This window comes from Streptomyces sp. NBC_01669 (genome assembly GCF_026339735.1).
Lineage (GTDB): Bacteria > Actinomycetota > Actinomycetes > Streptomycetales > Streptomycetaceae > Streptomyces > Streptomyces yanii.
On sequence record NZ_JAPEQG010000001.1, the window covers coordinates 1,669,939 to 1,727,609 of the forward strand.

At 70.4% G+C, this 57,671-nt stretch carries 44 protein-coding genes and 4 pseudogenes (2 of these 48 only partly in view); 16 read left to right on the top strand and 32 right to left on the bottom strand.

What is annotated here, in order from left to right:
- The 4 genes and pseudogenes from frc to OG972_RS07445 form a co-directional block, all read left to right on the top strand.
- A protein-coding gene (gene frc / locus OG972_RS07430) for a formyl-CoA transferase (RefSeq protein WP_266979404.1) crosses the window boundary here: on the top strand, positions 1-952 show its 3' portion. 278 nt of this gene lie to the left of the window's left edge; 952 of the gene's 1,230 nt are visible here — the last part of the coding sequence; its start codon lies off the left edge, out of view; the stop codon is at positions 950-952.
- Positions 953-954: 2 nt separating this feature from the next.
- Positions 955-3,102 carry an acetate--CoA ligase family protein gene (locus OG972_RS07435; protein ID WP_266979406.1) on the top strand — a complete coding sequence of 716 codons (2,148 nt, stop codon included), beginning with the start codon at positions 955-957 and terminating at the stop codon, positions 3,100-3,102.
- Between the two features lie 128 nt (positions 3,103-3,230).
- The gene (locus OG972_RS07440) at positions 3,231-4,619 is read left to right on the top strand and encodes an OFA family MFS transporter (protein ID WP_266979408.1); all 1,389 of its coding nucleotides are present in this window, start codon (positions 3,231-3,233) and stop codon (positions 4,617-4,619) included.
- 1 nt (position 4,620) lies between these two features.
- Positions 4,621-4,911: pseudogene (locus tag OG972_RS07445) on the top strand (MFS transporter); the annotation flags it as partial.
- Between the two features lie 273 nt (positions 4,912-5,184).
- Here OG972_RS07445 and OG972_RS07450 read toward each other — a convergent pair.
- The 18 genes from OG972_RS07450 to OG972_RS07535 form a co-directional block, all read right to left on the bottom strand.
- Complete coding sequence (locus OG972_RS07450; protein WP_266979410.1) at positions 5,185-6,336, bottom strand: sugar phosphate isomerase/epimerase; 1,152 nt, start codon at positions 6,334-6,336, stop codon at positions 5,185-5,187.
- 49 nt (positions 6,337-6,385) lie between these two features.
- Positions 6,386-7,795 carry a nucleotide pyrophosphatase/phosphodiesterase family protein gene (locus tag OG972_RS07455; RefSeq protein ID WP_266979412.1) on the bottom strand — a complete coding sequence of 470 codons (1,410 nt, stop codon included), beginning with the start codon at positions 7,793-7,795 and terminating at the stop codon, positions 6,386-6,388.
- Entirely contained in the window at positions 7,792-8,967 is a 1,176-nt protein-coding gene (eboE, locus tag OG972_RS07460; protein ID WP_266979414.1) for a metabolite traffic protein EboE, read from the bottom strand. Before eboE ends, OG972_RS07455 begins: the two co-directional genes overlap by 4 nt.
- A gap of 4 nt (positions 8,968-8,971) precedes the next feature.
- Positions 8,972-9,820: a TatD family hydrolase gene (locus tag OG972_RS07465; RefSeq protein ID WP_266979415.1), complete on the bottom strand. Its 849-nt coding sequence runs from the start codon at positions 9,818-9,820 to the stop codon at positions 8,972-8,974.
- Positions 9,820-10,488 carry an EboA domain-containing protein gene (locus OG972_RS07470; RefSeq protein ID WP_266990324.1) on the bottom strand — a complete coding sequence of 223 codons (669 nt, stop codon included), beginning with the start codon at positions 10,486-10,488 and terminating at the stop codon, positions 9,820-9,822. The genes OG972_RS07465 and OG972_RS07470 overlap by 1 nt, the downstream gene beginning before the upstream one ends.
- The gene (locus OG972_RS07475) at positions 10,485-11,366 is read right to left on the bottom strand and encodes a sugar phosphate isomerase/epimerase (protein WP_266979417.1); all 882 of its coding nucleotides are present in this window, start codon (positions 11,364-11,366) and stop codon (positions 10,485-10,487) included. The genes OG972_RS07470 and OG972_RS07475 overlap by 4 nt, the downstream gene beginning before the upstream one ends.
- A complete protein-coding gene (locus OG972_RS07480; RefSeq protein ID WP_266979419.1) occupies positions 11,363-12,535 on the bottom strand; it encodes an SCO3242 family prenyltransferase in 1,173 nt (390 codons plus the stop codon). The genes OG972_RS07475 and OG972_RS07480 overlap by 4 nt, the downstream gene beginning before the upstream one ends.
- The gene (locus tag OG972_RS07485; protein ID WP_266979421.1) at positions 12,532-13,650 is read right to left on the bottom strand and encodes an inositol-3-phosphate synthase; all 1,119 of its coding nucleotides are present in this window, start codon (positions 13,648-13,650) and stop codon (positions 12,532-12,534) included. The genes OG972_RS07480 and OG972_RS07485 overlap by 4 nt, the downstream gene beginning before the upstream one ends.
- Positions 13,651-13,793: 143 nt before the next feature.
- A complete protein-coding gene (locus tag OG972_RS07490) occupies positions 13,794-17,507 on the bottom strand; it encodes a ThuA domain-containing protein (protein WP_266979423.1) in 3,714 nt (1,237 codons plus the stop codon).
- A 390-nt stretch (positions 17,508-17,897) separates the two neighbouring features.
- Entirely contained in the window at positions 17,898-18,902 is a 1,005-nt protein-coding gene (locus tag OG972_RS07495) for a sugar phosphate isomerase/epimerase (protein ID WP_266979425.1), read from the bottom strand.
- 12 nt (positions 18,903-18,914) lie between these two features.
- Positions 18,915-20,144, bottom strand: coding sequence for a Gfo/Idh/MocA family protein (locus tag OG972_RS07500; protein WP_266979427.1), 1,230 nt, complete (start codon positions 20,142-20,144; stop codon positions 18,915-18,917).
- A gap of 70 nt (positions 20,145-20,214) precedes the next feature.
- Positions 20,215-21,252 (bottom strand): substrate-binding domain-containing protein, encoded by a 1,038-nt coding sequence (locus tag OG972_RS07505; protein WP_266979429.1) that lies wholly within the window; start codon positions 21,250-21,252, stop codon positions 20,215-20,217.
- A gap of 87 nt (positions 21,253-21,339) precedes the next feature.
- Positions 21,340-22,389 carry an ABC transporter permease gene (locus tag OG972_RS07510; RefSeq protein WP_266979431.1) on the bottom strand — a complete coding sequence of 350 codons (1,050 nt, stop codon included), beginning with the start codon at positions 22,387-22,389 and terminating at the stop codon, positions 21,340-21,342.
- Entirely contained in the window at positions 22,386-23,912 is a 1,527-nt protein-coding gene (locus OG972_RS07515) for a sugar ABC transporter ATP-binding protein (protein WP_266979432.1), read from the bottom strand. The genes OG972_RS07510 and OG972_RS07515 overlap by 4 nt, the downstream gene beginning before the upstream one ends.
- Positions 23,913-24,032: 120 nt before the next feature.
- Complete coding sequence (locus tag OG972_RS07520) at positions 24,033-25,214, bottom strand: ROK family transcriptional regulator (RefSeq protein ID WP_266979433.1); 1,182 nt, start codon at positions 25,212-25,214, stop codon at positions 24,033-24,035.
- 205 nt (positions 25,215-25,419) lie between these two features.
- Complete coding sequence (locus OG972_RS07525; protein WP_266979434.1) at positions 25,420-26,079, bottom strand: NUDIX domain-containing protein; 660 nt, start codon at positions 26,077-26,079, stop codon at positions 25,420-25,422.
- The gene (locus OG972_RS07530; RefSeq protein WP_266979435.1) at positions 26,076-26,453 is read right to left on the bottom strand and encodes a DUF4406 domain-containing protein; all 378 of its coding nucleotides are present in this window, start codon (positions 26,451-26,453) and stop codon (positions 26,076-26,078) included. Before OG972_RS07530 ends, OG972_RS07525 begins: the two co-directional genes overlap by 4 nt.
- Before the next feature lie 26 nt (positions 26,454-26,479).
- A complete protein-coding gene (locus OG972_RS07535) occupies positions 26,480-27,265 on the bottom strand; it encodes a DeoR/GlpR family DNA-binding transcription regulator (protein ID WP_266979436.1) in 786 nt (261 codons plus the stop codon).
- A 257-nt stretch (positions 27,266-27,522) separates the two neighbouring features.
- On the opposite strand from OG972_RS07535, the gene OG972_RS07540 reads away from it, so the two are divergent.
- From OG972_RS07540 to OG972_RS07550, 3 genes are all read left to right on the top strand, one after another.
- Complete coding sequence (locus OG972_RS07540) at positions 27,523-29,733, top strand: MMPL family transporter (RefSeq protein WP_266979437.1); 2,211 nt, start codon at positions 27,523-27,525, stop codon at positions 29,731-29,733.
- A gap of 104 nt (positions 29,734-29,837) precedes the next feature.
- Positions 29,838-30,998 (top strand): sensor histidine kinase, encoded by a 1,161-nt coding sequence (locus tag OG972_RS07545; protein WP_266979439.1) that lies wholly within the window; start codon positions 29,838-29,840, stop codon positions 30,996-30,998.
- Positions 30,995-31,678 (top strand): response regulator transcription factor, encoded by a 684-nt coding sequence (locus tag OG972_RS07550; RefSeq protein WP_266979441.1) that lies wholly within the window; start codon positions 30,995-30,997, stop codon positions 31,676-31,678. Before OG972_RS07545 ends, OG972_RS07550 begins: the two co-directional genes overlap by 4 nt.
- Before the next feature lie 416 nt (positions 31,679-32,094).
- Here the strand turns inward: OG972_RS07550 and OG972_RS07555 are convergent, their stop codons facing one another.
- On the bottom strand, positions 32,095-32,772 hold the full coding sequence (locus OG972_RS07555) for a GntR family transcriptional regulator (RefSeq protein WP_266979443.1): 678 nt from the start codon (positions 32,770-32,772) through the stop codon (positions 32,095-32,097).
- Between the two features lie 64 nt (positions 32,773-32,836).
- On the bottom strand, positions 32,837-33,793 hold the full coding sequence (locus tag OG972_RS07560) for a beta-ketoacyl-ACP synthase III (RefSeq protein ID WP_266979444.1): 957 nt from the start codon (positions 33,791-33,793) through the stop codon (positions 32,837-32,839).
- Positions 33,794-34,004: 211 nt separating this feature from the next.
- On the opposite strand from OG972_RS07560, the gene OG972_RS07565 reads away from it, so the two are divergent.
- From OG972_RS07565 to fdhD, 4 genes and pseudogenes are all read left to right on the top strand, one after another.
- Positions 34,005-35,003, top strand: coding sequence for a 2-dehydropantoate 2-reductase (locus OG972_RS07565; protein ID WP_266979447.1), 999 nt, complete (start codon positions 34,005-34,007; stop codon positions 35,001-35,003).
- Positions 35,000-35,167, top strand: a pseudogene (locus tag OG972_RS49215) (molybdopterin-dependent oxidoreductase); the annotation flags it as partial. The gene OG972_RS07565 and the pseudogene OG972_RS49215, both read left to right, overlap by 4 nt.
- 10 nt (positions 35,168-35,177) lie before the next feature.
- Positions 35,178-35,426 (top strand): annotated as a pseudogene (locus OG972_RS07570) (Fe-S-binding domain-containing protein); the annotation flags it as partial.
- Between the two features lie 5 nt (positions 35,427-35,431).
- On the top strand, positions 35,432-36,280 hold the full coding sequence (gene fdhD / locus OG972_RS07575) for a formate dehydrogenase accessory sulfurtransferase FdhD (RefSeq protein WP_266979449.1): 849 nt from the start codon (positions 35,432-35,434) through the stop codon (positions 36,278-36,280).
- 115 nt (positions 36,281-36,395) lie between these two features.
- Here fdhD and OG972_RS07580 read toward each other — a convergent pair whose 3' ends face one another.
- Complete coding sequence (locus tag OG972_RS07580) at positions 36,396-37,430, bottom strand: bile acid:sodium symporter family protein (protein ID WP_266979451.1); 1,035 nt, start codon at positions 37,428-37,430, stop codon at positions 36,396-36,398.
- Positions 37,431-37,538: 108 nt separating this feature from the next.
- On the opposite strand from OG972_RS07580, the gene OG972_RS07585 reads away from it, so the two are divergent.
- A complete protein-coding gene (locus OG972_RS07585) occupies positions 37,539-38,450 on the top strand; it encodes a LysR substrate-binding domain-containing protein (RefSeq protein ID WP_266990326.1) in 912 nt (303 codons plus the stop codon).
- Positions 38,451-38,750: 300 nt separating this feature from the next.
- Entirely contained in the window at positions 38,751-40,550 is a 1,800-nt protein-coding gene (locus OG972_RS07590) for a long-chain fatty acid--CoA ligase (protein ID WP_266979453.1), read from the top strand.
- Positions 40,551-40,832: 282 nt separating this feature from the next.
- Here the strand turns inward: OG972_RS07590 and OG972_RS07595 are convergent, their stop codons facing one another.
- On the bottom strand, positions 40,833-41,978 hold the full coding sequence (locus tag OG972_RS07595; protein ID WP_266979454.1) for a serine hydrolase: 1,146 nt from the start codon (positions 41,976-41,978) through the stop codon (positions 40,833-40,835).
- 123 nt (positions 41,979-42,101) lie between these two features.
- Positions 42,102-42,403 (bottom strand): annotated as a pseudogene (locus OG972_RS07600) (site-specific integrase); the annotation flags it as partial.
- 410 nt (positions 42,404-42,813) lie between these two features.
- Between OG972_RS07600 and OG972_RS07605 the strand changes: the two are divergent.
- Entirely contained in the window at positions 42,814-43,650 is an 837-nt protein-coding gene (locus OG972_RS07605) for an aldo/keto reductase (protein ID WP_266979456.1), read from the top strand.
- A 299-nt stretch (positions 43,651-43,949) separates the two neighbouring features.
- The gene (locus OG972_RS07610) at positions 43,950-44,432 is read left to right on the top strand and encodes an RICIN domain-containing protein (RefSeq protein WP_266979458.1); all 483 of its coding nucleotides are present in this window, start codon (positions 43,950-43,952) and stop codon (positions 44,430-44,432) included.
- Positions 44,433-44,490: 58 nt separating this feature from the next.
- Here OG972_RS07610 and OG972_RS07615 read toward each other — a convergent pair whose 3' ends face one another.
- From OG972_RS07615 to OG972_RS07630, 4 genes are all read right to left on the bottom strand, one after another.
- Entirely contained in the window at positions 44,491-45,420 is a 930-nt protein-coding gene (locus tag OG972_RS07615; protein WP_266990328.1) for a trans-aconitate 2-methyltransferase, read from the bottom strand.
- Positions 45,421-45,715: 295 nt separating this feature from the next.
- Positions 45,716-46,459 carry a class I SAM-dependent methyltransferase gene (locus tag OG972_RS07620; protein ID WP_266979460.1) on the bottom strand — a complete coding sequence of 248 codons (744 nt, stop codon included), beginning with the start codon at positions 46,457-46,459 and terminating at the stop codon, positions 45,716-45,718.
- Between the two features lie 225 nt (positions 46,460-46,684).
- The gene (gene helR / locus OG972_RS07625; protein ID WP_266979462.1) at positions 46,685-48,829 is read right to left on the bottom strand and encodes an RNA polymerase recycling motor ATPase HelR; all 2,145 of its coding nucleotides are present in this window, start codon (positions 48,827-48,829) and stop codon (positions 46,685-46,687) included.
- Between the two features lie 839 nt (positions 48,830-49,668).
- The gene (locus tag OG972_RS07630) at positions 49,669-49,974 is read right to left on the bottom strand and encodes a 4a-hydroxytetrahydrobiopterin dehydratase (RefSeq protein ID WP_266979464.1); all 306 of its coding nucleotides are present in this window, start codon (positions 49,972-49,974) and stop codon (positions 49,669-49,671) included.
- Positions 49,975-50,034: 60 nt separating this feature from the next.
- Between OG972_RS07630 and OG972_RS07635 the strand changes: the two genes are divergently transcribed.
- A complete protein-coding gene (locus OG972_RS07635) occupies positions 50,035-50,844 on the top strand; it encodes a helix-turn-helix domain-containing protein (protein WP_266979466.1) in 810 nt (269 codons plus the stop codon).
- A gap of 19 nt (positions 50,845-50,863) precedes the next feature.
- Here OG972_RS07635 and OG972_RS07640 read toward each other — a convergent pair whose 3' ends face one another.
- The 5 genes from OG972_RS07640 to ligA all read right to left on the bottom strand — a co-directional run.
- Positions 50,864-51,607 (bottom strand): YoaK family protein, encoded by a 744-nt coding sequence (locus OG972_RS07640; protein ID WP_266979468.1) that lies wholly within the window; start codon positions 51,605-51,607, stop codon positions 50,864-50,866.
- A gap of 138 nt (positions 51,608-51,745) precedes the next feature.
- Positions 51,746-54,049: a protein translocase subunit SecD gene (gene secD / locus OG972_RS07645; RefSeq protein ID WP_266979470.1), complete on the bottom strand. Its 2,304-nt coding sequence runs from the start codon at positions 54,047-54,049 to the stop codon at positions 51,746-51,748.
- Positions 54,050-54,102: 53 nt separating this feature from the next.
- Entirely contained in the window at positions 54,103-54,579 is a 477-nt protein-coding gene (locus OG972_RS07650; protein ID WP_266979472.1) for a hypothetical protein, read from the bottom strand.
- 113 nt (positions 54,580-54,692) lie between these two features.
- Positions 54,693-55,517 (bottom strand): rod shape-determining protein, encoded by an 825-nt coding sequence (locus OG972_RS07655; RefSeq protein ID WP_266979473.1) that lies wholly within the window; start codon positions 55,515-55,517, stop codon positions 54,693-54,695.
- A gap of 183 nt (positions 55,518-55,700) precedes the next feature.
- On the bottom strand, positions 55,701-57,671 hold the 3' portion of the coding sequence (gene ligA / locus OG972_RS07660; RefSeq protein ID WP_266990330.1) for an NAD-dependent DNA ligase LigA. 144 nt of this gene lie beyond the right edge of the window; only the last 1,971 of its 2,115 coding nucleotides appear in the window; the start codon falls outside the window, past its right edge; its stop codon occupies positions 55,701-55,703.

The window sequence follows — 57,671 nt, forward strand, 5'->3', positions numbered from 1 at the left end:
GGAGAACTTCGGCCCGGGCGCCGTCGACCGGATGGGGTTCACCTGGGAGCGGATCCAGGAGATCAATCCGCGGATCGTGTACGCCTCCATCAAGGGCTTCGGTGAGGGTCCGTACACCAACTTCAAGGCGTACGAGGTGGTCGCCCAGGCCATGGGCGGCTCGATGTCCACCACCGGCTTCGAGGACGGTCCGCCGCTCGCCACCGGTGCGCAGATCGGCGACTCCGGAACCGGCATCCACGCGGTCGCGGGCATTCTGGCCGCGCTGTTCCAGCGCGAGAACACCGGGCGGGGACAGCGCGTCAACGTCGCCATGCAGCATGCGGTGCTCAACCTCTGCCGGGTGAAGCTCCGTGACCAACAGCGGTTGGCACACGGGCCATTGGCTGAATACCCGAACGAGGACTTCGGCGACGAGGTGCCGCGCAGCGGCAATGCGAGCGGCGGTGGGCAGCCCGGATGGGCGGTGAAGTGCGCGCCCGGTGGGCCCAACGACTATGTGTACGTCATTGTGCAGCCGGTGGGCTGGCAGCCGCTCGCCTCGCTCATCGGACGGCCGGAGCTGGTGGACGACCCCGAGTGGGCGACGCCCGAGGCCCGGCTGCCCAAGCTCGACAAGATGTTCCAGCTCATCGAGGAGTGGTCCTCGACGCTCCCCAAGTGGGAAGTGCTGGAGCGTCTCAACGCACACAACATCCCGTGCGGCCCGATCCTCTCCACCCAGGAGATCATCGAGGACGAGTCCCTGGTCGCCAACGAGATGGTCGTCCAGGTGGAGCACCCGGAGCGCGGCACGTTCACCACCGTCGGCTCCCCGCTGAAGCTCTCCGACTCCCCGGTGGATGTGGTCACGTCGCCACTGCTCGGTGAGCACAACGAAGAGGTGTACGTCGGTGAGCTGGGCCTCGGCGACGAGGAGCTGTGGCTGCTGAAGACGAACGGAGTCATCTGAGCATGGTCGAATCACAGGACCGGGAGACCGTACGGGCGTTGCTCGACTCGGTACGGGCCGCCGGACGCAATGCGCTCACCGCGCCCGAGGGCAAGATCGTCGCCGATGCGTACGGGATCGCCGTGCCGGGCGAGGAGCTGGCGCAGGACGTCGAGGAGGCGGTGGCCGTCGCGGACCGACTCGGCGGACCGGTCGTACTGAAGATCGTCTCCCCCGATGTGCTGCACAAGACGGATGCGGGTGGTGTCGTCGTCGGGGTGGAGGGCGTCTCGGCGGTCCGGGCCGCGTTCTGCCGGATCATCGAGAACGTGCGGGCGTACGCGCCCGACGCGCGGATCGACGGTGTCCAGGTCCAGCAGCTGGTGCCACCCGGCCAGGAGGTCATCGTCGGCGCGGTCACCGACCCGACGTTCGGGAAGGTCGTCGCCTTCGGGCTCGGTGGCGTGCTGGTGGAGGTGCTGAAGGACATCACCTTCCGTCTCGCTCCGGTCAGTGCGGACGAGGCGCAGTCGATGCTCGACTCGATCGGCGCCGCGGAGATCCTGCGCGGGGTGCGGGGTGCGCCGCCGGTGGACCGGTGGGCACTGGCCGAGCAGATCCGGCGGGTCTCCCAACTGGTCACGGATTTCCCGGAGATCGCGGAGGTCGACCTCAATCCGGTCATCGCCGCTCCGGAAGGTGCGGTCGCGGCGGACATCCGGATCCTGCTGTCGACGGAGGTGGTGGCGCCGCGGCGTACGTACCCGCGCGAGAAGATCCTCGCGTCGATGCGCCGGCTGATGGAGCCGCGCTCGGTCGCCGTGATCGGCGCCTCCAACGAGCAGGGCAAGATCGGTAATTCGGTGATGCGCAACCTCATCGACGGCGGATTCTCCGGGGAGATCCATCCGGTGAACCCCCGGGCCGATGACATTCTGGGCCGCAAGGCGTACAAGAGTGTCACCGACGTTCCCGGTGAGGTGGATGTGGCGGTCTTCGCGATCCCCGCCAGGTTCGTGGCATCGGCGCTGGAAGAGGTGGGGCGCAAGGGGATTCCGAATGCGGTGCTCATCCCTTCCGGATTCGCCGAGACCGGTGAACAGGCCTTGCAGGACGAGATCGTGGCGATCGGCGAGCGGTACGGCGTACGGCTGCTCGGGCCGAACATCTACGGCTACTACTCGACGTGGCAGCACCTCTGCGCCACCTTCTGCACCCCGTACGACGTGAAGGGCGGGGTGGCGCTGACGTCGCAGTCCGGCGGTATCGGCATGGCCATCCTCGGCTTCGCCCGTTCCACGAAGACCGGTGTGTCGGCGATCGTCGGGCTCGGCAACAAGTCGGACATCGACGAGGACGACCTGCTGACCTGGTTCGGCGAGGACCCCAACACCGACTGCATCGCGATGCATTTGGAGGATCTCAAGGACGGGCGCGCGTTCGTCGAGGCGGCGCGCGCGACCGTGCCGAAGAAGCCGATCGTGGTACTGAAGGCCGGCCGTACCAGCGCCGGTGCGAAGGCGGCGGGATCGCACACCGGGGCGCTGGCGGGCGACGACGCCGTGTACGACGACATCCTGCGCCAGGCGGGGGTGATCAGGGCCCCGGGGCTGAACGACATGCTGGAGTACGCGCGGGCGCTGCCCGTGCTGCCGACGCCGAAGGGCGACGACGTCGTCATCATCACGGGCGCCGGCGGTTCGGGTGTGCTGCTGTCGGACGCGATCGTCGACAACGGGCTCTCCCTCATGGAGATTCCGCCGGATCTGGACGCGGCGTTCAAGGCGTTCATTCCGCCGTTCGGTGCGGCGGGCAACCCGATCGACATCACGGGCGGTGAGCCGCCGTCGACGTACGAGGCAACGATCAGGCTCGGTCTGGAGGATCCGCGGATCCACTCGCTGGTCCTCGGCTACTGGCACACGATCGTCACTCCCCCGATGGTCTTCGCGGAACTGACGGCCCGGGTGGTCGCGGAATTCCGCGAGCGCGGGATCGAGAAGCCCGTGGTGGCGTCATTGGCCGGCGACACCGAGGTGGAGGAGGCGTGCCAGTACCTCTTCGAGCACGGCGTCGTCGCGTACCCGTACACGACGGAGAAGCCGGTGGCCGTACTGGGGGCCAAGTACCGATGGGCCCGTGCGGCAGGGCTGTTGGACGGTGATCGATGACCTGAGAGCGACGGCTCGAACCACGGGGAGTGCGGCGAACCGCTCGGCCGCAGACCCCGGGCGACGCGAAGTGGGAACGGACAGGGGGCGCTGGCCAGACTTCTTCCACGCAAGGGGTTCGATCGATCATGGCAACGACTGACATCTCCATATCCGTCCCCTTCAGGGAGGTGACGGACCGCAACGGCCGTGTGTACCGGCTCGGCGAGACCGACCGGGACATCATGGGTCGGCCGCGCTGGACCATGGTGCTCTTCCCATGGATCGGCATGTTGGGCATCAGCTCGTCGGAGTACGCGTTCACCTCCGCCGAGGAGACGCTGCACGACGCGCACATGTGGGCCAGCGGCCACATCTTCTGGCTGATGGGGGTCTGGATCTTCTTCCAGGCAGCCGTTGCCTTCCCGGCCGGACAGCTCCGTGAGAGCGGGCGACTGCCGGCCAGGAGCGCGATGCTCCTGGGAGCGCTGGGCACCCTGCTCGGCTACCTCTCGCTGGCGTACGCGCCGCATGTCATCGTCGCCTACTTCGGCTTCGGCATGTTCAGCGGTATCGGCGCCGGTCTCGTCTACGCGACCTGCGTGAACATGGTCGGCAAGTGGTATCCGGAGCGCAAGGGCGGCAAGACCGGCATGGTCAACGGCGGTTTCGCCTATGGCTCGGTGCCGTTCGTGTTCCTGTTCACCTCGTACATGGATCTGTCCAACTACCAGGGTGTGCTGGTCTCCGTGGGGGGCATCTGCTGTGCGGTGGTCGCGGTCGCGGGCTGGTTCTTCAAGGACCCGCCGAAGAACTGGTGGCCGCCGCACGTCGACCCGCTGAAGGTCTCGGACGACCCGCGGATCGTACGGTCGCTGGCCAAGAACCCGCCGGCGGTCAAGCAGTACACCCCGCGTGAGGCGGCCCGGACTCCGGTGCTGTGGATGATGTGGTTCTGCCTGCTCTGCACGGCGGGGATCAACATTTTCGGTATCGCCATGCAGGTGCCGTTCGGCAAGGAAATGGGGTTCGCCGGCGGCATCGTGGCCACGGCCATGTCGCTCAAGGCGATCGTGAACGGGACCGGCCGGGGTGTCATCGGCTGGATCTCCGACCGGTACGGGCGCCGCAACACGCTGATCATCGTCTGTGTGGTGCTGGGGTCCGCGCAGTTCGGGGTCTTCTTCTCCGGCGACATCGGCTCGATGCCGTTCTTCCTGTTCTGCTCGATGGTCTCCGGCTTCGGTGGCGGCGCGATCTTCCCGCTGTTCGCGGCGATGACCGCGGACTACTTCGGTGAGAACAACAACGCCTCGAACTACGGAATGGTCTACAGCTCGAAGCTGATCTCCGGCCTGGTCGGCTCCGGTGTCGGCGCCTTCGTGGTCGGTGCCTGGGGCTACGGCGGTGCCTTCGCCCTGGCGGGCAGCATCGGTCTCGGCTCGGCGGTCCTCGCGTGCTTCCTCAAGGCGCCGGGCCGGTCGAGCGCCAAGCGCATCGAACCCAATCCGCATCCGATCAGCCGGGAGATCTCCTGATGTGACAGCGGAACCATACGTAACGGAGACCGCGTCGGCCACCACGGCGGGCGCGGGCTTCCGCGAAATCACGGACGCTCGTGGCCGCGTCCACCGCATCGGAGAGACCGACCGGCAGGTCCTCGACCGACCGCGCTGGACGATGGTGGCCCTCCCGTGGCTGGCCGTGCTGGCCATCAGCGTCTTCGAGTACCCCTTCGGCGCGGCGGAGGACACCCTGTCCTCGGCACACCACTGGACCTCCTCCAACACCTTCTGGGCCCTGAGCGTCTGGATCTTCTTCCAGGCGGGGCGGCCGGTCCCGGTCCAGTGCCGGAGGGGCACTGGATCCGCTGCCGTCCAAGCAACGGCCCTCCCGGCGCGGTGCGGGGAGGGCCGTCATGCGGTTGCTCGCCAGTGCCGTGACCGGCACGGTTTGCCCCATGAGGAGCGTCACCCGGTGCGTGCGATCGCAAGGGTCGGTTTCGGCGAGCAGGACGTCGTAGAGGCGGGCGTTTGCGCTGTTCCCCGGTCGTCAGGAATTCGGGGTGAGGCGCGGCCCGCCCCTCCGATGCCGCCGATGGTTCTACTTGCGCAGCGCCGCCAAGTTGTCGTAACCGATCCGCGCATGGTTCAGGGACTGCGCGGGGACGGCCGAGCTCGGTGCGTTGTCCTGCTCGACCATCGGGTTGTGGTAGTTCTTCGCCCCGACGCGGCGGAAGAACGTCCGGTAGTCGATGACCCCGGTACCGAAGGGGACCATGTCGTAGCCGTTGCCACTGTTGGTGTTGACGACGCCGTCCTTGGCGTGGAACAGCGGGTAGCGCTTGGTGTTGCCGCGGACCAGCGCCGCCGGGTCGAAGATGTTCTCCTGCTGCGATCCGTCGTGCGCCGTGTAGGTGTGGAACTTGTACTGGGCGACGTGCGCCCAGAAGATGTCCATCTCCAGCCATACGGATTTCGGGTCGGTGACCTGAAGGAAGTACTCGAGCTTGCGGGTGCCGGAGCTGCGCGTGGGGCGGCCCTGTGCGTCCAGCGGACCGCCGTCGAGCAGGAAGCCGTAGGCCGCGTCGTGGTTGTGGGTGTACAGCTTGAGGCCCGCACCCTGAGCGATCTGTCCCAACGTGTTCCACTTGTCGGCGGCCACGTCCCAGTCGGCACGGTAGGCACTGCCGGTGGGGTCGCCACCGGTGCCCATGTGTTCCATGCCGAGGATGTTCGCTATCTCGAGGTGAAGCTTGAACCGGTCCAGGTCGCTCTGGTTCAGCGGCCAGGACGACGGGATGAAGCCGTGGTTGCCCTGGGCGCGCAGACCGTACTCGTCCAGCCACGAGCGCAGCAGCTTCGCGCCTTCCACCGATTCGAGGTTGTTTCCACCGGGTGCGTTGGCGTGCTGGCCGTACCCGGCGAACTCGACCTGCTTGTAGCCGTAGCGGGCCAGCTCCCCGAAGACCTCACGGAAGCCCGAGGGAAGGTCGGTGCTGAGCGGATCCCGGCCCGTGGCGTCGCGCACGGTGTACAGGATGATTCCTCGCCTGTCCGCCGGGACCAGAGCCAGGCCGACGCCCTGACCCTGGTCGGGGACGGGCTGGGCGAGGGCCGGCGACGCGCCGAAGGCGGGTGCGGCGATGGCCGCTGCCGCAGCGGCCGTGCAGGTGCTCAGAAAGCGGCGGCGGCTGACGCCGAGGCTGCGGCGCAGGGCGCCGTCCGTTCCGGATTCGTCGTTGTACGCGGTCACGGTCTCTCTCTTTCTCGAAGATGCTCGAAACGCTGTGCATGGACCGATCTCATGCGAGGCCGGCAAGCGTGAGGAGCAAGGACTTCACTTCGGTGGCCCGGACGGGTCCGGTGAACGCGTGGGGGGTGGAGCAGAGGATGAGCGGACCTTCTTCGTCGCTCGTGGGGAGGCGGCCGTGGCTGCCGCGAATGGGTGACGGGTCGAGGGGCACGACCGCCATGCGGTAGCGCATGCCGAGTTTCTTGCGGGCCACGGCGGTGGCCGCCTTCACCCGGACGTACGGGTCCTGGGGGTCCAGGAAGAGTTCGACCGGGTCGTAACCGGGTTTGCGATGGATCTCGACGAGCTGCGCGAAGTCGGGGGCGCGCGCGTCGTCGAGCCAGTAGTAGTACGTGAACCAGGCATCCGGGTCGGCGACGGCGACAAGCTCGCCGGAGCGCGGGTGGTCGAGGCCGTGGGCTTTCTTGCCCTCGTCGTCGAGGAGCTGTTCGATGCCCTGGACGTCCTGGAGCGCTTCACGGGTCGCATCGAGATCCTCGGGACGGCGTACGTAGATGTGGGCGAGTTGGTGGTCGGCGACGGCGAAGGCACGGGAGGCCATCGGGTCCAGGTACTCCATGCCATCCTGGGTGTGGACCTCCAGCAGGCCGGCGCGGCGCAGTGCCCGGTTGATGTCGACCGGGCGGTCGACACGGGTGATGCCGTACTCGGAAAGCGCGACGACGGTGCGCCCCTCGCGGCGGGCGTCGTCGAGCAGCGGGGCCATGGCCCGGTCGAGCTCGGCCGCCGCCCGGTACGCGCGGGGGTCGTCGGGCCCGTAGCGCTGCAGGTCGTAGTCGAGGTGCGGCAGGTAGCACAGGGCCAGGTCGGGGTGGCGGGTGTCCAGGATGTGCCGGGTCGCGTCGATGATCCACTGCGAGGATACGAGGTCGGCGCCGGGTCCCCAGAAGTGGAAGAGCGGGAAGGTGCCGAGCTTTTCGGTGAGTTCGTCGTGGAGGGCGGGCGGCCGGGTGTAGCAGTCGGGTTCCTTGCGGCCGTCGGCGTAGTAGACGGGACGCGGGGTCACGGTGATGTCGGTGTCGGCGCCCATCGCGTACCACCAGCAGATGTTGGCGACGGTGTAGCCGGGGTGGACCCGGCGGGCGGCGTCCCAGAGCTTGTCCCCGGCGACGAGGCCGTTGTGCTGGCGCCAGAGGAGGACGTCGCCGAGCTCGCGGAAGTACCAGCCGTTGGCGACGATGCCGTGTTCGGCGGGGGTGGTGCCGGTGAGGAAGGTGGACTGGGCGGCGCAGGTGACGGCGGGCAGCACGGTGCCGAGGGGGGCGTGGGTGCCGGACTCGCCGAGGGATGCGAGGTGCGGCATGTGGTCGAGGAGCCGGGGGGTGAGGCCGACGACGTCGAGGACGAGGAGGGGGGTGGGGGCGCCGGTGGGGGACGTGCCCGTTTCGACGGCTGTCACGGGAGCTCCTTGAGGCCGAGGTCGACCAGGAGGTCGCGGGCGAGGATGAGTTCGGCGGCGATGCCGTCGGCGAGCTGGGGCCGGCTGCGGGGGCGCAGCTCGGCGGGGAGCGCCTGCCAGGTGTACGTCTCGACCTCCAGGTGACGGGTCAGCGGCCGGGCTCCGCCGACCAGGCGGGTCAGCGTGGACTGGAGCACCGGGAGGGTTGAGGTGAGCGGTGGCGCGGGAGGTGCGTGCAGCGGGACGTGGAAGTGGGCGCGCCACGGGGTGCCGTCGGGCAGTGCCTGGCCGGTGACCGCCTCGTCGAGGTCGTCGGTGCCACGCAGTCCGTGCGTGGTCCGGGTGCGGGTCTGGTGGAGGAAGCGGGGTTCGGCGAAGGCCGCGAGCGCGGTGCGCACTTCGGGGAGGTGCGGGTGTTCGGCGTGGAGTGCGGCGGAGAGCTGGCACTTGGCGACCTGGACGCCGGCTGCGGCGAGTGCCTCGAGGGCGGTGTCCGGGTCCTCGAAGGAGGTGGCGAGATGGCAGGTGTCGATGCAGATGCCGATGCGGTCGTGCCCGACGGCGGTGAGCGGTGCGATGGCGTCGGCAGTGGTCTCGACCGTGCAGCCCGGTTCGGGTTCGAGACCGATCCGGATGGACTTGCCGGTCAGCTCGGCGAGGACGTCGAGCCGTTCGGCGAGGGTGCTGAGGGCGGTGTGCGCGGTGCGGGCGGCTTCCGGGTCGCCGGTGTACGGGGTGCGCCAGGCGATCGGGAGGGTGGAGATGGTGCCTTCCGTGACGTCGTCCGGGAGCAGGATGGCGAGCAGCCGGGCGAGATCGGTGGTGTGGGCGAGGCGTTCGGCGTCCGTCCAGTCCGGCTTGTACACCCGGTACTTGACCTCTTCGGCGCCGAATCCTTCGTACGGGAAGCCGTTCAGGGTGACGACTTCGAGGCCGCGGCGGTCGAGTTCGGCGCGCAGGGAGCGCAGTTGCCCGGGGTCGTTGATCAGGGTGTTCGCGGCGTCCTTGGCGAGCCAGAGGCCGATGCCGAGGCGATCGCGGCCGAGGCGTTTGCGGACTGGTTCGCAGTGGTCGCGCAGTTGGGCGCGGACACCGTCCAGGGTTTCGGCGGGGTGGACGTTGGTGCAGTAGGCGAGGTGGACGGTGGATCCGTCGGGGTGGCGGAAGCGCATCGGGTCACTCCCCGCCACGGAGGATGGAGTTCCCCTCGTGGAGTGGATCGGGGGTGGCGAGGTCGAGTTGCAGGCGGCCGCTCTGGCCGTAGAAGGCGACGGGGTTGCGCCAGAGCACCTGGTCGACGTCGTCGTCGCTGAACCCCGCGGCGAGCATGGCGTCGCCGACCTTCCGGGTCTTGAGGGGGTCGCTCCTGCCCCAGTCGGCGGCCGAGTTGACCAGGACCTTCTCGGTGCCGTGGGTCCTGAGGATCGCGATCATGCGATCCTCGTCCATCTTGGTGTCGGGGTAGATGGAGAAGCCGGCCCAGCAGCCGCTGTCCATGGCGTCCTTCACGGTCGTCTCGTTGAGGTGATCGAGCAGGACCCGCTCCGGGGGGAGGTGGGATTCGCGGATCACGTCGACGGTGCGGTGCAGACCACCGAGCTTGTCACGGTGCGGGGTGTGGACGAGGGCGGGCAGCCCGTGGTCGGCGGCGAGCTGCAGCTGGGCGGCGAGGGCGGTGTCCTCGGCGGGGGTCATGGAGTCGTAGCCGATCTCGCCGACGGCAACGACGGAGTCCTTGACGAGATACCGGGGCAGGGCGTCCAGGACGGGGGTGCAGCGGGGGTCGTTCGCCTCTTTGGGGTTGAGGGCGAGCGTGCAGTGGTGGGCGATGCCGTACTGGGCGGCGCGGAAGGGTTCCCACCCGAGCAGGGCGTCGAAGTAGTCGAAGAAGCTGGCGGGCGAGGTGCGGGGCTGGCCGAGCCAGAAGGAGGGTTCGACGAGGGCACGGACACCTGCGTCGTACATCGCCTGGTAGTCGTCCGTGGTGCGGGAGGTCATATGGATGTGGGGGTCGAAGATGCGCATCAGAAATCCTCCGTGGGGGCGGCTGGTGCGGGTGCCGTGAGGCTGAGGACGTGACGCAGGTCGCCGGGGACGGCGCGGCCGGCGGCGGTGCGTTCGGCTGCGAAGTCGCCCAGCATGCGGGCGAGTTCCGCGTCGCCGCGGGCGCGGTGGGCCAGTTCGTCGACGGCCTCGACGGGGACGCCGGTGAAGAGGCACTTGAGGACGGCGTGGCGCCAGTGGTGCGTGTCGAGATGGGCGGCGGCGTACGGACCGACGGCGGCGGCGACCAGCCGGGTGTCGTTGGTGCGCAGGGCGTCCTCGACGAGGTGGAGGGCGGTGGGGCCGAGCTCCAGCCGGTGGAGCGTGAGGAGGACGGCGCGCCGCTCGGCGGCGGTGCCCTGTTCGTAGAGCCTGGTCACGGCGGGGAGGTCGGCGCGGACTTCGAGGAGCAGCAGGGCGCGTACGGAGTCGGCGTGCTCCAGTCCGCAGTGCCGGCCTGCCGCGGCGAACCGCAGCTCCCACGGGGGTACGGCGTACGGGCCTGCGGGTGCGGTGTCCTCGTGGTCGGCGGCGTGCGCGGCCTCGGCGAGGGCCTCGTCGAGCCAGGCGCGTGCGGCGCCGCCGAGCTGGGTGTCGAGTTGCCCACGGGTCAGCAGCGGGGGCGTCTGCGGCGAGGCCGGCGGGGTCATCGGCATGACGTCGCTCCCTTCGGGAGTCTCGACGGGATGCGGGAGCGGAGGAAGTCGAGGGAGCTGCGGGCGAGTTCGGGGCCGGCGTGGGAGTGGCGGGGCAGTTCGACCACGGTGAGGCCGCCGTATCCGGTGTCGCCGAGCGTGTCGAGCGCTTCGAGGACGGGCGGGAAGTCGATCTCGCCGTCGCCGAACGGCAGATGCTCATGGATGCCCCGGCGCATGTCCTCGATCTGGACGTGGCGCAGCCAGGGTGCGGCGTCCCGGACGCAGTCCGCGGGTGAGGAGGGCTCCAGGCACTGACAGTGGCCGATGTCGAGGGTGAGCCCGAGTGGTTCGGGGTCGCCGCTGAGGAGGCGCAGGTGGTGGAAGTCGGAGAGATCGGCAAGGAGATGCCCGGGTTCGGGCTCGATGGCGAGCGGGACGCCGGTGCGGTCTGCGGCCACGAGCACCGGGGCCAGGGCATCGGTCAGCCGCTGCCAGGCCGTGTCGGGCGTGGTGTGGGGTGGGGTGATGCCGCTGAAGCAGTGCACGGCGTGGGCGCCCAGGTCGGCGGCGACTTCGACGGCCCGGACCAGGAGCCGGGTGCGGGCGGCGCGGGCCTCCGGGTCCGGGTCGAGGAGGGACGGGCCGTGCTTGCGGCGCGGGTCGAGTACATAGCGGGCACCGGTCTCGACAGTGACACCCAGCCCGAGCTGTTCGAGTCTCTGCGCCACGCGGCGGGTGCGGGCGGCGAGGTCCGGGGCGAGCGGGTCGAGGTGCATGTGGTCGAGGGTGAGGCCGACGCCGTCGTACCCGAGGCCCGCGAGAAGCGCGAGCGCGTCGTCGAGGCGGAGGTCGGTGAGCCCGTTGGTGCCGTAGCCGAGGCGGATGGTCATGTGGGGCTCACCTTCCGGGCGAGTGTGCGGGCGAGAGGGACGAGCCCCATGACGGCGAGTCCGGTGCCGGCCGCTCCGGCACGGGCGGCGAGCGCGGCCTGGAGCGGGATCATCGCCCGGATGCCGCTGCCCACGGCGCGCTGGGTCAGCGGCGGGGACGGGTTGAGGGTCGCGTGGAGGAGCGGCTCGGCGGCGGTCCGGAGGTAGGCGCCGGTGAGTGCGGTGAGGAGGATACGGGGCGAGGTGGGAGTGGTCGCGGATGCGGATGCTCCGGGTTCGGGGCGCCGGCTGCCGCCCGACGCGCCTCTTCCCGGGACGGGGGTCACGTCCCCGGGCCCCCGCTGCTCGCGCGCCGCGGTTGCGCCGAGCGCGATGACCGCCGCGAGCGCGGAGAGGGGCGCGACGGTGGAACCGCCCTGCGTCTCGTGGCGCGAGACGGCGGTGACGGCGTAGGTGTGCGCCCCGAGCAGGGCGGCGGCGGGGAGTGCGGCCCTCAGCGGGAGGTCTGCTTGCCGGGACGGCTCCCCTTGACGCGGCCGCGCATCACCGGCTGCTTCTGCCAGGGTGCGGCCGCCCCTGCCGACGAGTCGGGCGATCGGTCCGCGGCGCCGCTTCCCCGCGGATACCGGGATGGGCGCGGGTGCCCGGACGAGGCCTGTCGCCGGGCCGGGCGCGGTGACCGTGCGCGTGCCGGAGTGCTCCGGCTCCGCACCTGCCCCCCAGGTCGCGGTGGCGCCCAGCAGCAGGTCCAGGGCGCGCGCCGTGGCCATCGCGGCCGGCCCCGCCTGGGTGTGTTTCAGGTGGAGGTCGTAGGCCCAGACCGTTGCGGCCAGGCCGGTGGCCACCGTCAGGGCCGGGCGGCCGGCGCGGGCTGCGAGGGACAGGCCCGCGGCCGTCAGCGCGCCTGCTGCAGTGAGGGCCGCGCCCGGGGTGATCCGGCCCGAGGGGATCGGGCGGTGCGGACGGTCGACGGCGTCCTCGTCGCGGTCGGCCCAGTCGTTGAGCGCCATGCCCGCCTCGTACAGGCAGAGGGAGGCGCCGACGGCCAGCGCGGTGCCACGGCCGGGACGCCGTCCGATGGCCGCCGCCCCGGCGAGTGCGTCCCCGGGGACGGTGAACAGCGCCGAGATCCGCAGCAGCTCGGCCCAGGCCCGTACGGTAGCTGTCACTTCTCCCCCCGCAGCCGTTCGGCGAAGGCCAGCAGCGCGATGTACTGCTCGGACAGTGCGGCGGGACCGCCGTCGGGGTCCTTGAAGTAGAAGCCGAGTTCGGGCCGCGGGCCGGTCAGGCCCACCTCCTGGGCGCGGGCGAGCAGCCGCGCCAGGTCGAGGACCAGGGGGGCGGCCAGCGCCGAGTCGCAGCCCTGCCAGGTCGTCTGGAGGACCATGCGGGCGCCGAGGAATCCGTCGAACGCGATGTGGTCCCAGGCCGTCTTCCAGTCGCCGAGCGCGGGCACGTCGTCGATGTGCACCTCCCCCTCGGGAGCGGCGCCGAGCGTGTCGGCGAGGACGCGCTCCTTGCCCGCGTTCTTGGCCGCTGCCGCGCCGGGGTCGGCCAGTGCCGCTCCGTCCCCGCCGCCCAGCAGGTTCGTGCCGGACCAGGCCCGTACGGGCAGGGCGCGTTGCACGAACATCGGGGCGAGTACGGAGCGGAGCAGCGTCTGGCCCGTCTTGCCGTCGCGGCCTGCGTGAGGAAGTCCGCAGTCCGCGACGGCGTCCTGGAGCGCGGGAGCGCGCAGTCCGGTGGAGGGGGTGAAGTTGATGTAGGGGCACCCGGCCCGGAGCGCGGCCGCGGCGTAGAGCGAGCTGGCGGGCAGCCGGTTCTCGGCGGGTTCCGGGACGGGCTCCGTCGACGCGACGTTGACGACGACCGTGCGGGTCAGGTTGCCCCGGCGGCCGAAGTCGGTGAGGTCTGCGGCGAACGCGGCGATGAGTTCCTCGTCGGTGCGGGTGTCACCGGGCAGCGGGCCACCCGGGCGTATCTCGGCGTCGGCGGCCGCGAGTTCGGTCCGTACGGCGGAGGGCAGCCCGTGCGGGAGCACTCCCCCGGCGGCCAGTGCCTCCGCCCGTTTGGGGAGCGGACAGCCGACGGTGTCGTGTCCGCCGAAGACCAGGGAGGTCAGCGCCGGCAGCCCGCTGTCGGCGAACGGCGCGGTCTCGGTGACCATGCCGTTCGCCGGGTGAAGCCCCGCCGCGACGGCCGCGCCGCCCGCCATGGCGGTGGTGGCGACGGAGCCGCGTGCTCCGATGAACCAGACTCCGGTACGAACGGCGTGTGCTGACACGGGCTGCCTCCCTGACTGGGCATCCTGGCTGGGCAGTGCAAAAAAAGAGCGGCGCTGATCGAATCGAGGCGGACAAGGGTGGGGGTGACGGCGGGCGAGGTAGGGCCTTTGCCCCGCCCGCCGTCGGACTGCGGCTGTCGCGCCTAGGCGGCGGGCAGCTCCTTCAACTCGATGTTGCGGAAGGACACCTGGTCATCGGCTCCGTGGTTCTGGAGGCCGATGTAGCCGTTCTTCAGGCTGCGGACGGGATCGGTGTTGGTGAAGTCGTTGATCTTGACTCCGTTGAGGAAGACCTGGAGCCGTTCGCCCTGGACCTTGATCTCGTAGCTGTTCCACTGGCCGGGCGGCCGCAGGACCTCGTCACGGGCCTTGATGTTCGCCGCCTTGAAGGTGTAGATGGAGCCCGTGGTGCGGTCGGGCGCATCGGTGGCGTCGATCTGGACCTCGTAGCCGTTGTTCACCGCGGACCACGGGTCGTCGGACTCCGGGAAGCCGACGAAGACACCGGAGTTGTCGTCACCCGCCAGCTTCCAGTCGAGCTTCAGGGAGTACGACCCGAGCTCCTTGGCCTGGTAGGTGAGGAGACCCATGCCGCCCTCGGAGCGGAGTTCACCGTCGACGACGTTGAACTTCCCGGGGCCGGCCTGCTTCCAGCCTTCGAGTGTCTTGCCGTTGAAGATCGGCCGGTAGCCGGTGTCCGGCTTGCAGTCGGCCTTCACCTGTCCGGCCGCGTAGCGGACGCCGCCGAGGAGGAGCTGGCGGAAGGCCGGTTCGGCGTACGACTCCTTGGTGTGGCCGAGGCCGGTGTAGAAGGAGCGGCCGCCCTGGTAGGTCTGGCACCAGGTGATCGGGTGATCGCCCTTCATGGTGCCACCGGTGTAGGTCGTCTCGTCAAGGGTGGCGAGGACCTTCACCTTGTCGCGCGGGTTGGTGCGGTAGTTGTACAGCTCGTCGGTCCGGTTCCAGGCGTCGTCGAGGTGGGCGGTCGCCGGGTTCTTGTGGTCCTCGACGCGGACGGTGACGGGCTGGATCGCGGGGTGCCCGGCGAAGTACGCGCCGACGAGTCCGCCGTAGAACGACCAGTCGTACTCGGTGTCCGCGGCGGCGTGCACGCCCATGTAGCCGCCGCCGGTGGCGATGTAGTTCTCGAACGCCTTCTGCTGGTCGGCGTTGAGGACGTCACCGGTCGTGGACAGGAAGACGACAGCGTCGTAGCGGGCCAGGTTACTGGTGGTGAACTGGCCTGCTTCCTCGGTGGAGTCGACGGTGATGTTGCTCGTCGCGCCGAGTTCCTTCAGAGCCGCGATGCCCTGGGGAATCGCGTCGTGGCGGAAGCCGGCCGTCTTCGAGAAGACCAGGACCCGCTTGGCGGTCCGGTCGGGGGCGCTGTTGGAGAGCTCGAAGTCGTCGACGTCGTAGAGCGCCCCGTCGCCGCCCTTGAAGACCAGGAAGAGCTCGGTGGCCTTCCCCGGGACGCCGCGCAGCGGTACGTCGATGTCCTGGAAGTTCTCCCAGCCACCGGTCACCGGCACCGGTGCGGAGCCGAGGATCTTGCCGGTCGCGGAGCCGGACCGTACTTCGAGGAAGCCTCCCGCGCCGCCGGACGAGATCCGGGCGGTGAGCTTGGTGGAGTCACCGAGGATGTACGGCTTGAAGGCGATCCAGTCGCCGTTGTTGATGTCGCCGACCGTCTTGCCGCCATGCGCAGCCGCCTTGTCGTACGTCCGGATGCCGGACGACTCGGTGAAGTGCTCGGCCTGGCGGTGGCGGGGCTGGAGCTGCGACTGGTCGTGGCCGGAGAGCGCGGCCTGGCCGCCGCCCCCGCCATCGGTGTACGAGGCGTCGATGACTCCGAAGATGTTGGCGTTCGGGTCGTGTCCGCCGTCGATCTGGGTGCTGATGGTGCCGGTGCAGCCGTTGGCCGTGGTGATCGGGTGGCCGTGGCTGTCATGGCCGAGCACGAAGCGGACCTCGACCTTCGAGCAGTCGATCGTGCCGTCCTCGGGGTCGGTGACGGTCACCTTGAACGGGATCTTGTCCCCGAAGCTGAACAGCTGCCCGTCACCCGGGAGTTCCAGCTTCACCGTGGGTGCCGTGTTGCCGACGGTCACATGGACGCTCGCCGATCCGGTGCGTCCGGTGGGGTCCTTGGCGGTGACGGTCGCGGTGTAGGTGCCGTTCTTCTTGTACGTGTACGTGGGGTTCGCGACGGTCGACGTGCCGCCGTCGCCGAAGTTCCAGGCGTAGGTGAGGGCGTCGCCGTCGGAGTCCGTGGTGCCGGCCGAGGAGAACTGCACCTTCAGCGGGGTGGTGCCGGACGTCTTGTCGGAGGCGGCCTCGGCGACCGGTGAGTGACCGCCGGTGGCGTTCTCGATGCGGTAGAGCGCGGAGTTCTCGTCGCCGCCGAACCAGGAGAGACCGTAGTCCAGGACGTACAGCGCCCCGTCCGGGCCGAAGGCCATGTCCATCACCTGGGTCCCGGTCCACGGGATGTTGTTGATGGACTGGACCGTGCCGTCGCCGTCCTGCTCGATGCGCTTGATCCAGCGCCGGCCGAACTCACCGGCGAAGAAGTCCCCGTCGTACGCCTCGGGGAACTTCACGGGCGAGTCGAGGTTGGCGTCGTAGTGGTAGACGGGTCCGCCCATCGGCGACTCGGAGCCGGTGCCGAACTCGGGCACGGATCCGCCGTCGTACGGGATCCAGGCGGGCTGCGCCGGGGGCAGGTCGACCAGGCCGGTGTTGTGCGGCGAGGTGTTCTTCGGCGCGGCGCAGTCGAAGGTCGCGCCGGACGTCTTCGTCGCGAAGTCGTAGTCGACGAAGGGGTCGTTCTTCCCGGTGCAGAACGGCCAGCCGAAGTTGCCCGCCTTGGTCACCCGGGCGAACTCGACCTGTCCGCCCGGTCCACGCTTCGGGTCGGCCGCGCCCGCGTCGGGACCGTAGTCACCGACGTACGCGATGCCGGTGGCCTTGTCGACGCTGAAGCGGAACGGGTTGCGGAAGCCCATCGCGTAGATCTCGGGCCGGGTCTTGTCCGTGCCCGGGGCGAAGAGGTTGCCCTCGGGGATGGTGTACGAGCCGTCGTCGGCGACCTTGATCCGGAGGAGCTTGCCGCGCAGGTCGTTGGTGTTGCCCGAGGTGCGCCGGGCGTCGAACGCCGGGTTGCGGTCGGGACGTTCGTCGATCGGCGTGTAGCCGTCGGAGGCGAAGGGGTTGGAGTCGTCACCGGTCGACAGATACAGGTTGCCCTGCGCGTCGAAGTCGATGTCGCCGCCGACGTGGCAGCAGATGCCGCGCGACGTCTTGACGTCGAGGACCTTCTTCTCGCTGCTCAGGTCGAGGGTGCCGTCCTGGTTGAGGACGAAGCGGGAGAGCCGGTTGACGCCGTCGAACTTGGCGAAGTCGGCGGCGGTGCCGGTCTCCGGGGCGTCGCCGGGCGGGGTGTCCAGCGGCGGCGCGTAGTAGAGGTAGATCGCCCGGTTCTTGTCGAAGTCCGGGTCGATACCGACGCCCTGGAGGCCTTCCTCGTCGTGCGAGTAGACGGGGATGACGCCCGAGACCCTGGTGTTGCCGGCGCTGTCGGTGATCCGCAGCTCGCCGTTGCGCGAGGTGTGCAGGACGCTGCGGTCGGGAAGCACGGCCAGGGACATGGGTTCGCCGGTCTCGGCGGCGCCCTTGGCGAGGGTGACCTGCTGGAAGTCCTGGGTCGCCGCCGCGTCGGACGCGGCCGGCGAGGTCGGGCCCGATGCGGCTGCACCGGGCGGGGCGCCCAGGGCGAGGGTGGCCGCGGTGAGCAGGCCGCCGGTGAGCAGGGCGAGGGATGTACGGAATCGGGGCCGGGTTCTGGTTCTGTGCACGAGTGTCCTCCGGAGAGTGCCGGTTGTACGGGCGAGTGCTGCCGTGCCGTTCCGCGCGGGGACTGCCGCGCAGGTCACCGAAGGCCTGGTGGGGCTCCGGTGACGCGAGTCATGTCGTGTACACCAAGGGGACGGTAGACGGGTTCGTCCCGGGTGGAAAGCCCTTGTGCAGGAGTTAAGTTGAACTTTTTCCTACATCAGGACAAAGGGGGTTTGGGGCAGCCTGGACCGTCCCGACGGCGCATGTGCCACCGGGCTGCGCAGACCTGCCCCCTACCCGCCCCGCCCCGCCGGGGCTCCGCCCCGGCCCCCGGTACTCACCCGCCGGACGTGCTGAAAGAGTGCGAGTGAGGAGCGGAGATCCGGGGGCGTAGCCCCCGCGAGGAACCGTCAGTCGCCGCCTCCGAATGCCGCGTCGAACGACGCGGCCGGCGGGTCGAAGTCGTACCGCTTCAGCGTGGCAAGCGCTTCCGGTGCGCCCGCCAGCCGGTCCATCCCGGCGTCCTCCCACTCCACCGAGACCGGGCCTGCGTAGTCGATCGAGCGGAGCATCCGGAACACGTCCTCCCACGGCACGTCACCGTGCCCGGCGGAGACGAAGTCCCAGCCGCGCCGCGGATCGCCCCAGGGAAGGTGCGAGCCGAGACGGCCGTTGCGCCCGTCGAGACGCTTGCGGGCCTCCTTGCAGTCCACGTGGTAGATCCGGTCCCGGAAGTCGTAGAGGAAACCGACCGGATCGAGGTCCTGCCAGACGAAATGGCTCGGGTCGAAGTTCAGCCCGAACGCGGCCCGGTGGCCGACGGCCTCCAGGGCACGGTGCGTGGTCCAGTAGTCGTACGCGATCTCGCTGGGGTGCACCTCGTGGGCGAACCGCACGCCCTCCGCGTCGAACACGTCGAGGATCGGGTTCCAGCGCTCGGCGAAGTCCTCGTAACCGCGCTCGATCATCCGCGGAGGCACCGGCGGGAACATCGCCACCAGGTGCCAGATCGACGAGCCGGTGAAGCCGATGACGGTACGGACCCCGAAGGCGGCGGCCGCGCGGGCGGTGTTCTTGATCTCCTCGGCGGCCCGCTGCCGGACCCCTTCGGGCTCGCCGTCGCCCCAGATCCGGGCCGGCAGGATGCCCTGGTGACGTTCGTCGATCGGGTTGTCGCAGACCGCCTGGCCGACGAGATGGTTGGAGATCGCCCAGCACTTCAGACCGTACTTGTCGAGCAGCTGCCGCCGCCCGTCGAGATAGCCGGGGTCGGCAAGAGCCTTGTCGACCTCGAAGTGATCGCCCCAGCAGGCGAGTTCGAGCCCGTCGTAACCGAAGTCCCGGGCGAGCCGGCAGACCTCCTCCAGCGGCAGGTCGGCCCACTGACCGGTGAAGAGCGTGAAGGGACGGGGCATGCGCGGAACCTCCTAGGACTGTACGGGGGTGTGTACGGAGCTCTTCTCGGCGCTTTCCTCCACCGCCGCGAGTACCCGCTGCACCTGAAGTCCGTCGGCAAACGACGGCACGGGGTCCGCCCCTTCGGCGATCGTCAGGACCAGGTCGCGGGCCTGGTGGATGAAGGTGTGCTCGTAGCCGAGTGCGTGGCCCGGCGGCCACCACGCCTCCAGGTACGGGTGCTCGGGCTCGGTGACGAGGATGCGGCGGAACCCGGCGGTGGTGGCCGGTTCGGTGTGGTCGTGGAAGGACAGTTCGTTGAGGCGTTCCAGATCGAAGGCGAGCGAGCCCCGCTCGCCGTTGATCTCCAGCCGCAGCGCGTTCTTGCGGCCCGCCGCCATCCGGGTCGCCTCGAACGAGGCCAGTGCTCCGGAGGCGAGCCTGCCGGTGAACAGGGCGGCGTCGTCGACGGTGACCGCCCCGCGTGCCCCGCTGTCCGCGGTGCCCGAGAGCCCGGCCGACGCTCCGGCGAGCAGCGGTCGTTCCCGTACGAAGGTCTCGGCGACCGCCGACACCCCCACCAGGAGCTCCCCCGCCAGATACTGGGCGAGGTCGACGATGTGCGCCCCGAGGTCGCCGAGCGCACCGGATCCCGCGTGCTCGCGCTTGAGCCGCCAGGTGAGCGGCGACTCGGGGTCGACCAGCCAGTCCTGGAGGTAGGTGGCCCGTATGTGCCGCAGGACGCCGAGCCTCCCGTCGGCGATCAGCGTCCGTGCGTACGCGATCGCGGGCACCTTGCGGTAGTTGAAGCCGACCATCGCCACCTGGCCGCGGGCCCTGGCCCGTTCCGCGGCCTCCGTCATGGCCTCCGCCTCGGCGACCGTGTTGGCGAGCGGCTTCTCGCACAGCACGTGCTTGCCGGCTTCCAGGGCGGCGATGGCGATCTCCGCATGGCTGTCGCCGGGCGTGCAGATGTCGACGAGCTGGACGTCGTCCCGGGCGATCAGGGCGCGCCAGTCGGTCTCCGCCGCCGCCCAGCCGTGCCGTTCGGCGGCGGCGTCGACCGCCGTACGGTCGCGTCCGCAGATCGCGGCGAGAGCCGGCTGCATCGGCAGGTCGAAGACGTGTCCGGCGGTGCGCCACCCCTGTGAGTGGGCGGCGCCCATGAACGCGTATCCGACCATGCCGACCCCGAGCGTCGCCTCCGGCACGGTCGTCGGCGGCGCTGCGGCCTCCTGCTCCGTCTCTTCCCTACGGGCCATACGGGCTTCCTCCTCGTCGGTCGTTCGGTGGGCGCACGGCAGGAGGGTCAGCACCCTCCTGGACGGCGGATCAGCTGAAGCCCGTCGGCAGGTACTGGTCGATGTTGTCCTTGGTGACGACGGCCGAGTAGAGGGTGAGACTGGTCGGGATCTCCAGTTCGGAGAGCCCGCCGATGCCCTTGCCCTGGCCCAGGGCACGCGCCAGGTCGATGGCGGACGCGGCCATCGTCGGCGGGTAGAGGACCGTGGCCTTCAGGACGCTGTTGTCGGCCTTGATGGCGTCCATCGCGGACTTCGCGCCCGCGCCTCCGACCATCAGGAACTCGTCCCGGCCGGCCTGCTGGATGGCGCGCAGCGCGCCGACTCCCTGGTCGTCGTCGTGGTTCCACAGGGCATCGAACTTCTTCTGTGCCTGCAGGAGTTGGGCCATCTTCGCCTGGCCCGACTCGACGGTGAATTCGGCGGCCTGACGGGCCACCAGCTTGATGTTGGAGTAGTTCTTGAGGGCGTCGGCGAAGCCCTGGCTGCGCTGCTTGGTGAGCTCCAGGTTGTCGATGCCCGCGAGCTCGACCACCTTGGCGTTCGGCTTGTCCTTGAGCTGTTCGCCGATGTAGGTGCCGGCGTTGAGTCCCATGCCGTAGTTGTCGCCGCCGACCCAGCAGCGGTAGGCCTGCGGCGAGGCGAAGATGCGGTCCAGGTTGATGACGGGGATGCCCGCCTTCATCGCCTCCAGACCGACCTGGGTGAGCGCCTTGCCGTCGGCGGGGAGGATGACCAGGACGTCGACCTTCTTGTTGATGAGGGTCTTGACCTGGCCGATCTGGGCGGCGGTGTCGTTGGAGCCCTCGGTGATCTCCAGGGTCACCTCGGAGTACTTCTCCGCCCGCGACTTGGCGTTCTCGTTGATGGCGTTGAGCCATCCGTGGTCGGCCTGCGGTCCGGCGAAGCCGATGGTGACGGGCTTCCCGGGCTTGTCGTCGGCGGCCGGCTGATTGCTCTGCGCGGTCTGCGACTTCTTCGGCTCATTGCTGGTGCAGGCAGTGAGGAGAGCGCCCGCGGAGACGGCCGCGGTGCCGAAGAGCAGTCCTCTGCGGCTGGTTTCTGGCATGGCTGTGGAACCCTTCATCCGGTGCGTGGGTGGCATGCGGAACTGCGGGTGAGATGGGGTGGGGTGGAGTGGGGAGAGCCCGGGGACTCAGGTCTCCCCGTGGGCCGAGGTTCGGCGCTGGACCAGGACGGCGGCAACGATGATCGCGCCCTTGGCGATCTGCTGGACATCGCTCTGCAGATTGTTGAGCGCGAAGATATTGGTGATGGTGGTGAAGACGAGGACACCGAGGACGGAGCCGACGATGGTGCCGCGTCCGCCGCTGAGCAGGGTGCCGCCGATGATCGCGGCGGCGATGGCGTCGAGCTCGTACAGGTTGCCGTTGGTGTTCTGTCCCGAGCCGGACAGGATGATCAGCATGAAGGCGGCGATGCCGCAGCAGAGCCCGGAGAGCAGATACAGGTAGAGCCGCTGCCGCCGTACGTCGATCCCGGCGAGGCGGGCCGCTTCCGCGTTGCCTCCGACCGCCACCGTGCGGCGTCCGAACGTCGTCCGGTTCAGCACCAGCCAGCCGATGACGGTGACCGCGGCGAAGACCATGACCAGCGGCGGGATGCCGAGGACGTACGAGTCGGGCAGCCCCAGGTCGAGGACCGACTGGACGGTGACGATCTGTGTCTTGCCGTCGGTGATCTGCAGGGCGAGACCGCGGGCCGAGGCGAGCATGGCCAGCGTCGCGATGAACGGCACCATCCTCCCGTACGCGATCAGCAGCCCGTTGACGAGTCCGGCACCGAGGCCGACGAGCACGGCGGTGAAGAGGATCCCCGCGAAGCCGTACTCCTGGGTGGCGAGCGTGGTCGCCCACACCGAGGCGAGCGCCACCATCGCGCCCACCGAGAGATCGATGCCGCCGCTGGTGATGACGAACGTCATGCCGACGGTGACGACGCCGATGACGGACGACTGGGTCAGGATCAGCTGCAGGTTCCCGGTGTCCAGGAAGGCGTCGGGCTCGGTGAACCCGCCGACGGCGATCAGTACGGCGAGGACGCCGAGCAGCGACAGGTTGCGGACGTCCGCGCGCACCCCGAGGGCGCGCAGTCCGCCGCCCTTCGAGGGCGGCGACGCGGCGGGGGCGGGCGGGGCCGCCTTGTCCGGCCCACCGTGCTGCGCCGAGGAGACGGGCTGAGTCATGACGTCGGGCTTCCTTCCATCACGAGGTCGAGTACGCGGTGCTCGTCGAGCTCCCGGGCGTCCGCCGTATGCACGACGCGGCCCTCGCGGAGCACCAGCACCCGGTCGGCGAGGCCCAGTACTTCGGGCACTTCGCTGGAGACCAGCAGAACGGCGAGGCCTTCGTCGGCCAGCCGGCGGATCACGGCGTAGAGCTCGGCGCGGGCGCCGACGTCGACACCGCGGGTCGGTTCGTCGAGCAGCAGCACCCGGCAGCCGCGCAGCAGCCAGCGGGCCAGGACGGCCTTCTGCTGGTTGCCGCCGGAGAGGGTGCGGACGGGGGTGTCCGGGTTGTCCGGGCGCAGCGAGAGTTCGCGGGTGGCGGTGCGGGCCGCCCGGCGCTCGGCTCGGCGGTCGAGCCAACCGGCCCGGGAGAAACGGGACATGGAGGAGACCGACACGTTACGGGTGACGGATTCGAGCATCAGCAGGGCCTGCGCCTTGCGTTCCTCGGGGGCGAGTCCGATGCCCGCGGCGACGGCGGCGCGGACGCTGCCGGGGCGCAGCGGCCGCCCGCCGACGAGGACCCGGCCCGCGCTCGGCCTGCGGGCTCCGTAGATCGTCTCCAGGATCTCGGAGCGCCCGGATCCGACGAGTCCGGCGAGCCCGACGATCTCGCCGGGCCGCAGTTCCAGGTCGACGGGGGCGAACTCGCCTGCCCTCGCGAGCCCTTCGACGGTGAGCACGGGGTCCTGCCGACCGTCGTCCGCGGGAGCCTCGGGGCGCTGCGGGAAGACGTACTCGACATTGCGGCCGGTCATCATCGCAACGATGTCGCGCGTAGGGGTGGACTCGGCGGGCAGCCCGACGGCGACGGCTCGCCCGTCCTTGAGCACGGTCACCCGGTCGCCGATCCGGCGGATCTCCTCCAGGCGGTGGGAGATGTAGACGACGGCGACCCCCTCGGCGGTGAGCCCGGCGACGATACGGAAGAGGTTGGCGACCTCGTCGGGGTCGAGGGCGGCGGACGGCTCGTCCATGACGATGAGCCGCACGTCGTGGGAGAGCGCCCGCGCCATGGAGACGATCTGCTGCTGGGCGGCGGAGAGCGCGCCGACGGGACGGGCGGGATCGATCTCGGGGTGGCCGAGGCGCTTCAGCAGTGCGGCGGCGGCCGCGCGTCCTTCGCGGGTGCGGACGACGAAGCGGGCGGTGGTGGGTTCGTGGCCGAGGAAGATGTTCTCGGCGACCGAGAGGCCCTCGACCAGGTCGAGTTCCTGGTAGATGGTGGCGATACCGAGACGCATGGCGGCGATCGGCGACTTGAGCGAGACGGGTGCGCCGCGCCAGGTGATCTCGCCGCCGTCGGGCTGGTGGGCCCCGGCGAGCACCTTGATGAGGGTGGACTTGCCGGCGCCGTTCTGCCCGAGCAGACAGTGGACTTCGCCGGCCTGGACCTCCAGGTCCACGCCGTCGAGGGCGCGCACACCGGGGAACGACTTGGTGATGCCGGACATGGTGAGCAGGGGTGGTTCTGGTGCCATGACAAATCCCCTCGGCGGGTGCGGGCCGGTGAGTGGGCAGGGCGGTGCTGTTCCGGGGGCGTCCCCCGGACCCCGGCCGGATGAGGCGGGAGCGGTTCGGTGGTGCGTACCGGTCGAGGATCAGGCCGGTGAGAACAGGTGGTCGCTGATGAGCCGGGCGGCGCCGATCACTCCGGCGGCCGGCCCCAACTCCCCCAGCACGATGGGGAGATTGCCGGTGGCCAGCGGCAGGGACTGCCGGTAGACCTGGGTACGGACGCTGGCGAGGAGCGTGTGGCCGAGGCCGGTCACACCGCCGCCGATCACCACCAGTCCTGGGTTGAAGAAGCTGACGAGTCCGGCGATGACCTGGCCGACCCGGTTGCCGCCCTCGCGGATCAGGTCGAGCGAGGTGGCGTCACCGGCGGCCGCGGCGGCGGCCACATCGACTGCGGTGAGTCTCCCGGCCGCCTCCAGCCGGGCGGCGAGTTCCTGCGACTGTCCCGCGCGCGCCGCGTCCTCGGCGTCGCGGGCCAGCGCGGCGCCGCTGAAGTGGGCTTCCAGGCAGCCCCGGTTGCCGCAGGCGCAGGCGCGGCCGTCGGGTTCGACCTGGATGTGGCCGATGTCGCCGGCGCTGCCCGTCGTACCGCGGTAGACGTCGCCGCCGACGACGATGCCGCAGCCGATACCGGTACCGATCTTGACGCAGAGGAAGTCGCCCACGGAGCGTGCGACGCCCGCGTGCTGTTCCCCCATCGCCATCAGGTTCACGTCGTTGTCGACCATGACGGGGCAGCCCAGTTCCTGGCTGAGCGCCTCGCGGACCGGGAAGCCGTCCCAGCCGGGCATGATCGGAGGTGCGACCGGTACGCCTTCGGGGAAGCGGACCGGTCCGGGTACGCCGATGCCCGCGCCGTCGAAGCCTTCGGCGAGTCCGGAGGCCCGGAGCTTGGTCGCCATGGACAGCACCTGTTCGAAGATCGCGACAGGTCCTTCGCGTACGTCCATGGGGTGGTTGAGGTGGCCCAGAACCTCCAACTCCGCGTTGGTGACAGCCACATCGATCGATGTGGCACCGATGTCGACGCCGAGGAAGCGCAGTGCGGGAGCGAGCCGGATGTTGTGCGAGCGACGCCCGCCGCGCGAGGCGGCGAGTCCGTCGGCCACGACGAGTCCGGTCTCCAGCAGCCGGTCCACCTCGACGGCGAGCTTGGAGCGGGAGAGATCGACCTGATCCCCCAGCTGTGCCCGGGAGTTGGGCCCGCCGTCGCGCAACAGCCGGAGCAGTCGCGCCTGATGCGCATTCGCGGGTCGTGCCGTCATACGTCTCACGCGCCCCTCCCCGCCACATCGGCTTATCCGTCGGGCTTTCGAGTGGAACGTAGCAGCGGTTGCCGGAACTGGGAAGAAGTTGCGCAGGAATCCGCTCCAACTTTCTCCACATCGAGGACAAAGGCGAGCGGTCGAGTCGTGGGTCTGCCGTCGGCGCGGAGGCATTTCGAGGCCCGCGCCGTGGCCGGGCGGGCAATCAGGAGTGCCGGTACGGGCCGTCCAGGGCCGCCCATTGCAGCAGCATGATGGTCTTGGCGTCGGCGATGGCGCCGGTGCGGACCATCGCGAGCGCCTCCGCGAAGGGGAGTTCCACCGTCGCGATGTCCTCGCCCTCGGCCGCGATCCCGTACCCGTCGGCGGCGGAGGCCTGCGGACGGTAAGGGGCAGCGAAGAAGTGCAGACGTTCGGTGACCGAGCCGGGGCTCATGTACACCTCGAAGACGCGCTCGGGGGTGCCGATGGTGTGTCCGGTCTCCTCGGCCGTTTCCCTGCGGATGGCTTCCTCGGGGCTGTCGCCGTCGAGGAGCCCGGCGGCGGTCTCGAGCAGCATGCCGTCGGGGTGCCCGTTGACGTAGGCGGGCAGACGGAACTGGCGAGTCAGCAGAACAGTGCGGCGATCGGTGTTATAGAGCAGGATCGTGGCGCCGTCGCCCCGGTCGTAGGTCTCCCGCTGCTCCCGGCTCCAATGGCCGTCACTGTGCTGGTAGTCGAAGGTCGTCCGGCGCAGGACGTACCAGTCGCAGGACAGCACTTCCACGTCTTCGATTCGCACCCGCGGGTTGCCGGTCAGGTCGCGGCCGTGCCGGTCCAGGCCGGTACGGCCGCGGCGGTCGGGGGTGTCCAGGCCGGCCGTCACCGGGCGGATGGGACGTCGTCGATACGGGTGTAGATGTCCAGCCCCTGATCCCGGGCCCTCGCGACCATCCGGTCCGCGCCGTCCGAGGGGCCGCCGATGCGCAGCACCGCGTCGCAGCGCGCCAGCAGCAGTTCGGCGACGGGGTGGAAGATCTCCTGGAATGCCGCGTCGCCCGGACCGGTGCTTCCCGCGGTCTCCAGCAGGGGAAGGGCCAGAGCCTCGCCGGTTACCGGCAGGTGGCCGGAGCGGAAGAGCACCAGTGCGGCCTGGTTCATCGCCCGCACATGGGCGTCGAGCTTGACCGGATCGTCCCCGGTGCCCGACCGGTAGGGGCCGGCGACCAGGATCATCAGCGGTCGTGGGACAGCGGTCATGATGCGCTCCTCATGGCGGACGGTGTTCAGGCCAGGGCCGTGCTGACGCCCGCATCGCGCAGGGCCGTCAGGGTCAGCGGGCCATTGGGGTGCGTGGCGGCATCCTGGGCCGCGGCGTCGGTGACAAAGGCGTCCACCGCCCCCAGCGCGGCGACCTGGCTGAACGCGCGCACCCCGAGCTTGGTCGCGTCCGCCACGGCGATCGTGCGCGCTGCCTGCGCAAGGGCGGCCTGTTTGACGGCCGCGTCGTCCAGCGAGAACTCCGACCACCCGTACTCGGCGTGCACACCGCCGATGGACAGCACAAAGCAGTCGAAGGCCAGGGCCTCGAGTGTGCGCAGGGCCAGCGGGCCGACCAGCGACTGCTCCGCGGAACGGGACCGGCCGCCGACGACCAGCAGCTCGATGCCGGGCCGGTCCGCCAGGCAAACCGCCGCCTGCAGACTGAGCACCGCGACCGTCAACGGGGCGCGTTCGACCAGATGCTTCGCGACGTGCACGGTGGTGGTGCCCGCGTCCAGCAGCACGCGAGATCCCGGCTCGACCATCGCGGCCACGGCCGCACCGAGACGGTCCTTCGTCGCGGCCTGCCACAGCTCACGGGCCGCGAAGCCCGCTCCCTCCTCACGCGAACGTGTGGCGACGGCGCCGCCGTGCACCCGGCGCACCAGCCCCTGTAGCTCCAGCGCGTCCAGGTCCCTGCGAACGGTCATTTCGGAGACCCCCAGGCGATGGGAGAGCTCCGACACGGAAACCCGGTCGGAGCCCTGCACCAGTCGCAGGGTCAGGTCCAGACGATTGGCGACACCCATGACTCATTTCTAACACATCACTGTTCGTTTGAACATCGATATGTGTGAATGTCGGGCAGGACCTGCCCTTCGATGTGCAGGAGGAGGGCACCGGCGGGTGGCAGGAGGAGTGCCCTGTCATGCCCGTCGGGGACGTGCCGGAGCACATGTACTGCGATTTCAGTAGCGGGATTGTCGGCAGGCGCACGACGACGGGACGGGCCGTGCCCGGAGAACCTGGGGAGGTATCCGAGATTCAGATGTGGAGACCCCTGCCCGTGGCTGCTTTTCTCTATCGACTGGGCCGTCTGGCCTTCCGGCGGCGCTGGTACGTCGCCCTGCTGTGGGCGGCGGTGCTGGGCGCTGTCGGCTTCGGCGCCGTCACAGCTCCCGCCGCCCCCGACGAGGGGTCCTCCATGCCGGGCATCGAGTCCCAGAAGGCATTCGACCTGATGGAGCAGCGCTTCCCCGGGTCGATGGCCGACGGGGCGAGCGCCCGGGTCGTCTTCGTCGCTCCCGACGGTCAGAAGGTCACCGCGGCCGGGAACCGGTCGGCCATCGAGAAGACCGTGGTCGAGGCGGCCGACGGGGCTCAGGTCGCCGGTGCGGTGAGCCCCTTCCAGGCGCATTCGGTGAGCAAGGACGCCTCCACGGCGTACGCGACCGTCACTTACAAGGTGAAGGCCGACGACCTCACCGACGCGAGCAAGCAGAAGCTGGAGGACGCCCTGCAGGAGGCCCGGGACGCGGGCCTGACCGTCGAGGTCGGCGGAACCGCGCTGGCGACCCAGCCAGCGGCGGGCGGAGGGGCCGAGGGGATTGGCATCGCCATCGCCGCCGTGGTGTTGCTGATGACCTTCGGTTCACTGGCCGCCGCCGGGCTGCCGCTGCTGACCGCGATCATCGGCGTCGGTGTCGGCATGGCGTCGATTCTCGCCCTGGGCAGTGCCCTGGGCCTGTCCGCGACGACCGGCACCCTGGCCACGATGCTCGGCCTCGCGTGCGGCATCGACTACGCCGTGTTCATCGTCTCCCGCTACCGGGAGGAGCGGGCCAAGGGACACGTACCCCAGGAGGCGGCGGGTCTGGCGGCCGGCACCGCCGGGTCGGCGGTCGTCTTCGCCGGGCTCACCGTCGTCATCGCACTGGCCGGGCTCTCGGTGGTCGGTATCCCGATGCTGACCACGATGGGCCTCGCCGCCGCAGGGGCGGTCGTCATCTCCGTCGTCATCGCGCTGACGCTGGTCCCGGCCCTGCTCGGCTTCTGGCCGCGTACGGTGCTGTCGCGCTCCGTCCGGAAGCGCGGGAGGAGCAAGGAAGGCGGCGAGCACAACGGAGGCAGCCGCTGGGCCCGGTTCGTCCTGCGCCGCCCCGTCCCCGTACTCCTCGCGTCGGTCGCGGGTCTGGGGGCACTCGCGCTGCCGGTGATGGATCTGCAGCTGGGCATGCCCGGAGACGAGGCCAAACCCACCTCGACCACGGAGCGCCGCGCCTACGACGCGCTCGCCGACGGCTTCGGTCCCGGCTTCAACGGGCCCCTGACCATCGTCGTGGACGCCAAGGGTGCCGACGACGCGAAGGCCGCGGTGACGACGATCGAGCAGAAGATCGGCGCCACCGAAGGAGTCGTCTCCGTCTCACCGGCGCGGTTCAACCCCGCCGGTGACACCGCGGTATTCTCCGCCGTCCCGGCCGCCGGGCCGAGCACCGAGAAGACCAAGGACCTCGTCCACACCATCCGCACCGAACGCCCCGCGGTCACGTCCGCCACCGGAGTGACCTTCGATGTCACCGGCACCACAGCGATGAACATCGACGTCGCCCAGAAGGTCCAGGACGCGCTGATCCCCTACCTCGCGGTCGTGGTGGGTCTGGCCATCCTGCTCCTGATGGTGGTCTTCCGCTCCGTGCTCGTACCGATCAAGGCGGCCCTCGGCTTCCTCCTGTCGGTGCTGGCCGCTCTCGGCTCGGTCGTCGCGGTCTTCCAGTGGGGCTGGGGCGCCGGCCTCCTCGGCGTCGAGCAGACCGGCCCGATCATGAGCCTGATGCCGATCTTCCTGGTGGGCATCGTCTTCGGTCTCGCCATGGACTACGAAGTCTTCCTGGTCGCCCGCATGCGGGAGGCGTACGTCCACGGAGACCGGCCCGGCCAGGCGGTCGTCACCGGTTTCCGGTACAGCGCCCGCGTCGTGGTAGCGGCCGCGCTCATCATGATGGCCGTCTTCTCGGGGTTCATCGGCGCCGGCGAATCCATGATCAAGACGATCGGGTTCGGTCTGGCCACGGCCGTCCTGTTCGACGCGTTCGTCGTCCGCATGGCGTTCGTCCCCGCCGTGCTCGCCCTGCTCGGCAAGGCGGCGTGGTGGCTGCCCCGCCCGCTGGACAAGCTGCTGCCCCGCGTCGACGTGGAAGGTGAGGCTCTCAGCCGGCGGTCCGCAGTCGCCCCGGCGCAGGCCGAGGCGGCCGACCGGGAGTCGGTCAGCATCTGACCGCCGCACCCACCGCAGGGCCGCCCGTGGAGAACACGGGCGGCCCTCGTTGGCTGCTCGGCGCCCGCGTCGCCCACCATGGATCTACCGGACCGGAGAATTCGATGATGACCAACTGGCAGCGATACGCGAATGACCATCCCCGCGGCGTCGACGCGGCGGTGGCCCTGCTGCTGTTCGTCGTCTCCGTCCCGGGAAGCGTGATCAGCGGCATGGAGCCCGCCATCCGGGCCGAGTGGTGGATCGCCGTGCTGTTCTCGGCCGTCGGCTGCGCGTCCCTGCTGTGGAACCGCAGCCACCCCCGCACTGTCGTCGTGGTGACCGCGGTCTGCGCCGTGGCCACGGGCGTGCCGGGATTCCTGCTCACCCCCCTGCTGCTGGGACCGGTCATGGTGGCGCTCTACCGGCTGGCCGTCGGCGCCGACCGGACGATCACCAGCGCCTACACGCTCACCATCGCCGCGCTGCTGACGGCGACGACGCTGCTCGCCACCCGAGGTGACCAGCCGCTCATCCTCAGGACGATCAACCCCACCGCCTGGATTCTGCTGTCGGCAGTGCTCGGCAGCGCCGTCCAGCTGCGCCGCGCCTATCTGGAGGTCGTACAGGCCCGTGCCGCACACGCCGAGCGCATGCGTATCGCCCGCGAACTGCACGATGCCGTCGCCCACCACTTGACGCTGGCCCACGCCCAGGCCGGTACGGCCGCGCACCTGGCGCGCATCCACCCCGAGCAGGCGCAGACGATCCTTGCGGACCTGGTCGGCACCACCTCATCGGCGCTGCGAGAACTCAAGGCCACCGTCGGCCTCCTGCGCCAGGCGGACGACACCGACGCGCTGGCACCGGCCCCCGGCCTCGCGCAGCTCGCCGATCTCACCGACTCGTTCGCATCCGCCGGGCTCATCGTCACCGTCACCTCCGAGGGCGAGGAACAGCGGCTCTCGCCGGCAGTGGACCTGACGGCGTTCCGGATCGTGCAGGAAGCACTCACCAACGTCACCAAACACGCCACCGCACACGCGGCGCACGTACAGCTCGACTACACCCGCGACAGGCTGACCGTCACGATCACCGACGACGGAGAGGCCACAGCCCGAACCACTGCGGCCCGGAGCGGCGGATTCGGTCTCATCGGCATGCGTGAACGCGCCCATTCCGTCGGCGGTCACCTGCACGCCGGCCACCGGTCCGAAGGCGGCTTCCACGTCACCGCCCAACTGCCACTGCACCCCCGGAACCCGGAAGAGGGCTTCATCGCATGACCATCCGCGTCCTGCTCGCCGACGACCAAGCCCTCCTCCGGGCGACCTTCCGCATGCTGATCGACTCCTGTGACGACATGGACGTGGTCGCCGAAGCCGCCGACGGCAGGGAAGCGGTCGAGCTCACCCGCACCCACCGTCCCGACCTCGTCCTCATGGACATCCGCATGCCCGGCATCGACGGCCTGGCCGCGACCACCGCGCTCTGCGCCGATCCGGACCTGTCCGGCACCCGCGTCCTCATCCTCACCACGTTCGAGACCGACGAGTACGTCGCCCGGGCACTGCGCGCCGGCGCGAGCGGCTTTCTCGGCAAGGACGTGGACGCGGACGGACTCCTCGCCGGCATCCGCACCGTGGCCTCCGGCGACTCCCTGCTCTCCCCGCCTGCCACGCGCTCCCTCATCGCCCGCTTCCTCGCCACACCCGAACCCGGCAGCCACCTGGTGCCGCCCGAACGCCTCGCCGTTCTCACCCCCCGCGAGCGCGAGGTGATGGCTCTGGCCGCCGAGGGGAAGTCCAACGCCGAGATCGCCGGCATGCTCGTCCTCAGCCCGCTGACCGTGCGCACCCACGTCCAGCGCGCCATGGCCAAGCTCCACGCGCGGGACCGCGCCCAACTGGTCGTCATCGCCTACCAGTCCGGCCTCGTACAGCCCACGCCGCCGCCACCGCACTGAACGCCGACGGGCCGTCCACCGCCATTCCTCCCGCACACGTCGGCGCAGAATGGATCAAGACACCACCGGCGCAACGAGCCTCGCGGAGAAGCCTGCGGACCGCAGTGGCCATCACCACAGCGTCGGCAGGGTTGTGCCGTGCTGGTCGACCGGGGGCAGCGGCGATACGCGCGACCACACGGCCCCTGTACTCCGCGGTGATCGCCGGCGCCATCCGGGTACGGACCAGCGGGCGAGCCGGGGCGGGACCACGGGTCCACGGGCAGGGCGGCGGTCCGGTGCGGAACGCAGAGGAGGGCCGGGGCTCGGAGCCCCGACCCTTCCTGGACGACCCGTTACGACTTCGACCCGTTACGACCACGATCCGTCCGAACCTTGACGAACCGTTCGAACGGTCCGGCTTGTCCGGCCGCGCGCTAGCCCTCTTCGCGCTGGTGGTACGTCTTGCGTGTGTGCTCCGTGTGCGCCCGCATGATCTCGGTGGCCCGCTGCTCGTCCCGCGAGGAGATCGCCGCGATCAGCGAGCGGTGTTCGATCCAGGACTGGGTGCCGCGCCGGCGGGCCACCGGTGTGTAGTACCAGCGGACCCGGCGGTCGACCTGTCCGGCGAGCTCGGCGAGCACCACATTGCCCGCCAGCTCCATGACCTTGGCATGGAAGGCGGCATTGGTGGCGACGGCGAGATCCACATCGTCGTCGGCAACGGCCTGCTCACCCCTGGCACAGAGCTCCTCGAGGGCGGCGATGCCGGCCGTGCCGGAGTTGGCCGCGGCCAGCCGGGCAGCCTCGGCCTCCAGCAGGGTGCGGACCGAGAGCAGTTGGTCCGCCTCCTCCTCGGTGGGTTCATGGACGAACGCACCCTGAGCGGGACGCAGATCGACCCAGCCCTCGGTGTTCAGCCGCTGCAATGCCTCGCGCACCGGCTGCCGGGACACACCGAGGTGCCCCGCCAGCTCGCTCTCGACCAGATGCTGGCCTGGGCGGAGCGCACGCGTGGTGATCAGTTCGAGCAGCGCCTCATAGACGCGCTCACGCAGCGGACCGGGCCGTTCCAGCTTCGGCACGGCCCCCTGCGGCAGTCCTGTGGACAACATCGCGGTCCCCCTCCGGGCGACGAGCAATTGCTTATCGTCTACAGTCTACCGAGCACCATGGGGGTCAGGGGCAGCGGATCACCTGACCCGCGTACGAGAGGTTCCCGCCGAACCCGAAAAGCAGTGCCGGAGCGCCGCTGTCGACCTCGCCGCGTTCCACCAGTTTCGACAGGGCCATGGGGATCGAAGCGGCGGATGTATTGCCGGAATCCACGACATCCCGGGCGATGACCGCGTTGACCGCACCGATCTTCCTGGCGACCGGTTCGATGATCCGCAGATTGGCCTGATGCAGTACCACCGCGGCGAGATCCTCGGGGGCGACTCCTGCCTTTTCGCACACTTTGCGCGCGATGGGCGGCAGCTGGGTGGTGGCCCAGCGGTAGACGGACTGCCCCTCCTGGGCGAAGCGCGGCGGCGTCCCCTCGATCCGGACCGCGCGGCCCATCTCCGGCACCGAACCCCAGAGCACGGGGCCGATTCCGGGCGCGGCGTCCGCGTCGCCCCGCGGGTCCGCGACCACGACCGCGGCGCCCGCACCGTCGCCGAGCAGGACACAGGTGGAGCGGTCGGTCCAGTCGGCGATGTCGGCCATTTTGTCGGCGCCGATCACCAGCGCACGGGTCGCGGCGCCTGCCCGGATCGCATGGTCGGCGGTGGCGAGGGCGTGGGTGAAGCCGGAGCAGACCACGTTGATGTCCATGACGGCGGGCGAAGCCATGCCGAGTCGGGCGGCCACGCGCGCGGACATGCTGGGCGAACGGTCGATCGCCGTGGAGGTCGCGACGAGGACCAGATCGATGGCGGCGGGGTCGAGACCGGCCGTGGCGAGCGCCTTGGCCGCCGCATGCGCGGCCATCTCGTCCACCGGCTCGCCAGGGCCTCCCACATGGCGGGTCTTGATCCCGACGCGACTGGTGATCCACTCGTCGCTGGTGTCGACCATGGCCGCCAGGTCGTCATTGGTGAGCACCTTGGCGGGCTGATAGTGGCCGAGCGCCACGACACGTGAGCCGGTCATGTAGAGGTTCCCCTCGCTACGTATGGCAGGAACTATCCAGTCTTGGTGGCTACCGTCCGGTACGGGGGCACGTGATCCCACAGGATTAGCGGCCTGGCCTTGGAGGCTTGACAACCCTTGACCCGACTGAACACATACTGTAGACAATATTCTGTCGACTTGACATCGTCTCCTGTTCCCTCGCTCGGTCCCTTACCGAACGGAGAGCCCCGTGAAAGTCGCAGTTGTCGGCGCCGGTGCGATCGGCGCCTATGTCGGGGCCGCGCTCCACCGCGCCGGCGCCGAGGTCCATCTCATCGCCCGCGGGCCGCACCTGGCCGCGATGCGGCGGGACGGCGTCCGCGTCCTCAGTCCGCGCGGCGACTTCACCGCGCGTCCGGCTGCCACCGACGATCCGTCGGAGGTCGGGCCCGTCGACTATGTGTTCCTCGGGCTCAAGGCCAACTCGTACGCGGCGTCGGGCCCGCTGGTCCATCCGCTGCTGCACGACCGCACCGCCCTGATCGCCGCTCAGAACGGCATCCCTTGGTGGTATTTCCACGGCCTGTCGGGCCCGCACGCCGGCCGGCGTATCGACAGCGTCGACCCGGCGGGCACGGTCAGCGCCACACTGCCGCCCGAGCGCGCCATCGGGTGTGTCGTGTACGCGGCCACCGAGATCGAGGCACCCGGTGTCGTGCGCCACCTCGAAGGCACCCGGTTCTCGATCGGCGAGCCGGACCGGACCGTGTCGCAGCGCTGCCACGACTTCAGTGAGGCCATGGTCGCGGGCGGGCTCAAGTGCCCCGTCGAGCCGGATCTGCGCAACGACATCTGGATCAAGCTGATCGGCAACATCTCCTTCAACCCGATCAGTGCGCTCGCGCGGGCCACCATGGGGCAGATCTGCCGCCATCCGGACACCCGGGCCCTTGTCGGGTCGATGATGCGCGAGACCCTCGCTGTCGCGGCCGCTGTCGGCTGCCGCCCCGAGATCTCCGTGGAGCGGCGCATCGCGGGGGCCGAACGCGTCGGCGACCACAAGACCTCCACCCTCCAGGATCTGGAGAAGGGCAAACCACTCGAACTCGATGTGCTGCTCGCGGCCGTCGTCGAACTGGCCGATCTGGCCGGGGTGCCCGTTCCGACGCTGCGCGCCGTGCACGCGCTCGCCGATCTCCTCGCCACCACCTCCTCGGCCACCACGGCCACAGCAGGGAGCGCACCATGAGTGACAACCGCCGCCGACGGCAGCAGAAGCAGTACGAGCGGCTGACGCATCCCCTCGTGAGGGACGCGAACGGCACGCTGCGACAGGCGAGGTGGGACGAGGCACCGGAACGCGCGGCGGGCGGCTTCCGGCGGACGCGCGACGCGTACGGTCCCGACGCCTTTCGCGATGCTGGTGTGCCCCACCGGGGCGCTCTCCTTCAAGACCGAATTCGACATGCGGGCGGCCTGGACCTGGGACGAGCCGGCCCGGACGGAAACCACCACCGTCTGCGCCTACTGCGGTGTCGGCTGCAGCGTCACACTCCATGTGCAGGACAATGAGATCGTCAAGGTCACCTCTCCGCACGACAACCCGGTGGCCCACGGCAACCTCTGCATCAAGGGCCGCTTCGGCTTCCAACACGTACAGAATCGGGTTTAACCGCCATGGGACGGGTCACCGAGCGCCGCCGCACCATCCGCATCCGGGACGGAGCGGTCTCCGCACGCCCCGACACCCTCGTCGCCGAGGAGCCCCTGGAGATCCGGCTGAACGGCAGACCGCTCGCCATCACGATGCGCACGCCTGGCGACGACTTCGCGCTGGCGGCGGGCTTCCTGGTCAGCGAGGGCGTGATCGGTGACGGCTCCGAGGTGCAGTCGATCGTGTACTGCGCGGGAGCGACGGCGGACGGCGTGAACACCTACAACGTGGTGGATGTGAAGCTCGCGCCCGGCGTGCAGGTCCCCGACATCACACTCGAACGCAACGTCTACACGACCTCGTCCTGCGGGCTGTGCGGCAAGGCGAGCCTCGACGCGGTCCGCACCACCACCCGGCACCCGATCGCCGACACTCCCCCGGTCCGGGTCGAGCCCGCACTGCTCTCGGGCCTCCCCGACCGGCTCCGCGAGTCGCAGCGGGTCTTCGACCGGACCGGGGGCCTGCATGCGGCGGCGCTGTTCTCCGAGACCGGGGAACTGCTCGACATCCGGGAGGACGTCGGTCGGCACAACGCGGTCGACAAGCTTGTCGGCCGGGCCCTGACCGACAACCGGCTGCCGCTGTCCCGGGCGATTCTGCTGGTGTCGGGGCGGGCCTCGTTCGAGCTGGCCCAGAAGGCGGTGATGGCCGGGATCCCGATGCTCGCCGCAGTCTCGGCGCCGTCGTCGCTCGCCGTGGATCTGGCGGCGGAGACCGGACTGACCCTGGTCGGATTTCTGCGGGGTCCGTCCATGAACGTGTACGCGGGTGAGCACCGCATCGCCCTGGAGGCGACGGTCGGCCAGGGCTGAGGTGCCCGGCCCGTGACACGGGTCAGGGGTCCGGCCGGCGGGGAGCGCCCCCTGCGCCGGCCGGTCCCGCCCCCGTGGCGTCCGCCATCGGCGCCTTCGGGTTGGGGCGAGCGCGTCAGCCCACCGGGACGCGCGTCTGCGCCACCGGACCGCTCGCCGGAGTCCCCGGGCTCTCCCGGAGTTCGTCCTGCGGATCCCGCGAGCGCCGCTTCGCGATCACCGCGCACACCATCAACTGCATCTGGTGGAAGAGCATCAGGGGCAGCACGGCGAGGCTCGCGTGCGCCCCGAAGAGCACGCTGGCCATCGGGAGCCCGGACGCCAGGCTCTTCTTCGAACCGGCGAACTGGATGGCGATCCGGTCTCCTCGGTCGAAGCCGAGCCGCTTCGCCCCGAACCAGGTCAGCGCGAGCATCAGCGCGAGCAGCACCGCTTCGGCTGCGAGCAGCGCACCGAGCCTCGCCGGAGTGACCTGGTGCCAGATGCCGGCGACCATTCCCTCGCTGAACGCCGCATAGACGACCAGCAGGATCGAGCCGCGGTCGACATAGCCGAGGACCTTCTTGTGGCGGGTGAGGAAGCCGCCGATCCAGCGGCGCAGCAGCTGGCCGGCGATGAACGGGAGCAGCAGCTGGAGCCCGATCTTCAGCAGCGCGTCGGCCGAGAATCCGCCGCCGCTGTTGCCGAGCAGTGCTGCGGCGAGCAGCGGGGTGAGGAAGATCCCGGCGATCGAGGAGAAGGAGCCCGCGCAGATCGCCGCCGGCACGTTGCCGCGGGCGATCGAGGTGAAGGCGATCGACGACTGGATGGTCGACGGGACGAGGCAGAGGAAGAGGAAGCCGCTGTAGAGCTGCGGGGTCAGGACGTACGGAACCAGCCCCTTGCCCGCCAGTCCCAGCAGCGGGAACGCGACGAAGGTGCAGATCAGGACGGTGAGGTGGAGCCGCCAGTGCCTGAGGCCGTCGAGCGCCTCGGCGGTCGAGAGGCGGGCGCCGTACAGGAAGAAGAGGAGGGCGACCGCTCCGGTCGACGCACCGTCGGCGACGTCCGCGGCGGCCCCCGATGCGGGCAGCAGCGCCGCGAGCACGACGGTGCCGATCAGCGCCAGGATGTACGGGTCGATCGGCAGCTTGAAGGTGCGGCGGCTCATGTGCTCCACGTGTCTCTCGTTCAGATCGTGCCCTCCCCATCCTGCTCTTGATCACCGCGATCGGGAATCCGGCATACCGCTCTCACTGTCATCATGATTCGCGATAGCCTGGGCGCTATGTACGATCCTGCACAGCTCCGTACCTTTCTGGCCGTCGCCCAGACGCTGAGCTTCACCCAGGCCGCCCGTCGGCTGGGCGTGCGGCAGTCCACGGTGAGTCAGCATGTGCGGCGGCTGGAGGACGCGACGGGGCGCCAGTTGTTCACCCGGGACACGCACCGGGTCGATCTCACCGTGGACGGTGAGGCGATGCTCGGCTTCGCGCGGACGATCCTGCAGGCCCACGAGCGGGCCGCGGCGTTCTTCACCGGGACGCGGCTGCGCGGGCGGCTGCGGTTCGGGGCGTCCGAGGACTTCGTGCAGACCCGGCTGCCGGAGATTCTGGAGTCGTTCCGCCGCGACCATCCGGAGGTCGAGCTGGAGCTGACGGTCGAGCTGTCGGGGACGCTGCACCGGCAGCTGGCGGCGGGACGGCTCGATCTCGTCCTCGCCAAGCGGCGGACCGGTGACACGCACGGCGAACTGGTCTGGCAGGACGCCCTGACCTGGATCGGCGCACCGCACCTGCGGATCGACCCGGACCGCCCGGTGCCGCTGATCCTTTTCCCGCCGCCGGGCCTCACCCGGGCCCGCGCTCTGGAAGTGCTGGAGGAGCACGGCCGGTCCTGGCGGGTCGCCTGCACGAGTACGAGCCTCAGCGGACTCGTCGCAGCGGCCCACGCCGGTCTCGGCGTGATGGCTCACACCCGCGGGCTCATCCCGCCGGGACTGACTCCCGTACCGGCCAGGGCGGGGCTGCCGGAACTCGGCGACGTGGATTTCGTCCTGCTGCACGGCCGCCGCCGCGACGCGGCGCAGGAGGCGGCGGACGCGCTCGCGGCGGCGATCCTGGCGGGCGGCGACCGGCTGATCCGTGGCATCGGCGGGATCAACGCGATCAGCGGCCGCGACGGCGCATGACCGCACGCGTGCGCGGGGAGGATGGGCAGCAGGTACCGAACACCCCCCCCCTGACCGTCACGACGGGAGTGGCCGAGGCGTACAGATTCGGTGGAGATTCCGGCGCGAGCTACTTACTCCACCGTCAGAAGCACGCCCGAGCCTGGCCCATCTGGCCGGATATCTGTGGCTGACCTGTGCAGATGGCACGCTTTCCGGTCGTTCCGGGCCCTCCCGCCGCGCCAACCGGTGGGGTAGCGTCACGGCGCTGTGCGGAGCGCCACAAGGAGCAGGTCATTGCGCGAGTTCACTGTCCCACCCATGGCGATCGCGCCCCAGGTAGGCGGGCTGGCTGATGCCGTCTTCGACTATGCGGAGGAGGATCCGCACCGGGTCGCGCTGGGCCGCAAGGACGCGGACGGACGCTGGCGTGATGTCACCGCGGCGACGTTCCGCGACGAGGTGCTCGCGCTCGCCAAGGGGCTGATCGCCCACGGTGTCCGGTTCGGCGACCGGGTCGCCCTGATGGCGCGTACCCGTTACGAGTGGACGCTCTTCGACTTCGCGCTGTGGACGGTCGGCGCCCAGTCCGTGCCGGTCTATCCGACGTCCTCGGCCGAGCAGGTCTTCTGGATGCTGCACGACGCCGAAGTGTCCGCGATCATGGTCGAGCACGAGGACCATGCGATGACGATCGCCTCGGTGATCGACCGGCTGCCCCAGCTCAAGCGGCTCTGGCAGCTGGACTCGGACGCGGTGACCGAGCTGGTCGAGGCGGGCGTGCACATCGAGGACGAGGTGGTGCACCGGCACCGGCGGGCGGTGACGCCCGATTCGGTGGCGACCGTCATCTACACGTCCGGCACCACGGGCCGCCCCAAGGGCTGTGTGATCACGCACGCCAACTTCATGTTCGAGACGGACACGATGGCGTCGCGCTGGGAGTCGGTCTTCCACTCCAGGCCGGGCGACGAGGCCGCTACGCTCCTCTTCCTGCCGCTGGCGCACGTCTTCGGACGGATGGTCGAGGTCACGGCGGTCCGCGGCCGGGTGAAGCTGGGCCATCAGCCGGAGCTGTCGGCGAAGGCGCTCATGCCGGACCTGGTGTCGTTCCGGCCGACCTTCATCCTCGCGGTTCCGTACATCTTCGAGAAGGTCTTCAACGGCGCCCGGCGCAAGGCCGAGGCGGAGGGCAGGGTCGGACCGTTCGACAAGGCCGTCGAGGTCGCGGTGAAGTACGCGGAGGCGATGGAGCACCGGGCGTTCGGGACCGGACCCGGCCCTTCCGCGGGGCTGCGGATGCAGCACCAGTTCTTCGACAAGGTCGTGTACAAGAAGGTCCGCGACGCGATGGGCGGCCGGGTCCGGCACGCCATGTCGGGCGGTTCGGGGATGGAGCGGCGGCTCGGTCTGTTCTTCGAGGGCGCGGGCGTCACGGTGTACGAGGGGTACGGACTGACCGAGTCCACTGCGGCGGCCACCGCCAACCCGCCCGAGCGCACCCGGTACGGCACGGTCGGGCAGCCGATCCCCGGCACCACCGTGCACATCGCCGACGACGGCGAGGTGTGGGTGTACGGCGCCAATGTCTTCGGCGGCTATCTGGGCAACCCGAAGGCCACCGCCGCGGTGCTGCACGACGGCTGGCTGGCCACCGGCGACCTGGGTGCGCTCGACGAGGACGGCTATCTGACGATCACCGGACGGAAGAAGGAGATCCTGGTGACGTCGGGCGGCAAGAGTGTGTCGCCGGCCGGTCTGGAGGAGCGGGTGCGGGCCCATCCGCTGGTGGCGCAGTGCATCGTGGTCGGCAACGACCGGCCGTACATCGCGGCGCTGGTGACCGTGGACCAGGAGTCCGTGGACCACTGGCTCACCATGCAGGGGCGGCCGCCGATGAACGCGGCGGACCTGGTGCGGGACCCGTATCTGGAGATGGAGGTCAGGCGGGCGGTGGTGGCCGCCAACACGGCGGTGTCGCAGGCCGAGTCGATCCGTACCTTCCGGATCCTTGCGCATCAATTCACCGAGGAACACGGTCTGCTGACCCCGTCGCTGAAGCTGAAGCGGAAGGCAATCGAGACGGCGTACGCGGTCGAGGTGGACGCGCTGTACCGCTGAGAGAGGGCCGTGCCGCCCCGCCGGAGGTGAACTCGCCCCGACGGGACGGCACATGGACAGAGCCCGCTGCGTGATCGAGATGCGGAACAGCTTGTCCGCACCGTCCGGTTCGCCTCCGTTGTTGTCGCAGTCGGTGGTGGAGAGTCAGAGCTGGTCCGGGCCCGGCACCTTGGTGGCCGTGCACAGCCGGCCGTACGTTCCGACGTGGTACGCGGTCGGTGTGGCATCGCGAGTGCGCGGCGGAGGCCCCGGGGGGCCGGCGCGGCCGCCCGCACGCGGACGTCAGCCGACCAGGCAGGTGCGCACCGCCGCGGCCAGGCGGTTCGCGCGGGCGTCGCCGTGACCGATCATGCGGTTGGCGATGTACGCGAAGCCCACGCCGAACTCGTCGTCGCCGAAGGCGAATTGGCCGCCTGCTCCGTCGTTGCCGAAACTGCGCTCCCCCAGCATCGGCCGGAAGGCCGACGAGTCGAGCAGGAAGCCCGAGCCCCAGCGCGCCCCGGCGTCGAAGCCCAACCACCCCTTGCCGGATGACACCTCGCGGACCGCGTCCGTCACGGTGTCCGGTGTGAGCAGCCGCTCCCGGCCCTCGATGCCGGTCACGGCCGCAGCGTAGAGCCCGGCCAGGCCGCTCGCCGACGCCGTGGCACCCGCTCCGGGCAGCTCCATGCCGAGCAACGCCGGGTCGTTCCAGCCGCGCGGCTCGTCGAGACCGGGGAAGACCAGGGCGCCGTTCATCGTCACGATGCGGGTGAGCAGATGCTCGGGCCCTGGCATCCCTGGCCGCCCCTCGGCCTCGACGAGCCGGGCACGGCCGTCCGTCTCCTCGGTGGGCAGGCCGATCCAGGCCCGTAGTCCCAGCGGGTCGCCCACGGCACGGCGGAAGTATGCGCCCGGAGTGAGCCCGGTGATGCGCCGGATGACCTCACCGATGAGGAAGCCGAAGACGTGGCCGTGGTACTCGTATGCCGTGTCCGGCTCCCACAGCGGCTTCTGCTCCTCGATGGCCCGGGTCACCGGTGTCCAGGCGGCGATCTCCTCGAAGCCGAGTACCCGGTCGAGGGCGGGAAGTCCGGCCCGGTGTCCGAGGACCATGCGGCAGGTGATGGACTCCTTGCCGTGCTGCGCGAACCCGGGCCAGTACTGGCTCACCGGGGCGTCGAGGTCGAGATGTCCTTCCTGCGCGAGGAGGTGGGCGCACAGGCTCACGATGCCTTTGGCGCAGGAGAAGACCGGTAGGACGGTGTCCTGGTCCCACGGTCGGCCGGTCCGCTGGTCCGCGACCCCGCCCCACAGGTCCGCGACCTTGTGTCCGTCGACAAACACCGTGACGGCTGCGCCGAGTTCGGGGAAATCGTCGAAGTTCCGCGAGAACGCGTCGGCGACGGCTCCGAAGCGCTCGTCAGCCCATCCGTTGCACTGCCCCACCGTGTCCCGTCCTCCGTGTGATCGTGGCTCCGCGTGGGGCCGCCAAGGACAGTGCCCGTGCGCCCCGCGGTCGTCGACCGGTCACAGTACGGCGGTGTGCGGCCGCGGCACGAACGATTTGACCGCCCCGGCCTCGCCGAGGTGGGGCAGGGAGGAATGGGGATACTCGTGCAGGTCCCTGCCCGTACCCCGTCCGCGTACGGTTCACGGGGCCGGCCGTACGAGAGGCGGGCGAATCCGGTGTCCGGGTACACGTCGCGCACGCTGACGACCCTCCCCGGACCGGGCCGGTGGTGGGTGACGAACACCGGTCCGCGGGTGCGGCCCTTGGGCAAGGGGGGCAGCAGCCGGGCGGTGTCGGCGTCCCGGCAATCCGATTCCGGCATGAAGTCCTCGCACGCCCGGTGCCGGCGGCGGGCCTTGGAGGAGCTCACACAATGGGCGCCCTTGACCCTTGCCTGGGAGCAGTGCTCGGTGCCGTGAAACCGGCATCGAGCACCAGTGCGACGCAGGTCGCGGTCAGCAGTCCTGTGAACCGGTGGTGCTCCGATGTCTTCGCGCGATCGAGCGCCGTCCGTACCAGCCCTCCTGAGGTGGGGGTTCAGGGTGAGTGGGGTGTGGCTGCAGTTCAGTGAGGCGCCCCCGAGTTACTCCATGACGGGTCCCGGTCAACACCTCGGACCAATGCGGTCGGAGCACTGTCGAACCCAGCTTGTGTCGGTCCCGCGCGGGACAGGTGAACGGGTACGGAACGGCCGGTCGGCAGGGAATGCATGACGCCTCCTGATCGTTGACCATGCGAATACCAACCGACGACGTAAAGGATCGACCGCTCGTGAGCCAGGTCCCCTCCCTCACCCTCAACAACGGCGTCGAGATGCCGCAGCTCGGTTTCGGTGTCTGGCAGGTGCCGGACGACGAGGCCACGAAGGCGGTCGCGACGGCTATCGAGTCCGGGTACCGGAGCATCGACACCGCCGCGATCTACGGGAACGAGGAGGGCACCGGCAAGGCCGTCGCGGCCTCCGGTGTCCCCCGCGAAGAGCTCTTCGTCACCACCAAGTTGTGGAACGGCGACCAGGGCTACGAGTCGACGATGCGCGCCTTCGACGCCTCGCTGGACAAGCTCGGTCTCGACTATGTCGACCTGTACCTGATCCACTGGCCGGTGCCCGCCAAGGACGCGTACGTCGACACGTACAAGGCGTTCGAGAAGATCTACGCCGACGGCCGCGCGAAGGCCATCGGTGTCTCCAACTTCCTGCCGGAGCACCTGGAGCGCCTGCTCGGCGAGACCTCCGTGGTTCCGGTGATCAACCAGATCGAGCTGCACCCGCAGCTTCAGCAGGCCGAGTCGCGCGCCTTCCACGCACAGCACGGCATCGCCACCGAGGCATGGTCCCCGCTGGGCCAGGGCAAGGGCCTCCTGGAGGTCCCGACGGTCGTCGCGATCGCCCAGAAGCACGGTCGCACGCCCGCGCAGGCGGTGCTCCGCTGGCACCTCCAGACGGGCAATGTGGTGATCCCGAAGTCCGTGACGCCGTCGCGGATCGCCGAGAACATCGATGTGTTCGGCTTCGAGCTGGACGCCGACGACCTGGCCGCGTTCGCCGCGCTGGACGAGGGCAAGCGCCTCGGCCCGAACCCGGGCGAGTTCAACCTGGGCGCCTGAGAGCCTGTCGGGTGACCTTCGATCGGATAGCGGACGCGGTCTGGTGCGTGCGATTCCAAGGCGGCGGGATGTCCTCGGATGGGGTCTCCCCTGCTCGAACGAAGCTGAGAGCTTGGGGAAGGAGCTACTAGGATATTTCGGCAACGCGGGAAGCGTGCGTGCCAGGGCGTGGCCGCCCGATCAGAGGTCACCCGACAGGCTCTGAGCCCAACCGCTGAAGACCGAATCACGCACAGACCGCCGTCCGGCTCCCCGTCGGGCGGCGGTCTGCTGCGGGTGAACCCGGAGGAGACACCGTCATGAGCGCGGACACCGCACCCGTCGTCGCACCGGGTCTGTACCGGCTGCGCAATGTGGGCAGCGGACTGCTGCTGGAGGTGTACGGCTCCGCCAGGGGCAGCGGCGCCAAGGTGCAGCAGGGCGCGGAGAAGCAGGAGGGGGCGGGCGGCCAGCACTGGCAGCTCTCCCCCGTGCACGAGGGCGCCGCGCTGTACCACCTGACCAATGCGCACAGCGGCAAGCGACTGGACGTCGCCAATGCCTCCACGGAGAACGGCGCCAACATCCAGCAGTGGAAGGCCAACAACTACGGCGCCCAGGAGTGGCTGATCGAACAGCACCTGGATGCGCCGGGAACCGTGACGCTGGTCAGTTTCATCAGCGGACTCGTCCTGGAAGTGGCCGACGGCTCCACGGCGGACGGCGCCGATGTGCAGCAGTGGGAGGACACCGACGCCCCCGGCCAGTGGTGGCAGTTGGAGCCGGTGCCGGACACCCCTTAGAGGAGCTCACACAAGGGGCGCCCGGCTCGCATTCTGAGAGCTCCTCTGTGAGCTCCTCTCAGGCGCGTCGGCCCAGGTGGACCGTGCGCGCCGTCAGCAGGAAGAGGTCGGGGCGCTGGTGCAGTCCGGCGGGGTCCTCGGGGTCGAGCAACCGGTCGAGTGTGGCGAGGTCGTCCGCGGCGAGCTCCTCGGCGAACGCCTCGCGACGGCGGGCGAATTCGGCGATGACCTGGTCGCGCGCCTGGCCGGAGAGGGGCGCGGGCAGGTCGAGCAGGAAGCTGCGAGTGCCCTGCGGGGCCAGCCCCACCGCGGTGAACAGGGCGCTCCAGTCCTCCACCTCCTGCTTGGCGTCCGGGAGCGCCGCGCGCATCTCCTCGAACCACTCCGCGTGGATCGCGTCGAGCCTGGCCTCCAGGCCGGGCCGGCCGATGCCGATGTCGCGCGGAAGCTGGCGGGTCGGCAGCCCGCCCTCGACGAGGGCGATGGTCCCGCCGGGGCGCAGCAGTCCGGCGAAGCCGGCAAGGACGGCGCGCTGGTCTCCCATGTGATGCAGTGCGTTGCCCGCCCAGATCAGGTCTGCCTCTCCCAACTTCGGCAAGCCGTCGGGGAGTTCCGCGTGCAGGGTACGGACGCGGTCGCCGAGTCCGAGGCGTTCGGCGCGGGCCCGGGTGCGCTCCAGGAGCGCCGCGGTGCCGTCCACGGCGACGACCTCGGCCTCGGGGAACTCCTCGGCGAGCAGGCAGGAGATCACGCCGGGTCCGCTGCCGATGTCGAGGACCCTGCGTACCTGCGGGGCGGTGGGCAGTCCGGCGATCCAGCGGGCCGCCGCCGTGTACTGGGGACTGCTGAGCTCGCCGTTCTGCTCCAGCAGCGGGCCCAAGACGTCCCAGTCGAAGTCGGTGGTGTCGTGGTGGTGACTGTGCCCGGTGCGGTCGTGCCGACCGTGGGCGCTGTCGTGGTGAGGGCCGTGATCGGCGTGCTTCGTCATGCGGACAAGCCTCCCCGGGCCTCGGGCAGGTGGCGAACTTTGTTGCCGGTTCGGCAAGCCGCAGCCCCTCGGGGCGATGCCGACCATCGTCTGGATCACGCTGCCGACGACATGCCCGGTCAGGAAGGACGCCCAGGAGATCGAGATCGTGCGGAACCGGTTGACGATGCCTTCGGTCATGTCGACGCAGACGGCGGCCGCGGTGGACGGGGCTCCGGAGGTGGCGGCCATCAGGATGATGCCCGGGGCGACACAGTCGATGCAGTACGACCCCCACCCCCGATCCCGCCGGATGTCAGCCCCTGCGCCGGAACGCCAGCAGCCGGTACTCCGGCTCGCGGCGCGGCCGGTCCGGCTCGGGCAGCGCCAGCAGCGCCGCCGCAAGATCGTCGGCCGCCGCCCCCGGCAGCTCCAGACGCGAGACGAAGTGGCCCGCACGCACCTCACGCGCCGCACGCTGCGGAGTCCGCCCCTGCCCGTGTCCGAGGAATCGGTTCTCCCCCACCACATCGAGCCCGGCCTCCGCCCCGTACGCGACGACCAGTTCCTCGGGGTCGGACGGGCTCGGGCGCAGGTACGGGGCGAACAGCTCATCGATGTCGCTGCCCACGTCGTGCGCGGCGTCCTTGTCGACCGTGGTGACGAACACGCCGCCGGGCCGCAGCACCCGTCCCGCCTCCGAGACCACCGCCCGCACGTCACCCGCCCCCCGCAGCAGATGCAGCAGCCAGACGGTGCCCACGGCGTCGACCGCGGCGGCGGGCAGCGGCAGCCGCCGCGCGTCGGCCAGCGCCACCGCGCCGATCCGCTGCCGCGCGAACCGCGCCATGCCGTACGAGGCGTCGGTCCCCAGCACCCGCAATGCGGGCCGGGCCAGCGCCATCCGCTCGGTGACCAGCCCCGTACCGCAGCCGATGTCCAGCAGTGTGCGGGCGGACTCCGGGACCAGGCCGAGCAGCGCCCGGGCCGCCGCCTCCGCCCGGGGCACGCCGCCGCGCGTCGCGTCGTATGCAGCTGCCTCAGCGTCATAATCCAACATGAGTGCGACTGTAGGACAACCGCCTGGTATCGATGGGCAGAAAGCAAGGTCGACCCAGCCGCGGGAGATCGGTGCGCGGCAGCCCTGCGCATGGATCGCCTCGACGGCCACCCGGGTGTTGCCCTTCGGGACCCACATGCTGCCGAAGCCCACGTGCACCGGTGGTGTGCCGGCGTCCGGGATCGCCACCGACTCGGCCGGGAGCGGGCGTTCGTCCGGCCGACGTCAGGAGCTCGTGAGGATGACGAGTTGCTGGGTCGCTCGGGTCATCGCGACATAGCGGTCGACCGCTCCTTCGATGCCCTTGCCGAACGCCTCCGGGTCGATGAGGACGACCAGGTCGAACTCGAGCCCCTTCGACAGCTCCGGTGTCAGCGACCGGACGCGGGACGTCGTCCGGAATGTGGGATCGCCGATGACGCAGGCGATCCCGTCGGCATGTGCGGCGAGCCAGGTGTCGAGGATCGAGTTCAGATCCGCAGCAGATCCGTGTACGACGGGGACGTCGCTGCTGCGGACGGAGGTCGGCACGTTGGCGTCCGGGAGCACGGCCCGGATGACCGGCTCGGCTTCCGCCATGATTTCTTCCGGCGTCCGGTAGTTGATGCTCAGGGAGGTCAGGTTGATCCGGTCGAGCCCGATCCGCTCGAGCCGTTCCTGCCACGACTCCGTGAACCCGTGCCTGGCCTGGGCACGATCCCCGACGATGGTGAAGCTCCGGGACGGGCACCGGAGCAACAACATCTGCCACTCCGCGTCGGTCAGTTCCTGAGCCTCGTCCACCACGATGTGCGCGAACGGGCCGGCGAGCAGGTCCGGTTCGGTGCTGGGCTGTGCGGTCACGTCGACCAGGGTGTCCTGGAGGTCCTGTCCGCGCAGCATCGTCATCACACCTTCTCCGTCGTCATCGGCCTCGAGCAAGGCATCGACGACCTTGGCCATGTGCTCGCGTTCGGCGGCGACAGAGGCGCTGTGCCGACGCTTACGTCGCGCAGCCTCCGGGTCGCCGAGCCGCTGCCGTGCTGCGTCCAGGAGCGGCAGGTCGGACACCGTCCAGGCCTGGGCGACCCCGCGCTGCAGCTGCTGAACCTCATCGGAGCTGAGCCAGGGAGCGCACTTCCGCAGATAGGCGGGTACCGACCACAGGTCTCCGACGAGGTCAGCCGCTTCGAGCAGCGGCCACGCGCGGTCGAAGGTCGTGAGCAGCTCCCTGTTCTGCAGCAGCGACTTGCGGAGCAGCTCAGCCGAGGCGTCGCCGTCGTGCTTGTCCACCAGGATCGTGAGCAGCTCCTCCCGGATCTGGTCGCGCGCCTCGTTGTGCGGAATACCGGGTGCTGCTTCGAACGCCACGGCCCAATCCTCGGCGCTCAGCCAGATGTCGGACCAGTGGGTCGTGACGGTCATCCCCGTGGTGGGCGGCTCCTCGTAGAACCTGACCGCCGTCTCGATCGCCTTCACCAGGTTCGCGGACGACTTCAGGAGGGCCACATTCGGGTCGGCCTCGATCGCTGCTACGGCTCCCTCGGCGACGAGGTCCCGCAGGGTGCAGGTCTGCACGCCCTCCTCTCCGAGGCTGGGGAGGACGTCGGCGACGTAGCCCAGGTAGGGCTGGTGCGGACCGACGAACAGCACGCCGCCCCGGCGGTGTCCGAGGCGAGGGTCGGAGTGGAGGAGGTAGGCGGAGCGGTGCAGAGCGACGACGGTCTTCCCCGTACCCGGACCGCCGTCGACGACGAGAGCGCCGCGGGATCCCGCGCGGATGATGGTGTCCTGGTCGGCCTGGATGGTGCCGAGCACGTCTCGCATCCGTGCCGACCGGTTGCTGCCCAGGCTGGCGATGAAAGCGGACTGGTCGTCCAGCGCGGCGTGCCCGACAAGCCCGTCCGGGGTGAACACCTCGTCCCAGTAGTCGCTGATCCGGCTGCGGGCCCAGCGATACCTGCGGCGGCTTGCCAGACCCATCGGGTTGGCGTGGGTGGCTCCGAAGAAGGGCTCGGCCGCGGGGGAGCGCCAGTCGAGCAGCAGCCGACGACCCGCGCTGTCCGTAAGGCCAAGTCGTCCGACGTACACGGGCTCGGGGTTGTCCGCACTGACCATGTGTCCGAGGCACAGGTCCATACCGAAGCGACGCAGTGCGCGCAGGCGAGCGGTCAGCCGGTGGATCTCCATGTCCCGGTCCATCGCCTGCCGGCCTGCCCCGCCGGGCGCCTTGCGCTCGGCATCGAGGCGGTCGGACAGGTCGGCGATCGACTGCTCGAGGCACTCCGCAATGGCCGCGAAGTGCTGTTCGTCGTCGGCGATCAGCGCCGGGTCGGCCTTGGGGGAAAGGTGGCCGGGAAGGTCAAACGCGCTGGTGGTCAGGGGGTTCACAGCATCAGTTCCGATCTGAGGTCGATGGCAACCATTGCGCACGGCAAGGTGTCTGGACCGGCGTGAGGAACCTGGTGGCCATGACGAGCAACGCTCCGCCTTGACGTGGGTCCCGTGGCCGTTGTCGGTTCAGGTCGCCAGGGTGCAGGTTCTCGGGTTCTGGGTTCCGGCTCGACGATCCCGTGTGGTTCACGCGGACACGTGCGGCCTCTCTTGGCTGACCGTGTCGAGCTGCGGCGGCGCGCACACCCGCACCTCCGCTCCGAGTGCCCGCAACTGCACCACGAGTCCTGCCAGCGGTTCGGCGTTCCCGCGCGACCCGTACGTCGCCATCAGCACTCGCACTTCGTGGATCTCCCATTTCCGCAGGTTCTGGCCTCGGCCGACGATTCTGCGGCATGACCCGGGCCTTGCCGCAAGGCCCCCGGTGCGCTATACGTTGAGAGTGGAAAGGAGTGGGTGCTCCCCTTTCCCTTCATCGTCCGCTGTGGACGGACAACCCCCTCGCGAAGCGGCGGCGCGCCGCGTGCGGCGGCAGCGTGGGCCCAGGAGGATCTCCCGTGCGCCGCACGCCGTCCGTCAGGCGCGGGCAGAGTTCGACTCCGGGTGCCCAACTCGGCCACGAGGTTGGTTACGCGCGTCGGTAGTTGATCAAGAATGAGATGCCACCGGTGGCGCCCCGGCCACCGGCGGCCTCCCCCAACTCCCGTCCCCGAGACCGTCGAAGGAAATCAGTCATGCCCAGGCGCATCGACCGGGTTCTCGGGGTGGCACCGCTCCATCCGGCGCGGCGCCCCGACGAGCGCGGGGCCACCACGCGGCGCGGCGCCCCCGTTCCGTCACGCCGCGCCGTGCCCCGCGGCGATCGCCTCCACACGCGCGGCAAGTTCCAGGTCGTTCTCGGTGACCACCCCGCCGGCGTCGTGCGTGTTCACCGAAAGGGAGACGGTGTTGTAGCCGAGCGTCAGATCGGAGTGGTGGTTCAGCTCCTCCTGGATCTGCGCGACATGGATGGTGAGTCCGGCGGCGGCGAAGTGCGAGGGGAACCGGTATCTGCGGGTGATCCGGTCTCCCTCCAGCGCCCATCCGGGCAGCTCGCGCAGCCGGTCCTCGATCTCTTTCTGTGACAACGGTTCGGCGGGCATGGTGCGGCTCCTCACAAGGTCGGGTGCGATGGGCGGTGCCGGTGACGTTACGGTCTCCGTATGACAACTGTCGCGCTTGACACGGGTGTAGGGCCACTGCTGCGCAGTTGGCGGGAGCAGCGCCGGCTGAGCCAGCTGGAGCTGGCGCTGCGCGCGGACTCCTCGGCCCGCCACATCTCCTTCATCGAGACGGGCCGTTCCCGCCCCAGCGAGGAGATGGTCCTCCGGCTGGCCGAGCATCTCGATGTGCCGGTCAGGGAACGCAATGCCCTGCTGGTGATGGCCGGTTATGCGCCCCGTTACACGGAGACCGCGCTCGACGATCCCGCGATGGGCGCGCTGCGCGAGGGCATGGAGCAGCTGTTGCAGGGGTACGACCCGTATCCGGCGCTCGTCGTCGACGGGACGTATAACGTGGTGGCCGCCAATCGGGGTATCGCCCTGCTGCTGGAGGGGGTGGCCGGGCACCTGCTCGCAGCTCCGCTCAACGCCATGCGGCTCACCCTCCACCCGGAGGGTCTGGCTCCGCGCATCCGTAATCTGCGGGAGTGGCGGGCCGACCTGCTGGCGCAGATGGAACGTCAGATCGCGCTGGCCCGTTCGGCGGAGCTGCGTGAGCTGTACGAGGAGGTCGCCGCCTATCCCGTACCGGAGAGCGCCGACGGGCAGGACGAGCCGGCGGGACCGCCGTCGGCACTGTCGTTCGCGCTGCCGATGGTGGTCGAGCACGACGGGCGGGTGCTCTCGTTCGTCTCCTCCATCGCGACGTTCAATACGCCGATGGATGTGACGGTGGCCGAATTGGCGATCGAGACGTTTCTGCCCGCCGATCAGGAGACCGCCACGTATTTGAGGTCGCTCGGGTCCTGACGGTCCGCCGTCCGGTGCGTCACTTCTCGGTGAGAGGGCGGGTCCACGGTGCGTCGGTGCGCGCCAGGGCGGTGGCCGCGGCACTCGCCGCGGCCAGGATCGCGACGGCAAGCAGCAGCGGCAGCGTCGGGTGTCCGTGCAGGACCGCGGCGGCTCCGGCCACGGCGCCGAGCAGCATCGCGCAGGCCGAGACCACCCGGCGCCCGGCCTTGTTGCCGGCGCCTCCGGTGAGGTGGCTGTCGGCGGCGATGCCGGCGATGGTGAGGGTCAGCACGGTGGTGGTGAGGTCGGGGACGGCGAGCGCGCGGGCGGCGGAGTTCTGCACGCCGAGGCCGAGCGCGAGCAGCACGATGAGGGTGAAACGGACCCCACCGGTGTACGGACTGCCGGACACCTGGGTGACGATCACGGCGGCCGCGACGAACACCGTCTCGGCGAGGAGCGCGTACTGCAGGTTCCTGCCCCGGTGCGTGCGGGTGCGGTGCACGACCAGGCCGCCGAGCAGCGCCCCGGCGGCGAACGCGGTGAGCGCCACGAGCGACGCGGCGAGCGAGAAGCCGGGGGCCCCGGCGAACGCAAACCCGGAGAAAACCACATTGCCGGTCATGTTCGCGACGAAGACCCGGCCGAGTTGCAGATAGCTGACGGCGTCCACCAGCCCGGTGACGACCGTCAGGGCGAGCATCAGCGGCGGCAGCGGCCCGTGCCGGTCCGTCACGTCCGGTACGAGGGTGGCCCATGCCTCACGCAGCATGACGGGCATGGGCACGCTCCAATCACCGGGACGGAATCAGGATTGTGCCGCGACCGGGGTGCGGAACACAGGACCGCCGCGACGTGTGCCGCCCCCGCCCCGGCGGGCTCGGGCGGGGGCGGCACACGCTGCGGGAGCGCGAAGCCGTTACACGCGCGCCCCGTTGTCGAGCGTGTCCCGGCGTTTCGCCCCTGCGCCGGAGGTGCGCCGGGGCGCCCGCTTGCGGGCGGGCGGCGGGGCCTTGCTGCTCTTCTCCAGGACGAGTGCGACCGGTACGGCGGTCAGGACCGAGGAGTACGTGCCGACGCAGATGCCGATGAGCAGGGCGAGCGCGAAGTCCGCGAGGGAGTCGCCGCCCAGCACGGCGAGGGCGGCCAGGATGAAGAGGGCGCCCATGCCGGTGTTGACGGTTCTGGGAACGGTCTGCAGGACGGCGCGGTTGGCGACGGTCGCCACGGGTACGCGGCGCGCCTTCGCCCACAGTTCGCGGACCCGGTCGAAGACCACCACCGAGTCGTTGACGGAGTAGCCGATGACGGTGAGGAGTGCGGCCAGGAAGATGCCGTCGACGGTGCGACCGAGCCAGGCGAACGCGCCGACCAGAATGATGACGTCGTGGACCAGCGCGGCAACCGATGCCAGGGCGAACGTCCAGCGGAACCGGACCGCGAGGTAGGCGAGTTGCACGAGGACGGCGATGGCGAGCGCGATCAGCGCGTTGCGCCGCAGCTCGTCGCCGAGGCTGGGGCCGATGAGTTCGTCGCGCACCTTGGTGGTGTGGCCACCCTCCTCGGCAAGGGCGGCACGCAGGGTGTGCTCCTCGTCGTTGCTGAGGTCTCCCGTACGTACGGAGAGGTCGCCCGCGCCCGCCGTGGTGACCTCGGCGTCGCCGAAGCCCGCGTCGGCCAGGGCGGTCCGGGCGGTCTCGACGTCGACGGGCCGGCTGGTGGAGTACTCGACGAGCCGGCCGCCGGTGAACTCCACGCCCAGGTTGACACCCCGTACGACGATGCCGAGGACCGCGACGGCGATCAGAGCCGTGGAGATCAGCAGCCAGCGGCGGGAGGACCGGAACAGCTGCGGATCACGGCGGGCCAGCCAGGTCCGTACACGGCCGGGGCGGGCGATGCCGTTGACGCCCCGGTAGTCGCTGACGAATCGCGAGCGGGACGCGATCTCGGTGAGGGCGCGAGCGATGACGAGCGCCGAGAACATCGACGCGAGAACACCGATGGCGAGCGTGACTCCGAAGCCCTTGACCGGTCCCGAGCCGAGGAAGAAGAGCAGACCGGCCGCGATCAGGGTGGTCACGTTGGAGTCGGCGACCGCGCTCCAGGCGTTACGGAATCCGGCGGCCATGGCGGAGCCCAGGGAGCGGCCGGGACGTTCCGCGTACTCCTCCCTGGCGCGTTCGAAGACCAGCACGTTCGCGTCGACCGCCATCCCGATGGCGAGGACGAATCCGGCGAGTCCGGGGAGGGTGAGGGTGACACCGAGAGCGACCAGCGCGGCGTACGAGATGACTGCGTACGCAGCGAGGGCCACCGCGGCGAGGGCGCCGAAGAGCCGGTAGACGAATGTGATGAAGAGGGCGGTGGCGGCGGCGCCGATGAGGGCGGCCCGGGCGCTGGCGTCGATGGCGGCGGCGCCGAGCGTCGGACCGACGGTCCGCTGTTCGACGATCTCGATGGGGACGGGCAGCGCGCCGCCCTTGATCAGCAGCGCCAGATCGCGGGCCTCGTCGGCGCCGAAGGAGCCGGTGATCTGCGTGGACCCGGACGGAAGGCCGACGTTGCAGCCGACGGACGGGGCGACCTGGGGCGAGGAGATCACATGGTCGTCGAGGACGATCGCGACCCGCCGCCTGTCATCCTGCACGGGATGACAGGCGGCTTCGCCGGTCAGCCGGGTCCAGTCCCGGCCCGCGCCCTTGTGGAAGTCGAGGGCGACGGTCCAGCCGGCGCCCTGCTGGGCGTCGAAGGAGGCCCCGGCGTCCTTGACGCCCGCGCCGGTGAGCCGGGCCGGGCCGAGGTCGAGAAGGCGGCCCTCCTCGTCGGGCAGCGTCAGGCCGGTGCCCTTCCCCTTCTCCTGTTCCGTGCCGGGGCCCTGAACGGCGTGGAAGCTGAGCTGTGCTGTCCTGCCGATGACTTCGGCGGCCTTGCGCGGGTCCTGGACGTCGGGCAGTTCGACGATGATCCGGTCCTCTCCGGACCGGGTCAGGGTCGGTTCGGCGACGCCGAGCGAGTCGATGCGCTGGCGGAGCACCTCGAGGGTTCGGTCGGTGCTCTCCCGGTCCGCCTTCGTAGTGGCGGAGTCCTTGGCCTGGAGCACCAATCTGGTGCCGCCCTGAAGATCGAGGCCGAGTCTGGGTGACATGGTCAGCGTGATGAGCACGGAAACGAGCAGCACGGCCGCAGCCAGAACCGCTCGCACCGTGGTGGCGCGAGTCATGGAAATCCTCCGAGAGGGACGCCTGCCGCCCTCACCTCGGCGAGGACGCGGCGTCAGGTCTGTCGAGCAGAACGGTGGCCGGGGGAACGGTCCGTCCTCGGAGGGCCGCGTACGCCGGGAAGCGCCACGCGGGGGCGATCGGCTGCGAAGGAGGGGGCGTCCGGGGCCCGTTGCCGGGCCGGAAGCGGTACGGGGATGCCGGGCGCCCCCGGCAGCAGGGCGCCGCCGGGGCCGGGCGGCGGGAGCTGGTGCTGGATGCGGATGTGGTCGGTGGCGACCCAGGGGCGGGGAACGGCCGGGAGAACGGTGCGGTCGTGGCCGCTCGCCGTTGCCGTGCGGCTCCGCCGCGTGTCGTGCGGGTGGCCGGGGCGGGCGGTCCGGTCGGTGTGCTGGGCGGGCGGCGGAACGACAGGGGTGTGCGCGGCGGCGGGCGACGGACCGGACAGGGAGCGTGGCGGCGTTACGGCTCCGGCGGCCGCGACGGCCGCGGAGGCGCCGCCGACGACGGTGAGCACGACGAGGAGGAACACGGCCAGGGTCTGACGGGCCGCTGTCGCACGCCCTCGGCGCGCCGTACGGTGTGCCGGGTTGTCCGGTCGCCCTCTCGGGGGTGTGTTCCCCGGGGGCGGCCCCGGGAAGAGGGTCACCTCGCCGGGCCGGGGAGGGCCGGCGCCGCGGCGGCGTGCCGGAGCGCGGAGCTGAGGATCAGCCCCGCGCCGCGGACCACCGTGGTGGCCGGGTCGTCGGCGAGCCGCACCGGAACCCCGAGGCGGACCGCGATCCGGTTGGTGATGTCGGGGCGTAGGGCACCGCCTCCGGTGAGCAACGGGCCCTTGCGCAGGGCTCCGAGGACCGCGCCGTGCCGGTCCTGCTGCCACATCTCCATGATCATGTCCAGTGCGGTGCGGACGACGGCGGTGGGCGGCTCGGCGGGTCCGAGGTCGCTGAGTCCGGTCTCGGCCTGGCGGGCGTCCCGGACCATTCCGTCGACCAGGAGGGTGACTTCGGTCAGCTCGGCGCCGATGTCGACGACGAGGAGCGGGCCGCCGTCCTGCGGTCCTGCGTATGCGGCGGCGGCTCTGGCGCTGTTCAGCACGATGACGCTCGTCGGCCCGAGTGCGGCGAGGAGCTCCCGCGCCTCGGCGCGGTGTTCGGGCCCGGCGAGGACCGGGTGGCTGAGGACGATCAGGGTCTCGCTGCGGTCGGCGCCCAGCGCCGTGTCGGCGATGCGGCTGAGCATCCGGCCGCAGGACTCGGGGTCGACGATGCGCCCGCGCCGGACCGGACGGCCGTGACCGCGCCCACCCTCGGGATCGTCGGTGGACTCGGCGTCGGTGACGATGCCGAGTCCGGGGATCCAGGCGCGGGTGCGGGAACTGCCGAGGTCGAGGGCGAGTCCGCGGGTGACACCGCGGTATCCGTTGCGAACGGACCGGCCGTGTCGCCGCCCGTCGTGCGGAGAATGCATCGTCCCTCATCCCCCGGCCTGCCGCAGCAGCCGTTCACACACTCGTCGGCTCGCTGATAGCGAGGCATGACCGAGCCCTCACTATGCAATAAGAAGGCAAAGAAAGCCACTCTCAGGCAAAATCCAAGGGCTCGGCGCGCTCGCCCGTCCACCCTCGCGGACGGGCGCCCGCGGGTCCGCCCCTCACACCTCCGACGGCAGGAACTCGGCGATCAGTTCCGCGAACTCGTCCGGCGCGGCGATCCGCACACCGAGGTCCTCCGCCTTGGTGCGCTTGGACCCGGCTTTCTCGCCGGCGACGAGCAGCGTGGTGCGCTTGGAGACGCTGGACGAGGACTTCCCGCCGGCCCGCTCGATCAGCTCGTTCATCTGGTTCCGGGAGAGCTTCTCCAGCGCCCCGGTCATGGCCCCGGTGACGACCACGGTCATTCCGTCCAGCGGCCGTTCGGCAGCCGTCTCGCCCTCCGCGACGGCGGCAGCCGCGTCCGTGCCCTCCTCGCCCGGCTCCGGCGGCGGCGTCGCCCCGGGCTCCACCATGGTGACCCGGGCGGCGACCAGCTTCTCGATCAGCGGGGCGAGCTCGACCAGCTCCGCGACCACCCCGGCGGCCTTCTCCTTGCCGATGCCGTCGACCTGCTGGAGGGTGTCGACGTCGGCGGCGCGGATCCGGTCCATGCTGGCGAAGTAGCGGGCGATCCGCCGCGACATGGAACGCCCCGTGCCCCGGACGCCCAGGGCGCAGAAGACCCGGGAGAGCGGGCGGGTACGCGCCGTCTCGATGGCGGCCAGGAGGTTGTCGGTGCTCGTCTCGCCCATCCGCTCCAGGCCGAGCAGCTGCTCGCGTTCGAGCGTGAAGAGATCGGCGAAGTCGGTGACCAACCCGGCGTCGACGAGCTGGACGACGCGGGTCGCGCCGAGGCCCTCGATGTCGAGCTGGTCGCGGCCCGCCGCATACGAGATGGAGGCGACGAGGCGGCAGTCGCGGCCCCGGACACAGCGCCAGCGCTGCTCGCTCGTGTCGATCTCGGAACCGCACTGCGGACATGTCTCGGGGAAGACGATGGGCTGCTCGTCGCCGGTCCGCAGATGGGCGACCGGAGCCTCGATGCGGGGGATGATGTCGCCGGCCTTGTAGACCATGACCCGGTCGCCCAGGCGCAGATCGCGGCGGGTGATGTCGGCGGGGTTGTGCAGCGTGGCGTAACTGACAGTCGATCCGTCGATCTCGACGGGTTCCAGCACGGCCCGCGGGGCGATGATGCCGGTCCTGCCGACGTTCCACTCGACGCCGAGGAGCCGGGTGACCTTCTCGACTGCCGGGAGCTTGTACGCGATGGCCCAGCGCGGCGCCCGGGTGCCCGAACCGGCCTCGCGCTGGTCGGCCGCGAGATCGGCCTTGATCACGATGCCGTCGATACCGAACGGCAACGAGGCGCGCAGCGCGGCGATTTCCTCGACCCGGGACTGCACCTGCTCGACCGTGGTGACGGTGCGCGGCGCGACGTCCGTCTCGGCCGCGGTGTGCACGCCGAGCCCGGCGACGTACCTGAGGACTTCGCTGTGCGGGAGTTCGGCCAGCGTGCCGGTGAGCTCGCCGGACTCGGGCAGCGGCAGGGCGCCGTACGCGAAGAACGTCATCTCGACCGTGTAGGGGCGGTCCTTGGCGCGGAGGGTGCCCGCCGCGCCGTTCCTCGGGTTGGCGAAGGGGTCGCCGCCGTGCTCGGTGCGGACCGTGTTGGCCTGTTCGAACTGCTCGTTCGTCATCAGGATCTCGCCGCGGACCTCGATCGTCACCGGCTCACCGAGCTGCTCCGGGAGTCCGACGACGGTGCCGACCGCATGCGACACGTCCTCGCCCGCCGTGCCGTCGCCCCGGGTGATCAGGCGCTCCAGGCGGCCCGACCGGTAGCGGGCGGCGACCGCGAGCCCGTCGAGCTTGGGCTCCACGCTCCACGCGGCGACCGGTCTGCCGATCCGGCGCTCCAGGGAGGCCGTCCAGGTGGCGAACTGCTCGGCGGAGAAGACGTTGTCCAGGGAGAGCATCGGCACCGTGTGCGGTACGTCCCCGCCCGCGGCGCCGCCGGCCACCTTCCCGGTCGGCGAGGCAGCCAGCACGTCCTGCGGGTGCTCCTCCTCATATACGGCGATCCCGCG

Excerpts from the sequence above, each read along its gene's own strand:
- OG972_RS07435 (WP_266979406.1), top strand. The coding sequence starts at position 955 with ATGGTCGAATCACAGGACCGGGAGACCGTACGGGCGTTGCTCGACTCG.
- OG972_RS07440 (WP_266979408.1), top strand. The coding sequence starts at position 3,231 with ATGGCAACGACTGACATCTCCATATCCGTCCCCTTCAGGGAGGTGACG.
- eboE (WP_266979414.1), bottom strand. The coding sequence starts at position 8,967 with ATGCGCTTCCGCCACCCCGACGGATCCACCGTCCACCTCGCCTACTGC.
- OG972_RS07465 (WP_266979415.1), bottom strand. The coding sequence starts at position 9,820 with ATGCGCATCTTCGACCCCCACATCCATATGACCTCCCGCACCACGGAC.
- OG972_RS07470 (WP_266990324.1), bottom strand. The coding sequence starts at position 10,488 with ATGACCCCGCCGGCCTCGCCGCAGACGCCCCCGCTGCTGACCCGTGGG.
- OG972_RS07475 (WP_266979417.1), bottom strand. The coding sequence starts at position 11,366 with ATGACCATCCGCCTCGGCTACGGCACCAACGGGCTCACCGACCTCCGC.
- OG972_RS07495 (WP_266979425.1), bottom strand. The coding sequence starts at position 18,902 with ATGCCCCGTCCCTTCACGCTCTTCACCGGTCAGTGGGCCGACCTGCCG.
- OG972_RS07500 (WP_266979427.1), bottom strand. The coding sequence starts at position 20,144 with ATGGCCCGTAGGGAAGAGACGGAGCAGGAGGCCGCAGCGCCGCCGACG.
- OG972_RS07505 (WP_266979429.1), bottom strand. The coding sequence starts at position 21,252 with ATGCCAGAAACCAGCCGCAGAGGACTGCTCTTCGGCACCGCGGCCGTC.
- OG972_RS07510 (WP_266979431.1), bottom strand. The coding sequence starts at position 22,389 with ATGACTCAGCCCGTCTCCTCGGCGCAGCACGGTGGGCCGGACAAGGCG.
- OG972_RS07515 (WP_266979432.1), bottom strand. The coding sequence starts at position 23,912 with ATGGCACCAGAACCACCCCTGCTCACCATGTCCGGCATCACCAAGTCG.
- OG972_RS07520 (WP_266979433.1), bottom strand. The coding sequence starts at position 25,214 with ATGACGGCACGACCCGCGAATGCGCATCAGGCGCGACTGCTCCGGCTG.
- OG972_RS07530 (WP_266979435.1), bottom strand. The coding sequence starts at position 26,453 with ATGACCGCTGTCCCACGACCGCTGATGATCCTGGTCGCCGGCCCCTAC.
- OG972_RS07535 (WP_266979436.1), bottom strand. The coding sequence starts at position 27,265 with ATGGGTGTCGCCAATCGTCTGGACCTGACCCTGCGACTGGTGCAGGGC.
- OG972_RS07545 (WP_266979439.1), top strand. The coding sequence starts at position 29,838 with ATGATGACCAACTGGCAGCGATACGCGAATGACCATCCCCGCGGCGTC.
- OG972_RS07550 (WP_266979441.1), top strand. The coding sequence starts at position 30,995 with ATGACCATCCGCGTCCTGCTCGCCGACGACCAAGCCCTCCTCCGGGCG.
- OG972_RS07555 (WP_266979443.1), bottom strand. The coding sequence starts at position 32,772 with ATGTTGTCCACAGGACTGCCGCAGGGGGCCGTGCCGAAGCTGGAACGG.
- OG972_RS07560 (WP_266979444.1), bottom strand. The coding sequence starts at position 33,793 with ATGACCGGCTCACGTGTCGTGGCGCTCGGCCACTATCAGCCCGCCAAG.
- fdhD (WP_266979449.1), top strand. The coding sequence starts at position 35,432 with ATGGGACGGGTCACCGAGCGCCGCCGCACCATCCGCATCCGGGACGGA.
- OG972_RS07580 (WP_266979451.1), bottom strand. The coding sequence starts at position 37,430 with ATGAGCCGCCGCACCTTCAAGCTGCCGATCGACCCGTACATCCTGGCG.
- OG972_RS07590 (WP_266979453.1), top strand. The coding sequence starts at position 38,751 with ATGGCGATCGCGCCCCAGGTAGGCGGGCTGGCTGATGCCGTCTTCGAC.
- OG972_RS07610 (WP_266979458.1), top strand. The coding sequence starts at position 43,950 with ATGAGCGCGGACACCGCACCCGTCGTCGCACCGGGTCTGTACCGGCTG.
- OG972_RS07615 (WP_266990328.1), bottom strand. The coding sequence starts at position 45,420 with ATGACGAAGCACGCCGATCACGGCCCTCACCACGACAGCGCCCACGGT.
- OG972_RS07620 (WP_266979460.1), bottom strand. The coding sequence starts at position 46,459 with ATGTTGGATTATGACGCTGAGGCAGCTGCATACGACGCGACGCGCGGC.
- OG972_RS07630 (WP_266979464.1), bottom strand. The coding sequence starts at position 49,974 with ATGCCCGCCGAACCGTTGTCACAGAAAGAGATCGAGGACCGGCTGCGC.
- OG972_RS07635 (WP_266979466.1), top strand. The coding sequence starts at position 50,035 with ATGACAACTGTCGCGCTTGACACGGGTGTAGGGCCACTGCTGCGCAGT.
- OG972_RS07640 (WP_266979468.1), bottom strand. The coding sequence starts at position 51,607 with ATGCCCGTCATGCTGCGTGAGGCATGGGCCACCCTCGTACCGGACGTG.
- secD (WP_266979470.1), bottom strand. The coding sequence starts at position 54,049 with ATGACTCGCGCCACCACGGTGCGAGCGGTTCTGGCTGCGGCCGTGCTG.
- OG972_RS07655 (WP_266979473.1), bottom strand. The coding sequence starts at position 55,517 with ATGCATTCTCCGCACGACGGGCGGCGACACGGCCGGTCCGTTCGCAAC.